The organism is Rathayibacter sp. SD072 (assembly GCF_017355185.1).
Lineage (GTDB): Bacteria > Actinomycetota > Actinomycetes > Actinomycetales > Microbacteriaceae > Rathayibacter.
Window position 1 is genome coordinate 1 of record NZ_JADILJ010000032.1, and the last position, 42,116, is coordinate 42,116.

A 42,116-nucleotide genomic window follows, 5' to 3' on the forward strand; every position below is an offset into this window, starting at 1 on the left:
TCACGAGCCGGGCGCGACTGCAGTCGCCGTCGCTCATCTCGATCGTGCTGCTCGCCGGACTGGGCGCGCTGCTCTACGGCGGCTTCCTGCTCAACCCGCGCAACATCGGCGATCCGCTCCCCTTCGCCATCGTGATCATCTGCGAGCTGTACCTCATCGGCCAGGCCGCCCTCACCATGTGGACGGCGCTCTCGAGCACGTACGACCCGCGGGATGCGACGTTCCACGCGGCCCGCGCGACGCTCTTCGGGAGCCCCGTCGACGGGATCCCCATCGGCGACGACCTGTACCTCGGCCGCCGCCGCATCACGGTCGACGTCCTGATCACCACCTACAACGAGGATCCGGTGATCATCGAGGGCACCGCCCGGGCGGCGCGCGACATGCACGGCGCCCATGGGACCTGGCTGCTCGACGACGGGGACGACCCCCGGGTCGCCGAGATCGCCGAGCGCCTGGGCATCCGCTACGTGGTGCGCGAGGACCGAGCCGGCGCGAAGGCCGGCAACGTGAACCACGCCCTGCGGCTCTCGACCGCGGACTTCGCCGTGATGATCGACGCCGACTTCGTCGTGGTCCCCGAGTTCCTCGAGGAGACGCTGCCGTTCTTCCTGCACGACGACGTCGCGTTCGTGCAGGCCCCGCAGGTCTACGGCAACGCGCACAACTTCATCTCGCGGGGATCCGCGTACATGCAGATCGTCTTCTACGCGCTGACCCAGCCAGGCAAGAACAAGTACAACTCCGCGTTCTGCGTCGGCACCAACGCCGTCTTCCGCCGGACGGCGCTGGACGACATCGGCGGCATGTACGAGGGCTCGCAGTCCGAGGACATCTGGACGTCGATCTTCGTGCACGAGCGCGGCTGGCGCTCGATCTTCGTGCCGATGACCCTGGCGGTCGGGCGCACCCCCGAGACCATCGAGGCCTTCGTGCGTCAGCAGGTCCGCTGGGCGGTCGGCGGCTTCGAGATCTTCCTCCGGCACAACCCGTTCTCGCCCCGGCGCCGCCTGACGACCGATCAGCGGATGCAGTACTTCATGACGGTGACCTTCTACTTCACCGGCATCGTGCCGCTGGGCCTGATCGTGCTGCCCCCGATGCAGATCTACCTGAACATCACTCCCGTGAGCCTCGAGGTGCCGCTGCTGCAGTGGATCCTCTTCTACTGCGGCTTCTACGTGCTGCAGATCGGACTCGCGCTCTTCATCATCGGCTCCTTCCGGTGGGAGACGCTGCTGCTGTCGACCGTCACCTTCCCGATGTACACCAAGGCGTTCTTCCTGGCGGTGGCCGGCCGCAAGCCCAGCTGGACCTCGACCGGAGCGACGGGTCAGGCGGCCTCCCCGTTCGACTTCATCAAGGTGCAGATGGTGTTCCTGGTCTTCCTGTCGGCGACGACCGTCGTCGGCTTCCTCAAGGCGGAGTGGACGGCCGAGTACTCGGTGGCGCTCGTCTGGAACATCCTGAACACGCTCACCCTCGGCGCCTTCGCCGTGATCGCGGCGCGGGAGCACATCGCCCTCAAGCGGGCGGCGAGAGCCGAGCTCGCCGGCACCGTCCTCGTCACCGGACGCCGCCGGCTCGCAGCGGGTGCGGCATGAAGCCGCTGCGCTGGCTCGGCTTCGTGCTCTCCTGCGTCGTCGCCGTGGGGATCGCCGCCGCCGGCCTCGTCTACGCCAACGTCTCGTCGCTGACCGTCAGGGCGGCGAGCGCCCAGCTGATCACCGAGGACTACTCCCTGGGGACGCCGTTCGCCGGCACGATCCAGGACCTCACGATCTCGCGCGGCGACTCCGTGCAGGAGGGCGACGTGCTCTTCAGCCTGCAGAGCGCGATCCTCGAGTCCGACATGCAGACGAAGGACTTCACCAGCGCCGACGTCGGCTACACGATCGAGCCCGGGGGGCTGATGGTCTTCACCGCCGCCCTCGACGGCGTCGTGAAGCAGGTCGACACCGAGATCGGGGCGTTCGTCGAGGAGGACGAGATCCTCGCCGTCGTCGCGATCGCCGACTCCATCCACCTCGAGAGCGAGTTCTCGCTCGGCGCGCGCGACTACTCGCGCATCCCCGTCGGCGGCACGGTCGCCGTCGCGATGCCCGACGGCACCACCGTCGACGCCGAGATCTACGACGTCGAGGTGGAGCGGTACCGCAACGGGCGGGCGACGACCGTCGTGCGCGCCCGCACCGACGAGATCACCACTCAGGACTACACCGTGATCGGCGCGCCGGTGCGGGCGGAGCTCCGGCTGCAGGACGACGAGAGCTTCGGCGGCTGGCTCGTCGCCCGCCTCGGGGATCTCGTCACACCCGGCGGGTTCGCCCGGTGAGGCGCGGCGCGGGGGCAGCCTCCGCCCTCGCGCTGCTCCTGCTCGTCGGATGCACGTCTCCCGTGCACCCCGCCCCCGACTGGGCCGTCGAGGCCTCCGCGCACGCCGGGCGCCTGCCTCAGGTCGCCGGACCGTACGCGGGGGCCCCGCGGCTCGCCGACGGGGTGCCCCCGCCGACGAACTCGTGGGCGTCCGGGCCGGTCTTCGCGGACGGCCTCCCGCTCTACACGGGGATCCTCTCGGTCACTCCGCGCTCCGACGGCTTCTCGGTGGGGCTGCCGCAGGTCGACGCGACGCCGCGGGCCCTCTTCGGACTCGCGCGCGACGACCTCACGGTGACCGTGCCGTCGTCGTCGGTCGAGCTCACCGCGCTCGACGACCTCGTCTCGACGTGGAGCTACGCCGGCGCCGGAGAGCTCGTCACCGCCGAGGGCTGGCCGTACGCCTCCTACCTCTCACGGGAGCCGCAGGACGTGATCGTCGAGGGTGCCACGGAGCCGGAGCGCGCGGCCGACGGACTGCTGCTCGTCTCGGCGGGCGGGCAGCGGTACGCCCTGGTGGCGCCCGCCTCCGCCCTCGACGCGTTCCCGCGGATGAGGCTCGAGGGGCGCCTCGTCGTCTTCGCCGTGCCGGAGGGGGCGAGCCGGGTGCAGGTCGACGCGATGCGCAGGGGGGCCGTCGCGCTCGAGGGCGCGACCGTCGCGCACTCGACCGCGGGGGGCCGCACGACGACGACCTACACGCTGCGGACAGAGGGCGGAGCGTCGACGTTCTTCGGGCTCGGCTCGCAGGGGGATCCGGGCTACGACACCCTCTACGGACGGGTCGGGCTCGAATCCGGCACGACATTCTCGCGTAGCACTGCGGCGATCGCGGAGTCGGGGGCGCTCGATCTCACGCGCCTCACCGACGACGAGCGCGGCGCCCTCCGCCGGCAGGTGCCGCTCGACGCCGCCGACGTCCGCTTCGCCGCCCCCGACACCTACGGCGCCGGCAAGGAGCTCTACCGGGCGGCCACCCTCCACCGGCTCGCCACCGACCTCGGCCTGGACGAGACCGCCGCCGTCCTCCACGAGCAGCTCCTGGCGGAGCTCGACCTGTGGCTGGATCCGACCGGCTGCACCGTCGGTGCCGTGAAGTGCTTCGTCTACGACCCCGTGCTGGGCGGGATGGTCGGCTCCGCCCCCTCGTTCGGATCGGAGGAGTTCAACGACCACCACTTCCACTACGGGTACTTCCTCTCGGCGCTGGGCATGCTGGCGGAGGAGGACCCCTCGCTCGTCGAGCGCTACCGCACCGTCGCCGACCTGCTCGCGCTCGATCTGGCCTCCCCCGTCGACACCGCGGAGTTCCCGCGCCTGCGCGTGTTCGACGCCTACCGCGGCCACTCCTGGGCCTCGGGCCTCGCCCCCGCCCGCGACGGCAACAACCAGGAGTCGGTGTCCGAGGCCGTCAACGCGTGGAACGGGCTCGCGCTCTGGGCCTCGGCGTCCGGGAACGAGGCCCTGCTCGAGCAGGCGCGCTGGATGCTGAGCCTGGAGACCGAGGCCGCCGCCGACCTCTGGCTGAGCCCGACGACGCCTCCGGGCTTCGACGCCCCCTTCCTCGCGATCAACTGGGGCGGCAAGCGCGACTACGCCACGTTCTTCGACGCGACCCCGTCGGCGATCCTGGGGATCGAGCTGCTCCCCCTCCCGCCGGCGACCGCGTTCCTCCCGGGCCCCGACCGCGTGGACGAGCTCGTCGCCGGGGCGCCGGGCTCGCCGCTCGCCGACTACGTCGTGATGCTGCAGGCGACGAGCGATCCGGAGGCGGCCCTGTCGAGGGCGGCGCAGCTGACGGACGCGGAGATCGACAGCGCGAACTCGCGGAGCTACCTCCTCGCGTGGATCCTCACGCGCTGACCCGCCGCCGCCGCAAGCCCTCACCGCGGCGGCCCCCGCGGGCGTAGTGTCCGAGGACGGCGCGCGGAACGGTCCGCGCGTTCGCGTCGATGGAGCCGCGATGTTCGAACCCGAAGGATCCGTGCACCCTGTCGCACGGCTCAGCTACGTCACCACCGCCCTGCTGCTGGGTGCGGTCCTCGTCGGAGGCGCTGTCGGCGCCGCCGTCGCCCTGGTGCTCTACCTGCCGGCCGCGCTCGCGTCCGGACCACTCGATCCGTCGGGGCTCGTGAGCTTCGGGATGCTGATGGGCGTGCTCTCCGGAGCGGGCATCGGCCTCGCGGGCGGAGCCGGGGCGATCGCCGGCATGGTCACGATCCGCGCGGTCAGCCGGAGGGACGCCGCCTTCATCGCGGGCACGAGCTCGGGATCCGCGCTCGGCGTCCTGATCGCGGCGGCGAACCTGCTGGTCAGCCGCGACGCTCCGACCTGGATCGCGGCGCTGCTGGCGACCGCCGCGGCCTTCGCGCTGTGCGCGTGGGGCTCGTGGCTGCTGACCCGGCACGAGCACGCCTGGGAGCGCGAGCACTCCCGCGCGCAGCACCACCGCGCGGCCTGAGCTCCCTTGCTGACCGAGTAGCCCGCGCAGCGGGCGTATCGAGATCCACGCCTCCCGGAGACGCGGGTCTCGATACGCCGCCTGCTCGACCAGCAGGAGGTCGACTCCGGAGCAGCGGCGTCAGCCCGCGTACGCCCCGACCAGGCGCACCGCGCCGCCGTCGACGCCCTTGGCGCCCTGCTCGAAGCCCTCGAACGACCGGCTGCTCATCGACACGCGCCCGGCGATCCACGACGGCACCCCCGAGGCCTCGAGCGAGGCGATGACCGGCTCGGCGGCGGCCGCGTCGACCACCGCGAACATCCCGATGCCGAGGTTCCAGGTGCCCTCCGTGCTCTCGAGCGTCGCGCCCGACATCCCGGCGAGCGCGCGGAACACGTCGGACGGGTTCCAGGAGGAGCGCTCGACCTCGACCCACGAGCCGCGCGGCAGCACGCGGGCCAGGTTCGCGGCGATGCCGCCCCCGGTCACGTGGCTGATCGAGTGCACGGCCGAGCCGAGCGTCCCGTGCTCGAGCACGTCGAGCAGCGGCCGCGTGTAGAGGCGGGTCGGCTCGAGGAGGACCTCGCCCACCACTCCGCCGAGCTCGGCCGAGTGGTCGGTGAAGCCGATGCCGCGCTCGGCGAGGATGTGGCGCACGAGCGAGTAGCCGTTGGAGTGCAGACCGGAGGAGGCCATCGCGATCACGACGTCGCCGTCGCGCACGCGGTCGGCGCCGCGCACCGCGTCCGCCTCGACCACTCCGGTCGCCGCTCCGGCCACGTCGTAGTCGTCGGGCCCGAGCAGGCCGGGGTGCTCGGCGGTCTCGCCGCCGACGAGCGCGGTGCCGGTGGCGGAGCAGGCGCGTGCGATCCCGGCGACGATGTCGGCGATGCGCGCGGGGACGACCTTGCCGCAGGCGATGTAGTCGGTCATGAAGAGGGGACGGGCGCCGACCACGACGATGTCGTCGACCACCATGCCGACGAGGTCCTGGCCGATCGTGTCGTGCTTGTCGATCGCCTGCGCGAGCGCGACCTTGGTGCCCACTCCGTCGGTCGAGGTCGCGAGCAGCGGCGCGCGGAAGTCCTTGAGGAACGACACGTCGTAGAGGCCGGCGAACCCGCCGACTCCGCCGAGCACGTGCCGGTCGTGCGTCGCCGACACGGCCGACTTCATCAGCTCGACCGCGAGATCACCCGCCGCGGTGTCGACTCCGGCGCGGGCGTAGCTGCTCGTCTCATCACTCACGCGACGACCCTACCGACTGGCCCGCCCGGCCGAGAGCGCGCGACGAGGCTTCTGCGCACCGGCGACGACCTCGGCGGATCCGCCCGACACCACGGCCGGGCACCGCCGCGCTCCGGCCGATCCGCCCACGGCGAACCATTAGGGGATGCGGTCGCCGCATGTCAGGATGGACCGTCATCCCCCCCTGCTACCCGATTGGGAGCCCATCCGGCATGTGCGGAATCGTAGGAATCGTCTCCTCGGGACCCGTCAACCAGTCCATCTACGACAGCCTGTCGCTCCTGCAGCACCGCGGTCAGGATTCGACCGGCATCGCGACGGCCGACGGCAGCACCCTCCACATCAAGAAGGCCGCGGGCCAGGTCCGCGAGGCGTTCCGCACCCGCGACATGCGCTCGCTGCTCGGGACCATGGGCCTCGGGCACGTCCGCTACGCCACCAAGGGCAACGCGGAGCGCGAGGAGGAGGCGCAGCCGTTCTACGTGAACGCGCCCTACGGCATCATCCTCGTCCACAACGGCAACCTGACGAACACGCGCGAGCTCACCGAGGAGCTCTTCCGCGTCGACCGCCGCCACCTCAACACCACGTCCGACACCGAGCTGCTGGTGAACGTCCTCGCGAACGAGCTGCAGGCCTCGATGTCGGGTCGCGACCTCGACGCCGACGAGGTGTTCGACGCCGTCGCCCGCGTGCACGAGCGCGTCGAGGGCTCCTACGCCACCATCGCGCTGATCGCCGGAGTCGGACTGCTCGCGTTCCGCGACCCCTTCGGCATCCGCCCGCTCATCGTCGGCCGCCGCTCGAACGTCGGCGCGACCGACGACTGGGTCGTCGCCTCCGAGTCGCTGGTGCTCGAGGCCCAGGGCTTCGAGATCGTGCGCGACGTCGCTCCGGGCGAGGCGGTCTTCATCACCCCCGACGGCACCATGGCGAGCCGCCAGTGCGCGAAGGACCCGCGCCTCATCCCCTGCTCGTTCGAGTACGTCTACCTCGCGCGCCCCGACTCCGTCATGTCGGGCATCTCGGTCTACGAGGCGCGACTGCGCCTGGGCGACCGCCTCGCCGACACCATCGCCGCGTACACGCCGAGCGGGGCGATCGACGTCGTCATGCCGATCCCGGACTCGTCCCGCCCCGCCGCGATGCAGGTCGCGCAGAAGCTCGGCATCGAGTACCGCGAGGGCTTCTACAAGAACCGCTACGTCGGCCGGACGTTCATCATGCCGGGCCAGGCGGTGCGCAAGAAGTCGGTGCGCCAGAAGCTCAACGCCATGTCGAGCGAGTTCAAGGGCAAGAACGTGCTGATCGTCGACGACTCGATCGTGCGCGGCACGACGTCGAAGGAGATCGTCGACATGGCCCGCACGGCCGGAGCGAACACCGTCACGTTCGCCTCTGCCGCGCCGCCCGTCCGCTACCCGCACGTGTACGGCATCAACATGCCCTCGCGTCAGGAGCTCGTCGCCCACAACCGGCGGATCCCCGAGATCGCGGACGCCATCGGCGCCGACTACCTGATCTACCAGGAGGTCGCGGACATGAAGGCGGCGATCCTCGAGGGATCCGACGTCACCGACCTCGAGACCAGCTGCTTCACGGGCGACTACATCACGGGCACCGTGACTCCGGAGTACCTGGACTGGGTGGAGCGCACGCAGCTCAGCTGACTCCGGGCGCCGAGCCGGGGCCTGGGAGTGAGGACGGATCGGGCCCCGAGCAGAGCGCGGGACCGGAGCGCCGGGTCGGCCTGTCCGCTCGGCGCGCTCGCGACCAGCACAGCCTCCGAGCGTCCGCAACCGGGTGCCGGGGCGGCGCCCGGGCGTCCAGACTCGAATCCGCGCGCCACCCGGGCGCGCAGACGAGGAGCCTCCCGTGATCTACCGCCTGATCCCCTACCTGCTGATGTTCATCGCGCGCAAGCTCACGAAGTCGCAGAAGGCGAAGCGCACGATGCAGAACGCCGCGCGCAGGACCGCGCGCAAGGGCCGCTGACCCGTCAGCGGACGGCGGTGCCCGGATTCTCCGGCGAGCCGCCGTCCGCCTCCGGCTCACCGGCCGGCGTCTCGCGGGCGACCGTGCGCTCGGCCGTGGCGCGGACCACGCGCCGACCGACGACGCGGTCGAGGACGACGACGACGAGCCCCGCGAGGGCTCCGAAGAGCGTGACGAACAGCAGAAGGCTGAAGCCGAAGACCTGACCCTGCGAGAAGCCCTGCGTCTCGGGCAGCGCGAAGGTCAAGACGAACGCGACGATCGCTCCGAGCCCGGCGCCCAATGCCAGGATGCGCCAGATGCGCGGCGATCGGCGCACCTCGACCTCCTCGCGGGTCACCTCGACGTCGTCGGAGTGCTGCGGGGGGTCGAGCGGATCGGTCATGCCTCCATTCTCCCCCGAACGCGGCTCGGAGCGGGCCGTGCGGTGCCCAGCGGGCGGGACCCGGGCCGCCGAGCGGCTCCGCGGGCACGCCGGGTTCGCGAATGGTCGCGTTCCGGGCCCTCGCGCCCCTCCGCACCCCGGATCGCGTCCACTCGACCGTGCACACCTGCGCGACTCGCCCCGAACCGGGCCTGCCCGTTCCTCCGCGCCCCAGATCGCGTCCATTCGACCGTGCGCACCTGCGCGACTCGCCCCGAACCGCGCCTCCCGGCCCCTCCGAAGCCCGGATCGCGCCCACTCGACGGAGCCGCCGCTCACAGCGAGTGGACGATCCGCCCCGCCTGCGCGCGCAGCTCGCGCACCACGGTCCGGACCGACAGCCGCTCGGCCCTGTCCGGCCGCATCAGCGCCACGATGTGCCGTACCGAGCTGACCCCCCGGAGCGGCTTCACCACCACTCCGACGCCGCCGGCCGTGTACCGGGGCAGAACCGCGATGCCGAGCCCGGCCGCGACGAACGCCTCCGTCACACGAGTGGAGGCGAAGCGCTGCTCGACCCGCACGGCCTCGCCCGAGGCGGTCTCGATCTCCTGCATGACCCGCTCGAACGGGAAGCCGTCGGGCACTCCGATCCAGGTCTCCCCGACCAGGTCGGCCGCCGTCACCGTGGCCCGGTCGGCGAGCCGGTGCCCCACCGGCAGAGCGATGTCGAGCGGCTCCACCATCAGCTCGGCCATCGCCAGGCCGCGCCCCGCCCAGGCGCTGCGACCCGTCGGCGAGTGCCCGAGCACGATGTCGAAGTCGGCGGTGAGGTCGGCGAACTCGTCCGTGCCGGGATCGACGTCCTCGCACTGCACGACGAGCCCCTCCACGCTCCGCAGCGCCACCAGGGCGTCCGGGAGCAGCATCTGCCCGGCCGTGGGGAACGTGGCGATCGTCACCTCGCCGATCGGGTTGTTCTTGAACGTCTGCCAGACCGCGTCCGCCCGCTCGAGGGCGATGGCGATCTCGGTCGCGCTGCGGGCCAGCTCGCGGCCGGCGCCGGTCAGGACCACTCCGCGTCCCGAGCGCTCGATCAGCGGCACGCCGGCCTCGCGCTCGAGCACCTTCAGCTGCTGCGAGACGGCCGACGGAGTGCGGTGCGTCGCCTCCGCCACCGCGGTGATCGAGCGCCGCATCGAGAGCTCTCTGAGCAGTTCCAGCCGCCGCACGTCCATGAAGCAACGCTACACGTCAGGGCAAGAACTCATCGATTGTCCTAAGGAACAGGAGTGGCCAGAGTGGACGTTGTACACAGCATCCCGGCGGATGGATCAGGTTCCGCCGCAACGAAAGGCAGAACACTCATGAGCATCGCCGTCGCCGTCCTCCTCGCCGCCGTCTCCGCCTGGGGCGCCGTCGCCACCGTTCTCGTGACGCGTCGCGACGGGTACCGCCAGGTCCCGACCCGCTACTGAGCCTCCGGCTCCAGCACGCACCCGAACGCCGCCGTCCCGACAGGGAGGCGGCGTTCCGTCGTCTCGGGGAACGACGGAGGGCCCCCGACGAGTCGTCGGGGGCCCTCCGTGCTGTCCGCTACTTCGAGACGGTGCGGCGGCGCAGGTGCGCCACGCTCATCGCCGCTCCGAGCAGGAGCGCGACGGCACCGGCGAGCAGCGCCGGGGTCGTGTCGAACCCGGTCGCGGCGAGGTGGTGCGTGCCGCCGCCCGTCGAGCCGCCGGCCACCGGAGCGGTGGTGGCGGGGGTCGTCGGGATCACGGTCTCGACGGGGGTCGGCGCCGGGGTGGGCGTCGCCTCCGGGGCTCCGGTGACGGTGAGGGTCGAACCGACCGACACTCCCGTGACGGGGAGGCGGAACTCGAGCTCGTGGTCACCGGCGGCGAGGCCGCTGATGTCGACGCTCACCGAGGCCCGGCCCTGCTCGTCGGTGGTGTCGACGACCGTGTGGTCGATCGGAGCCGAGGAGACCTGCTCACCGTCGATCAGCACCTGCACCTCGTCGTCGCGGACCGTCGAGTTGTTGACGTCGAGCGAGGACAGGTCGTAGGTGAGCGTCCGGGCTCCCTCCGCGCTGGTGTCGACGATGCCGATCGAGCGCGACGCGGGGTCCGGGGTGACCGGCGAGAACGCGGCGATGTAGTCGGTGAAGGCCGTGAGGTCGACGCGGCCGGAGTCGGCCTTGTCCGCGCCGTTGGCGAGCTCGGTGAAGTTGTCGCCGCCGGAAGCGAGGAACGAGTTCGTCACGATCTTGAACGTCTCGTCGTCCGCGACCGGCTCGCCCTGGAAGAAGACGCCGGTCACGTGCGAGCCGGCCTCGGCGGTCGGGTCGTAGGTGTACGACAGGTCGGCCGAGATGCCCAGGTGCAGCTCCGGACGGCTGGAGGTCGCCGGCTGCCACTGCTGCTCGAGGACCGTCTTGATCTGAGCACCCGTGAGCGTCTCGGTGACGAGGGTGTTCGCGAAGTTCTGAACGGCGGCCGCCTCCTTGTAGGAGACCTTGCCGTCCTCGTCGCCCGCGCCGCTCGCGGCGAAGAGCAGGTCGGCGCGCACTCCGCCGGGGTTCATGAACGCGATCTGCGTGCCGAGGTCCTCCTGCGTGGCCCAGAGCTGGGCGTCGGCGACGAGGTTGCCCATGGTCGACTCGGCACCGCGGTTCTCGGAGCCGTCCGACTGGGAGCCGCGGCGGACGTCGGCGGTGATCTCGCCGACCGGCACGGCGCCCTCGACCTCGGCGACCGCGACGGCGTCGGCGACGACCGCGGCGACCGCCACGCCCTCAGGGGTGGAGTCAGCGGCGTACGCGGGCTGGTAGGCCGTCGAGACGACTCCGGTGGTCGGGTTCGTGACCTGGACGGGAGCCAGCGTCTCGACGAGGTTCTGCGCGCTCGAGGTCACCTCCTTCGTCTCGGGGTCGACGGTGAGCTCGATGTGACCGAGGCGATTGCCGTACTGGCCCGCCTGGACGACGGGGAGCGTGTTGCCGTCGACCGTGACCTCGGAGGCGTAGGCCTGGTGCGTGTGCGCCGAGACGATCGCGTCCATCCCGCCGCCGATGCCGTCGACGATGCCGCCGAAGAGCGTGTTCTCGTCATCGAGGTCCGCGGAGGCGCTCTCGGCGCCCTCGTGGATCACTGCGACGAGGACATCGGCCTCGAGGTTCTTGGACTCCGCGGGCACTGCGGCGTCGGCGGAGTCGTCGACGCCGTCCTGCAGGCGTGCCGCTTCGGCGTTGACCGAGTCGATGATCGGGGCGATATCGAGCGTGGCGATGCCGGACGGCGTCACGAGCGAGGGGAGGCTCGCGGTGGTCGCGCCGATGAAGCCGACCGTCACGCCGTCGAAGTCCTCGACATAGGACGAGGCGTAGGCGTGCTCGCTCGTGCCCTTCTCGAGCACGTTGGACGAGATGTACTCGAACTCGGCCCGCGGGATGACGCGGTCGTCGAGGTCGGCACGACCCTGGTCGAACTCGTGGTTGCCGATCGCCGAGACGCTCACGCCCATGAGGCCCAGCGCGTCGAGGGTCGGGTTGTCCTGCTGCACGAAGGACGTGAAGGTCGAGGCGCCGATGTTGTCGCCGGCGGAGACGAGGATCGAGTTCTCGGGGTTCTCCGCCTTGAGCGTCGCGAAGGCCGAGGCCAGCGAGGCGGCACCGGGGAAGCTGTTGTCGACCGAGCTTCCTGCGGACGCCTCGAGCCGGCCGTGGAAGTCGTTCATCGTGTAGACGTCGATGACCTTCGCTTCGGCGGCCATCGCGGGGGCCGCGCCGAGCAGGGCGGCGCCGGCGACGGCGCCGACCGCGGTCGCCGAGAGTGTTCTGATCAGGCCGCGTCGACGGCCGGGGGTGTTGCTTCGCATCTGGTCGAGATCTCCAAGCGTCGAGCGGGGACTCGGAGAGGACTCCGGCCGCATGAGGGGGACTTTCCCAGCCAAGCTGAGGGTCGGCCCCAGGTCAAACGCCGGTCCGTGCTTCGGCGGCCTCGTTTACGAGAAGTTAATCCGACGACTGCCGGGGTTCTCCCAGCCGTCGCGGAGGCACTGCGGAGGGACGCGGTCAGCCGACGCGCAGGAGAGGGAGGAACGGCGTGAGGTCCGCGCGGACCCCGGACGCGTGGATCCGCCCGCTCGCGAGGCCGTCGGTCCACGGGAGGCCGCCGGTCGCCAGGGCCAGCCAGGTGGCGGCGTCCATCTCGATCACGTTCGGCGGGGTGCCGCGGGTGTGGCCCGGGCCCTCGACGCACTGCGCAGCACCGAAGGGGGGCACGCGCACCTCGACGCTGCGACCCGGTACGCGCGTCTCGATGATCTGCAGGAGGAACCGCACGGCGGTCGCGGTGGTGGTGCGGTCCGTCGCTCCGGCGAGCGCCACGCGCACCGCCGCCTGACCGGACGCTTCGTCGATCTTCCCCTTGGCCATGCATCCCATCCTGCCGTGCCGGGGACGCCCGGCCCCCTCCGCGGGATGCCGCTCCGGTACGCGACACGCCGGAGAACCCGTACCGGAGCAGCATCTCGCGGCGGGTCCGCAGAACCGGCCCGAACGGGCCGAGCGGGGGCGTGACGGCGGAAGTCCGCCCCGCGAGGCCCCGGGCCTATCCTGTTCAGGTGAAGATCCTCGTCCTCGGTTCGGGTGCCCGTGAGCACGCCATCATCACGGCTCTCCTCGCAGAGGAGGAGCAGCACGAGATCATCGCCGCGCCCGGCAACGCGGGCATCGCCCGCGACGTCGAGGTGATCCACTTCGACACCAACAGCCCGCGCCTGGTCACCGACTTCGCCGTCGAGCAGGGCATCGAGCTCGTCGTCATCGGCCCCGAGGCGCCGCTGGTCGCCGGAGTCGCCGACGCCCTGCGCCAGCGCCGCATCCCCACCTTCGGACCCGACAGGGCCGCCGCCGCGCTCGAGGGCTCGAAGACCTTCGCGAAGCGCGTCATGGACATGGCCCGCGTGCCCACCGGCCGCGCCACCCGGGTCTCGACCCTCGTCGACGCCACCCGCGTCATCGACGAGTTCGGCGCCCCCTACGTCGTCAAGGCCGACGGCCTGGCCGCCGGCAAGGGCGTCCTGGTGACGGAGTCGCGCAGCGCCGCCGTCGCGCACGCCGAGTTCTGGCTGCAGTCGGGCGACGTCCTCATCGAGGAGTTCCTCGCCGGCCAGGAGGTCTCGCTCTTCCTCCTCTCCGACGGCCACGACGTCGTCCCGCTCTCGCCCGCCCAGGACTACAAGCGCCTCGCGGACGGCGACGAGGGCCCCAACACGGGCGGCATGGGCGCCTACTCCCCCCTGCCCTGGCTCGCCGACCGCTGGCAGAGCGAGCGCGCCTTCGTCGACGAGGTCATCGACACCGTCGCCATCCCGACCATCCGCCAGCTCGAGCGCGAGCGCACCCCCTTCGTCGGACTCCTCTACTGCGGCCTCATCGTCACCGACGCCGGCATCCGCGTGATCGAGTTCAACGCCCGCTTCGGCGACCCCGAGACGCAGGTCGTCCTGCCCCGCCTCGCCTCCCCCCTCTCGGCGCTGCTGCTCGCCGCGTCCACGGGCTCGCTCGCCTCCGTGCCGTGGCCCGCCTTCACCGAGGAGGTCGCCGTCACCGTCGTACTGGCCAGCGAGGGCTACCCCGAGAACTCCGTCACCGGCCGCGGCATCAGCGGACTCGAGGCGGCCGAGGCCGTCCCCGGCGTGACCATCGCGCACGCCGCGACGCAGCTGGTCGACGGGCGCTTCGTCGCCACCGGCGGGCGCGTGCTCAACGTGGTCGCACGCGGCGCGGACTTCGCCGAGGCGCGGGCGCGGGCGTACCAGGCCCTCGACCTGATCCACCTCGAGGGCGGGCAGTATCGTCGCGACATCGCGCTCAGGGTCGCGCAGTAGCGCGACCGCTTCGCGCGATGTCGTCCACGCCGCCCCTCGTGCGGCGTGGCGCAGTCGGCTTTGCGAGGCGGTAGCGTTCTTGAGAGCGTCCTGCGTCCGGCTCGCCGACAACGCTTGGCACGCGTTCTCGGCTTCGCCTCGTCGCGGTGCGGGGATTCGGGAGGGTGCGCCTCCCGGGACTCGAGCCTTCCGGGACTCGGGCCTTCCGGGGCTGCTGCCGCCCGGAACTGATGCCTCCTGGGACTCGAGCCTCCTGGAACTGATGCCTCCCGCGACCGTCGGCTCCCGCGACCGTTGGCTCCCGGGACTGATGCCTGCCGGGACTGTTGGTTCCCGGGACTGATGCTTTCGGGACTCGAGCCTTCCGGGGCTGTCGGTTTCCGGAACTGGCTGGTTCCCGGGGCTGGTGGCTCCGCGGGCTGATGCGGTGCGGAAGTGGTGCCTCTCGGGACCGGGGGTTCGCCGGGGTGGTGCCTTCCGTGGCGGGCGGACGCAGAAGTGAGGCTGGGCGGCCCGGGACCGGGGGAAGTGGTCGGATCGGGGCAGTAGGCCTTCGTTGTGCAGGCGCTCCCAGGGAGCCGATGGGTCAGGCGGAGGCGGCGACGTCGCAGAGGGCCTCGGCGAGGTCCGGGTGGGCGAAGGCGAAGCCGGCGTCCTCGAGGCGGCCGGGGACGACCCAGCGGCTCTTCAGGAGCAGCTCGGGCTCGGTGCGCAGCAGCAGCATCGCGGGCTCGAGGACGAAGCGCGGGGCGGGCAGGCCGACGCGGCGGCCCACCGCGGCGCGCAGCAGGCGCGACAGCTCCGTGTTGTCGCTGGGATTCGGCGACGCGAGGTTCACCGGGCCCTCGAGCGCGGACTCCTCCAGGAACAGGATCGAGCGGAACACGTCCTCCACGTGGATCCAGCTGAAGTGCTGACGACCGCGCGTGGGCCGGTACTCGTGGTGCACGCCCGCCTCGCGGCGATCGCGGGTCGCGGGCCAGCGGCCGTCGTACTGCGGACCGCCGAGACCCAGGCGCGCGAGGCGCAGCAGGATGCCGGTCGCCGGTCCGTCGCCCAGCACGATCGCCATGCGCAGCGCGATCCGGCGGGTGGCGGGCGTGTCCCCGCGGAAGAACTCCGCCTCCCAGGCCGTGGCCACGTCGACCGAGAAGCCCTCGCCGATCACGCCGTCGCGCTCGGTGTTCGCGCGCTCCTCCTCGTGCCGGTAGATCGTCGCGGTGCTCGAGTTCATCCAGACGTGCGGCGGAGTCGCGGCCGCCGCGACCGCGCGGTGCAGCTCGGCGGTCGTCTCGACGCGCGAGCGGAGGATCTCGGCGCGGTTCGCGGCCGTGTAGCGGCAGTCGACGCTCTTCCCCGCGAGGTTCACGAGCAGCCGCGCTCCGTCGACGGCGTGGACGAGCCCCGCGGAGTCGCCCCAGCGGGCGTCGGGACCCGAGCGGCCGATGCGACGCACGCTCCAGCCCTCCTGCTCGAAGCGGCGGGCGAGATCGGTGCCGAGGAAGCCGCTCGCCCCCGCGAGGACGACGACGGGGCGCTGCGCGGTGCTCATCGCCCCATCGTGCCGCACGGCACTGCGCGACCGGTGCGCAACCGAGGGTGAGCGCGGCTCGGGCCCGCTCCAGCGCAGGCCCGGCGCCATCCGACCTCGGTTACGGACGCGCCACGGCGTGCGCGGCCCGCACCGCACCGGCCAGCCGACCCGCGAACCCGGGCGGCACCTGCTCGGGCAGCGCGTCGACCGCGAACCAGGCCACGTCCTCGCTCTCCTCGCTCACCGCGACGGGGGCCGACGGGTCCGCGATCGCGCCGTAGCCGACGTCCCAGTGCCGGGCGCACCGGCCGAAGCCGTCGCCGAGTCCGTGCCGGTCGAGGTCGAGCGGACGCGATCCGAGCGGAGTGAGCGGCGCCACTCCGCTCTCCTCGCGCGCCTCGCGTAGCGCGGCCTCGGCGACGGAGGAGTCGCCGGGCTCGATGTGCCCGCCGAGTTGCACCCAGAACCGGCCCTTGCGGTGGAAGCAGAGCAGCACGCGGTCGAGCCCGGGCGAGAGCACGAAGCAGCTCGCGGTGATGTGCTCGGGACCGAGCGAGCGCTCGAGAGCGCCCTCACCGTGCTCGGCGAGGAACGCGAGGTACTCGTCGCGCAGCGGCGAGAAAGGCGGCGGCGCGTTCCACTCCTGCAGAGCGGAGGCGAGGGAGGCTGCGCGGGACGTCACTTAGCGAGCGTAGGCGAGACGCCACCTGCATCGGCACCCGGGGGAGGGCCGTGCAGGCGGCGTCTCGCCGCGAAGGGATCAGACGGCGAGGCCGGCCAGTCCTTCGCGGTCGACGCGGCGGTGGAAGCGCATACCGGCGAGTCCGCCGAGCACGGCCGCGATCAGCGCGACGACGAGCGCGGCGAGCGCGGTCAGGACCGCGGCGATCGTGGCGTCGCTCCCGTCGAGCGGGATGCGGGGGAAGCTGCTGACCGCCGAGAGCAGCTGCGTGCCTCCGGTGATCGCCGAGGCGATGCCGACGAGGATCGCGACCACGACGGCCCACGCCCAGACGGCCACGCCCTGCTTCGCTCCGTTGAAGCGCGCCATGCGGCCCGCGACGTAGCCGCCGGAGTAGTAGGCGACGAAGAGGATGACCAGCAGCGCGATCGCGCCCACCCAGCCGAAGGCGACCGGGTCGGCGGCGAGATCGGCGGTGACGTCCTGCGTGCCGACGACGGCCGCTCCGATCGCCGTGACCAGGGCGGTGAGGATGACCGCGAGGCCGGTCGCGGCGAGCCAGCCGAAGAAGGCGCAGCCGATCTTCAGCCCGCCGAAGCGCTCGCGCTCGCGGTCGTGGATGTCCTTGCGGGCGGCGGCCCTGGCCTGCTTCGCCTCGGCGGAGTCGGGGGCGACCGGCGCGCGGTGCTCGGGGGCGCTCGACGAGTCGGACCGGTCGGACCGGTCCGGAGTGCTCGTCGAGGTGGTGCTCGAGGTGCTCCCGCCCTGCGGGGCGGTCTCGAAACGGCGCGTCTCTCCGGCGGCGTGGGCCGTCGTGTCGTCGCGTCGCGGGTCGCTGCTGTCGCGACCGGAGTCGGTGGGGATGCTCATGACGACCTCCTGGGGGACCGCCGACGGGGTTCGGCGGTGAGGCCAGTCAATGCCCTGCGGGGCCTCGGTGTCGCGGGCTTGACGGCGAGCGGCAGCGCTCGGATCCGGCCGTTCCGACGCGCGCCCGACGCCTCGTGCGGCCCCGGAGGGGCGTCAACCCCCTGCGCTCCCCCACCGGCGTCGGCTTCCATGGAACGACCCACCCACCGACACGAGAGGGAGAGTCATGACTCCGGAATCCCCTGAGCAGACACCGCCCGGCACCGAGGCGGAGCTGACCCCGAAGGCCGACCACGGCGAGCAGAGCTACCGCGGCACCGGCCGACTGAGCGGCAAGGTCGCTCTCGTCACGGGAGCCGACAGCGGCATCGGCAAGGCCGTCGCCATCGCCTTCGCCCGCGAGGGCGCCGACGTCGCCGTCTCGTACCTGGACGAGCACGAGGACGCCGAGGACACGGCGAAGTGGATCCGCGAGGCCGGCCGGGAGGCGCTGCTGCTGCCCGGCGACCTGCGCGACCCCGCGCACTGCCGCGAGATCGTCTCGAGCACCGTCTCGACGCTGGGCCACCTGGAGGTGCTCGTGAGCAACGCGGCCTTCCAGATGAGCCACGAGGAGATCACCGACATCCCCGACGAGGAGTGGGACCGCACGATCGAGACCAACCTCGGCGCCTACTTCCACCTGGTCAAGGCGGCGATCCCGCATCTGCAGCCCGGCGCGTCGATCATCGCGACCAGCTCGGTGCAGTCGGACCAGCCGTCCTACCAGCTGCTCCCCTACGCCGCCACGAAGTCGGGGATGCTGAGCATGACCGCCTCGTTCGCGCAGGCTCTGGGCGAGAAGGGCATCCGCGCCAACGCGGTCGCCCCCGGCCCGATCTGGACCCCGCTGATCCCCTCGACGATGCCCCCGGAGGCGGTCGCCTCCTTCGGCGAGAACGTGCCGCTGGGCCGCCCCGGCCAGCCGGCCGAGGTCGCGCACGCCTACGTCCTGCTCGCGTCCGACGAGGGCAGCTACATGAGCGGAGCGACGATCGCCGTCACCGGCGGGAAGCCGATCCTCTGATTCCGCTCACGAGCGCTCACCCGCAGGTTCCTGGGATAGGTTCCTGCGGGTGAGCGTGCACATCCGCAGCATCGAGACGGCCGTCCCCGCGACGGTCCTCCGCCAGTCCGACGTGCGCGATCTCTTCGCCTCGCAGGAGGGCGTCAGCCGGCTCGGCTCGAGGATCCTCGGTGCCGCGTTCGACGCCTCGGCGATCGACACCCGGCACACCGTCGTCGACGAGCTCGACCGCGAGGTGCGGGAGGGCGAGAGCGCCTTCTACGACGCCCGCTCGAACGCCGTCCTGAATCCGGGCACCGCCGAGCGCAACGCGCTCTACGCGGCGCGTGCTCCCGAGCTCTTCACCGACTCCGCCCGACGCGCGCTCGAAGCGGCGTCGTTCAGCGCCTCGGACGTCACCCACGTCGTCACCGTCTCGTGCACCGGCTTCTACGCGCCCGGCCCCGACTACCAGCTGGTCCGCGCGCTCGGCCTCTCGCCGTCGGCCCAGCGCTTCCACCTCGGCTTCATGGGCTGCTACGGCGCCTTCCCCGGGCTGCGCGCCGCGAAGGCGTTCTGCGAGGCGGACCCGGACGCGGTGGTCCTCGTCGTCGCCGTAGAGATCTGCACGATCCACCTGACCTCCTCGAACGATCCCGAGCAGATCGTCGCCACCTCGGTCTTCGCCGACGGAGGGGCGGCGGCCGTCGTCACCGCGCGCGCCCCGGAGCCGGGTGCCGCGGTCCTCGAGATCGACGCGCTCGACACGACCCTCACCCCCGAGGGCGAGAACGAGATGGCCTGGACCATCGGCGACCACGGCTTCACGATGCGGCTGAGCACCTACGTGCCCGCGATCATCGGCCAGAACATCACCGGGGCGCTGGCTCCGCTGCTGGGCGAGGCGGGCGCGGGCGGCGTCCAGCGCTGGGCCGTCCACCCGGGCGGCCGCAGCATCCTCGACCGCGTGCAGACCGCGCTCGGGCTCGACGACGAGCAGATGCACCCGTCGCGCGAGGTGCTGCGCACGAACGGCAACATGTCGAGCGCCACCGTGCTGTTCATCCTGCGCCGCCTGCTGCACGGCGAGGCGGCCGACGGCGAGCGGATCGGGGCGATGGCCTTCGGACCGGGCCTGACCGTCGAGATGGGCCTGCTGACGAAGCGGGGCGGGGAGTGAGGGCTCCCCTCGCTCCCGACCTGCGGCACCGCGAACTCGACGCCCGGGAGCTGATGGACGACCCGGACTGCGATCGCACGCTGCTCGACGCCACCTACGCCCGCTTCGGCGCCGTGAACCGCCTGGTCTCGGGCTGGCGCGGGCTGTACCGCTCGCGCCTGCGCACCCTGCTGAACCGCGACGAGCCGACCCGGCTGCTCGACATCGGCTCGGGCGGCGGCGACGTCGCGCTCGCCCTCGCCGGCTGGGCGCGGGAGGACGGTCTGCGGCTCGCGATCACGGCCGCCGATCCGGACGAGCGCGCCTACGCCTTCGCGACCGCCCGACCCGGGACGCCCGGCGTCGAGTTCCGCCGGGCGAGCAGCTCGGAACTGGTCGACGAGGGAGCCGAGTTCGACGTCGTGGTCTCGAACCACCTGCTGCACCACCTGACCCCGGAGTCGCTCGCCTCGCTCCTCGAGGACAGCGAGCGCCTCGCCCCCCGCGCGCTGCACAACGACATCGAGCGCTCGCGCCTGGCGTACACGGCCTACTCCGTCGCCACCCGCCCGCTCGCCGCGGGCTCGTTCCTGCACTACGACGGCTCGCTGTCGGTGCGCCGCAGCTACACCGCTGCCGAGCTGCGCGCGGTGACGCCCGCGGGCTGGAGCGTCGAGCGGGCGGCTCCGTACCGACTGCTGCTGACCCGGGGCCTCGCGGAGTGAGCGCCGGTCGCGCTCTGATGCGCGCCGCCGCCGCGAGCTATGCGGCCAACTGTGCGCTCGGCACCGCCGTGGCGACCGGTGCCGTCCGGACCGGGCGCTGGCACTGGATCCACCACGCGCTGTACATCGCGACCTCGTCGCTCGCGGCCGCGGCGTTCGTCGCCCTGCTGCGCTCGGAGCCGAGGGCCGCCGCCGCGCTCGCCCCGGCGGCGCTGCCGCTCGCGGTCGTCCCGTTCGCGGGGACGCGCGGACGCCGGCATCCTGCGATCGCGCTGGCCGCGGCTCCGTTCGTCGCCGCCGGGCTCGTGCTCTCGCGGCGGCGCTCAGCGCCCTCGCAGCGCTGACGGTCGGCGCGGGGTCAGCGGGGTGGTCCGGACTTCGGGTCGTTCGACCCCGACTCGCGCTTCTGGGTGCGGAAGTACTCCCACGCGGCGAGCGCCAGGATCGCGAGTCCGCAGACGATCGTGATGATGTCGGGGACCGAGACGTCGCCCTGCATCGCCGACGAGATGCCGGAGCCGAGGATGAGGACGCCTCCGATGAGGTAGAAGACCACTCGGGAGTTCTTCATCGGGCACCGCTCCTGTCGGCCCGCCGAGGCGCGGGCTCGGAAATCGTACCCGGTCCAGCCCCCTGCGCCCTCCCGGGACGAGTGGGCAGGATGAGGGCATGGAGTTCCTCGACGTCGTGCGCCGGCGCAAGACCACCAACGGCCCCTTCCTCCCCGATCCCGTCTCGGAGGAGCACCAGCGCCTCCTCATGGAGGTCGCGGGCCGCGCCCCCTCGCAGTTGAACAGCCAGCCGTGGCGCTTCGTGCTCGTCGAGGAGCGGGACACGATCGAGCGGATCGCCGAGATCAGCGGCTCGAGCATGACCACCGCCATGTCGAACGGCACCTTCTTCGAGCGCTACAAGCCCTACTTCCGCTTCAGTCGGGAGGAGATGGAGCAGCGCCGCGACGGCATGCTGTTCGACAAGCTCCCCGCTCCGCTGCGCCCCTTCACCAAGCAGGTGTTCACCAAGCGCGGGCAGCTCCTGATGAACTCGCTGCGCGTGCCGCAGACCCTCGGCGAGGAGAACCGGAAGCTCGTCGCCGGGTCGCCGCTCCTGCTCGGCGTGATGCTCGACCGCTCCGAGTACCGGCCGGGCGAGCTCTCCTCCTTCTACTCCGTGTTCAGCATGGGCGCGGCGATGGAGAACGTGTGGCTGAGCACCGTGGAGCTCGGGATGGGGATCCAGTTCGTCTCGTTCCCGATGGAGGTGCCCGGCGCCTGGGCGCGCATCGAGTCGCTCCTGGCGGTGCCGGACGAGCTCGAGCTGATGGCGGTCTACCGGCTCGGCTACCTGCCCCCCGAGCAGCGGCGACCGGCGATCGACTGGTCCTCGCACCAGAGGAAGGCCCCCTCCCAGTACGTGTTCCGCGGCACGTGCGCGACCCCGCAGACCGGATGGGACGAGGTCTGACTGCCGCACCCCGCGCGGGGTGTCAATGGGGGTACGGCGTGTCTCCCGGCCGATTCCCGCTCGAGCGGGAGCAGCGGATACCTTCCCACCGGAGCCGTCCGCGCCGGGCCGCCCGCTGACACGAAGGGGGCCCGTGGCCACTCTCATCTACGGACCGCAGAACCTCGAGATCGAGTTCGAGGAGCGCGTTCTCGCCCACCTGAAGGTCGCCGTGCTCTCGAAGCTGCGGCGCAACGAGGCGTTCTCCCTGTCCTGGGCCGAGGATGCCTCCACCGGCCACGGCCGCAGCTCCGTCTGGCTGCACCCCGCGGTGCCGCTGCACTTCCGCTTCCGCGAGGCCCACGCGCAGAGGCTCAACCGTGCGTGGATCGAGCAGATGCTCAGCGCCGCGAGCATGCACGGCGAGCTCGCGGTGACTCCCGAACCGGAGGAGTCGCGCGGCTGACAGGACTGCCCCGTCAGGGCGCAGCAGTCAAGCCCATCCCCCGATCAGGGGCCGGATCATAGCCTGAACTGACAGCGCCGGTCGAGACTGACCGCGCGCGTCACGGACGGAGACGACGATGACCGATACCGCGCGAGCGACCGGACTCAGCACCCTGACCACTCCCGGACCGGCGACCCCCGCACCGTTCGTCCGCAGGGCCGCGGCCGACGTGCGACGGCTGCCCGACTCGATCTCGAGCTCGTCGCAGCCGGTCATCGGCTCGCGGATCACCGTCAACGGACGCGAGTTCGTCGTCGAGCTCGACATGGCCGGCATCTTCCTGCGCCAGGTGCGCCGAAGCCTCCGCGCGGGCGACGGCGGACTCGTGCTGCTGCGTCACGTCGACGGGATCGAGATGATCCCGATCACGCGCCGCACGCCCTTCGAGGTGACCGACATCGTGTGTCCCGAGGGCGTCGAGCCGTCGGCGGCGCGTGTCGAAGCGGGTCTGCGAGCGGGCTGACTCCCACGACGTCGACGGGGAGAGGCGACTGTCCGCCTCTCCCCGTCCGACGTTCTGCGCGTCCCCCGCTACTGAGCGGGCAGCGACGCCTCGATCAGCGAGACGATCCGCGGGTCGTCGGGCTCGACGGTGGGGCGGAAGCGGTGCACGGTGCCGTCGGCCGTGACCAGGAACTTCTCGAAGTTCCACTTCACCTTGCCCGCCTTGCCCGCCTCGTCCTCGGCCTTCGTCAGCTCCGCGTAGAGCGGGTGCGCGGACTTGCCGTTCACCTTGACCTTCTCGAACATCGGGAACGTCACGCCCCACGTCGTCGAGCAGTACTCCTTGATCTTGTCCTCGTCGCTCAGCTCCTGCAGGAACTGGTTGCTCGGGAAGCCGAGCACCGTGAATCCGCGGTCGCCGTAGGTCTTCTGCAGCTCCTCGAGCTTCTCGTACTGGGGAGCGAGGCCGCAGCGCGAGGCCACATTGACGATGAGCTTCACCGGGGCGTAGTCGGCGAGGGTCGACGCGGCTCCGTCGATGGTGGTCAGGGGGATGTCGGTGAGCACGTGTCTCCTTCGAAGTGGTGGCTCGACGCTACTCGCCGTCGCCGAGGGAACCCCGAACGGTCCAGGGAACCCGCAGTCCCGGGCCCCCTCGACGATCCGGGGTTCCCTCGGCGGGTGCGGGGCTCCACGATGAGGAGATGGCATCCGCGCAGCAGCTCGTCTCGGTCGGCGGGCGGCGGCTGAAGCTGACCAACCTCGACAAGCTCGTGTACCCGGAGGCGGGATTCACCAAGGCCGACGTCCTCGCGTACTACGCGTCCGTCGCCGACGCCCTGCTGCCGCACCTGGCCCGCCGACCCGTCACCCGCAAGCGCTGGGTCGACGGAGTGGGCACGGCCGAGCACCCGGGCGAGGTCTTCTTCGAGAAGAACCTGCCCTCCTCCGCCCCCTACTGGCTCAGCCGCACGCGCCTCGCGCACAGCTCGCGCGACGTCGAGTACCCCCTCGTCGACGACGTCGCCGGGCTCACCTGGCTCGCGCAGCAGGCCGCGCTCGAGCTGCACGTGCCGCAGTGGCGGGTGGGATCCGGCGGCGAGCGCCGCCCGCCCGACCGCCTCGTGCTCGACCTCGACCCCGGCGAGGGAGCCGGGCTCGCGGAGTGCGCCGAAGTCGCGTTCCTCGCCCGCGATCTGCTCGAAGGCATGGGACTCGAGCCCTACCCGGTGACCAGCGGCAGCAAGGGACTGCACCTCTACTGCCCGCTCGACGCCACCGCCTCGAGCGATCAGATCTCGGCGGTGGCGCACGAGCTCGCGAAGGCACTCGAGGCCGACCACCGCGACCTCGTCGTCTCGGACATGAAGAAGACCCTGCGCGAGGGCAAGGTCCTCGTCGACTGGAGTCAGAACAACGCGGCGAAGACCACGATCGCCCCGTACTCCCTCCGTGGCCGGCTGCGGCCCGCCGTCGCCGCACCGCGCACCTGGGAGGAGATCGGGGCGGAGGGGCTGCGCCACCTCGCTCCGGAGGAGGTCGTCGAGCGCCTGCGCGAGAGGGGCGACCTGCTGCGCCCGCTGCTCGCCGCACGGGAGGCGGGCCTCGAGCCGACTCCGGAGCGCCTCGCCGGGTTCGCGGCGACCGACGCCTCCGCCGACCGCCTCGCCGCCTACCGCAGCATGCGCGACGCCGCGAAGACGCCCGAGCCCGTCCCCGAACCGGGCACCGGAGCGACGTCGTCGGGCGACTCGTTCGTGATCCAGGAGCACCACGCGCGGCGCCTGCACTACGACTTCCGACTCGAGCACGACGGGGTGCTCGTGAGCTGGGCCGTGCCGAAGGGGCCGCCGCTCGAGGGCGACCCGAATCGGCTGGCGGTGCAGACGGAGGACCATCCGCTCGAGTACGCGACCTTCGAGGGCACGATCCCCGCGGGCGAGTACGGCGGAGGCGAGGTGCGGATCTGGGACGAGGGCACGTTCGCGCTCGAGAAGTGGCGCGAGGGCGAGGAGGTCATCGCGGTGCTGACCGGGCGGCCCGACGGCGGGCTCGGCGGAGAGCCGCGCCGGTACGCGCTGCTGCACACGGGGGCGAAGGGCGGGCGCGGGGACGAGAAGAACTGGCTGCTGCACCTGATGCTGCCGGGGGCGCACGGGGGGCACGGGACCAAGGGCCGGCCGGCGGCCGGGAAGGCGCGGGCCGCGAAGGCGACGACGGCCGCCCTCGACGAGTCCCCGGTCGAGAGCGAGACACCGGAGCCGCGCCGCGAGTACCGCCCCATGCTCGCGACCAAGGGCCGCCCGCTCGACATCGGCGACGACTCCGCCGTCGAGATGAAGTGGGACGGCTACCGCGCGATCGTCCGCGTGCAGAACGGCGCCGTGACCCTGACCAGCCGGAACGGCAACGACCTCACCCCCGCCTTCCCCGACCTGCACGCCCCGCTGGCGGAGGCCGCCGGCGACGCGGTCCTCGACGGCGAGATCGTCGCCCTGGACGCCCGCGGACGCCCCGACTTCGGCGCCCTGCAGACCCGCGGCGGCCTGACGAAGCCGCGCGAGATCGAGGCCGCCGCGCGCTCGACCCCCGTGCACCTGATGGTGTTTGACCTGCTCGAGGGCGCCGGCGAGGACCTCACCGCCTCCCCCTACTCCGCTCGCCGCGAGGCCCTGGTCGAGCTCGTCGCCGAGAACGAGCGCGTGCACGTGCCCGACGTCTTCGACGGCGACCTCGACGAGGCGATGGCCACCAGCCTCGCGCTCGGCCTCGAGGGCGTCGTCGCGAAGCGCCGCGACTCCCGCTACCGGGTCGGCGCGCGCTCGGGCGACTGGATCAAGCTGACCCACCACCGCGTGCAGGAGGTCGTGATCGTCGGCTGGCGCCCGGGCGAGGGCGGCCTCCAGGGCTCGGTCGGCTCGCTCCTCACCGCGATCCCCGCCGAGGACGGCCGCCTCGCCTACTCCGGCCGCGTCGGCACCGGCTTCAGCGACCGCGAGCGCCGCGGCCTCGTCGCCCGTCTCGGCGAGCACGAGACGGACGAGCCCGCCGTCTCGGTCCCGCCGCTCGACGCCCGCGGCGTGCACTGGGTCGAGCCCGTGCTGGTCGGCGAGGTCCGCTACCGCGAGCGCACCTCCTCCGGCACCCTGCGCCAGCCGGTCTGGCGCGGCTGGCGCGCCGACAAGTCCGCGAGCGAGGTCCGCGCGGAGTGACGCGCCCCCGTCTCAGCGGCCCCTCCGCCGAGTTGCCCGGAACGGTCCCCGACACGCCGCATCCGACGACCCTTCCGGGCAACTCGGTCGCGGCTCACTCCTCCCGAGCGTGCTCCGGCAGCGTCCCCAGCCGGTGGCGCCCGCGCAGCAGGTACCAACCCAGTCCGACCACGACGACCACCGCGACCGCGATCAGCGCGATGTACTGCAGCGCCCCCGCGTCGCCGTAGACCTCGACGCGCGGCCAGGCCAGGTTGACCGTCATCGCCGCACCCCACAGCACCGCGACGACGTTCACCGGCAGCCCCAGCCGCCCGAGCGAGAACGAGCCCGTGACGCGCGGCCACTCCCCGCGGAGGCGCCGCACGAGCAGCGGCACCGTGACCAGCAGGTACGCCAGGTAGATCAGCACCACCGCCACGCTCGTCACAGCCGTGAAGATCTCGGGGGTGCCGATGTTCACCGCCAGGATCAGCACCGCGAGCACGCCGATCACGATCGCGGGCGCGAGAGGGGTGCGTCGCCGCGGATCGATGCGGGCGAGCACCGCGCTGCCCGGCAGGGCGTTGTCGCGCGCCATCGCGAAGACGAGTCGGATGCCCGCCGTGTGCACCGCGAGCGCGCAGACCGTGATCGCGACCACGATGCAGAGCAGGAAGGCGGTGCCGAGCGGCCCGCCGAGCGCCTGCAGCACGATCAGCTGCAGTCCACCCGAGGCCTCGCCGAGCGCCGGGTCGGCGAGGTCGGGCGCCGCGAGGATCCCGAGCAGCAGGATCAGACCGCCCAGCACGAACGACGCGATCACGGCGCGGAGGATCGCGGCCGGGCCGGTCCTGCGCGGATCGACCGTCTCCTCCGCGAGGGAGCCGGCGGTGTCGAAGCCGTAAATCACGTAGGCGGAGGCGATGGCCGCGATCAGGAAGGCGCCCGCGTAGCCGCCCGCGTCCCCGTAGCCCGTCGTGTCGAGCAGCACGGTCGGCGGATTCACGACGCTCGCCGCGAGGACGATCACCAGCAGCACGGCCGCGATCAGCTCGATCAGCACTCCGGTGCTGTTGATCCGCGCCATCAGCTTCACGCCGACCGCGTTCACGACGGTCGTGAAGAGGATGAGGATCGCGCCCCAGATCACCGCGCTGACGCCGAAGCTCGCGCCCGTGCCGTCGCCGACGAGCTGGAAGCCGCTCCAGATGCGCGGCAGCGTCGCCTGGTACGCGAGCACCACGGCCGCGAGCGTGACGACCGAGGCCGTGGCCATCATCCAGCCCGCGAGCCAGCCGACCGTCGGGCCCGCGATCCGCTTGCTCCAGTTGTAGACGGAGCCGGCGACCGGGTAGCGGCCGGCCAGCTCGGCGAAGCAGAGCGCCACGGTCAGCTGACCCGCGAACACGATCGGCCACGACCACCAGTAGGCGGGGCCGCCGAGTCCGAAGCCGAAGTAGAAGAGCTGGAACGTGCCGGTCAGGATCGAGATGTAGCTGACTCCCGCCGCGAAGCTGCCGAAGCGGCCGATTCCGCGCCGCAGCGACGGCCGGTAGCCGAACTCGGCCATGCCGTCGTCGGTGGGGCGCTGGCCGGTCGCGGTCATGGCGGTCTCCTCCTGCGCGGGCGCCGAGCGGCGGCACCTGAGTCTGGCGCGTCGGCGGCCACGGCGGGCTCCCCCGTTCAGGCCGATCGCGATTGGACACGTTCTGCGGCTCTGACGCACTCAGAGCAGCGGGAAGTGGCGAACGGCGGGCGACGGCACCGCGCTCGACGCCCGTCGGGCCCGAGGACCCGCATCGATACCCTCCCCTGCTACCGTGCCGCCGGGGAGAGGGGTCAGCGGATGAGGTCTCGAACGTTCCAGGCAGTCGGCGCGGTGCTGCTGATCGGCAGTGCGATGAGCGGATGCGCGACCGCGAGCGACGGAGGCTCCGGCAGGATCGCTCCGCCCGCCCAGCTGGCGTGCAGCACGCATTACAACCCTGTCAGCGGAGCCGAGAACGATCAGGAGGCCGTCGCCCTACCCGTCGACCTCGGAGCCTCGGCGACCGCCGCCCACCCCGAGATCACCCTCGCCGTCTCCTACCCGAGCGACGACTACGAGGGCACGTCCGTCTCGATCGCGGCGTCCGACGCGGAGGGTCGTGAGCTGATGCGGATCCTCTACCAGCTCGACCCGACGACCGACGCGTTCCGGACCGAGTACGCGGGCGGCCACGGCTTCACCGGTCTCCACTACGTGTACAGCGCGGGCGCCGAGCTGCAGTTCTGGTGCGGCGCGTAGCCCCGTCGGGACACCGCGAGGCACTCGGGCACGCCGCGCCACACCCTGAGAGCCGCTCTCACACTTAGGGTAGCCTACCCTCATGCACCCCTCACCGAGACTCCGCTCCGCCCTGCCCCTCGCCGGCCTCGCCGTCGCCGCGCTCGCCCTCTCGGCGTGCTCCTCCGGCGCCTCCGAAGCCGCTCCCGCGACCGCCGAGACGATCGTCGTCGAGGACGCGAAGCCCACCCTCGTCCTCGTCGACGAGAACGGCGAGCAGTCGTACCAGGAGGACCGCGAGACCGCTCGCGCGTCGGTCGAGGTGCCCGCCTCCCCCGAGGCCGTCGTCACCTTCGACATCGCCACGCTCGACACGCTGCACGCGATCGGCGCGGGAGACGCGGTCGTCGCGATCCCCGACGTCACGCTCCCCGACTACCTCTCGGAGTACGCCGACCTGCCCAAGGTGGGCACCCTCTTCGAGCCCGACTTCGAGGCCGTCGCCGAGCTCGAGCCCGACCTCATCGTCACGGCGGCGCGCAGCACCGGCCAGTACGACGAGCTGTCCGAGATCGCGACCACGATCGACCTGACCGGCAGCTACGCCGGCACGTTCGACCCGGCGGCAGCCCTCGAGCGCGCCACGCAGCTCGGCGAGATCTTCGAGCGCGAGGACGAGGTCGCCGAGCAGGCCGCCGCGACCGAGGAGCTCGTCGAGTCCATCACCGCCGACGCCTCCGGCACCGCCCTCGTCCTCTCGGTCTCGGGCGGCGAGTACGGCGCCTTCGGCGAGGGCTCGCGCTTCGGCTACTTCTTCGACGGCCTCGGCTTCACCCCCGCGGTGGCCGCGGCCGAGCTGCCCGGAGCAGAGGGCTCCCCGCACGGCGACACCGTCACGAACGAGTTCATCCTCAGCGCCGCTCCCGAGTGGATCTTCGCGTTCGACCGCGGTGCCGCGACCGGTGAGGGCAGCACCGCCGAGCAGACCCTCGACAACGCGCTCGTCGCCCAGACGCCCGCCGCGCAGGACGACCACGTCGTGCTGCTGCCCGCGAGCGAGCTCTACATCGTCATCAACGGCCTGACCGCCGTGCAGAACGTGCTCGAGACCGTGCACGACGCGATGCAGAGCTGACCGGAGCCGCTCCCGAGCGTGACCCGCCCCTCCCCCCGCGCGCTGATCGTCGCGGGGACGGTCCTCGTGGCCGTCCTCGCGGCGATCTCGCTGTTCCTCGGCGTCGCCGAGCTCGACCTGTTCGTGCTCGTCGAGAGCCGCCTCCCCCGCACCCTCGCCCTCGTGCTCGCCGGGTCGGCCTTCGCCGTCACCGGCCTGATCATGCAGCTGCTCACCCGCAACCGCCTCGTCGAGCCGGGCACGACCGGAGCGACGGACGCCGCGACCCTCGCCCTGCTCGCGGTCCTCCTCCTCGGCCCCGAGCTGCCCGTCGGAGCGAAGGCCGCGCTGGCCGCGCTCGGCGCCCTCGCGGGCGTGCTCGGCTTCCTCGCGCTCGCGCGCCGCATCCCGTCCCGCTCGAGCGTGCTCGTGCCGGTCGTCGGCATCCTCTACGGCGGAGTGATCGGCGCCGTCGCCGCGTTCGTCGCCTACCGCACCGACACCCTCCAGGAGCTGCTCAACTGGGGCATCGGCGACTTCTCGGGCATCCTCCGCGGCCGCTACGAGATGCTCTGGGTCGCCGCGGCCGCCGCCGCCGTCGCCTGGATCGCGGCAGACCGCTTCACCGTCGCCGCCCTCGGCGAGGACACCGCGCGCGGTCTCGGCCTCGACACCCGGGCGGTCATGCTCACCGGCGTCGTCATCATCGCCGCGGTCACCGGAGTGATGATCGTGGTCACCGGCGCGCTCCCGTTCCTGGGTCTCATCGTCCCCAACCTCGTCAGCCGGATGGTCGGCGACAGCATGCGCCGCTCCGTCCCGCTCGTCGCCCTGCTCGGGGCCGCGCTGGTCCTGCTCTGCGACCTCGTCGGCCGCACGGTCCGCTTCCCCTTCGAGCTGCCGATCTCGCTCGTGATGGGCGTCGTCGGCGGAGTCGTCTTCCTCCGCCTGCTCATCGGCCCGGCCGACACCGCGCGCCGCCGCCGACGGAGCGTCGCCCCGTGACCGCGCTGCGCTCCCCCTCCGTCCGCCTGGCGCTACTGACGGGCGCCGCCGCCGTCTCGATCGCGCTCTACCTGCTCACCGATCTGCCCGGGAAGTGGGAGTACGCCCTGGGCCTCCGCGGGCGCACCGTGCTGGGCATGGTCATCGCCGCCGCGGCGATCGGAGTCGCGACCGTCCTGTTCCAGACCGTCACGGCCAACCGCATCCTCACCCCCGGCATCATGGGCTTCGACGCCGTCTTCCTGATGATCCAGGTGGTGAGCGCGTTCGCGATCGGCCCCACGATCCTGGTCGCCGCGCCGCCGCTCGCCTCGTGGCTGGTGGAGCTCCTGCTGATGGCCGGCGTCGTCGTCGCCCTCTACTCCTGGCTGTTCGTCCGCCGCAGACTCGACCTTCACGTGATCGTGCTCGCGGGGCTCGTGCTCGGCGTGCTGCTGCGGTCGGTGACGTCGTTCCTGCAGCGGCTCCTCGATCCGGACACCTTCGCGATCGTGCAGAACCTGACCTTCGCGAGCTTCACCTCGGTCGACCGCGAGCTGCTGCTGCCGACCGGCCTCGTGGTCGTCGCGGCCATCGCGTCGCTGTGGCCGATCCGCCGCTCCCTCGACGTGCTCGCCCTCGGCGAGGCGACCGCGGTGTCGCTCGGAGTCGAGCACCGCAGGGTCGTGCTGCACACGATCGTCGCGATCGCCCTCATGGTCGCCGCGTCGACCGCTCTCGTCGGGCCCGTCGCCTTCTTCGGGCTCATCGTCGCGAACGTCGCCTACGGAGCGGTCGGCCACCGGCACGCACGCAGCATCCCGGCGGCGGTGGCGATCGGAGTCGTCGCGCTGGTCGGCGGGCAGCTCGTGCTCGACCGGGTGCTCGGCTTCGGCACCGAGCTGCCCGTCGTCGTCGAGTTCGTCGGCGGCGTCCTCTTCATCCTGCTCGTGCTCACCGGAAGGGCTCGCTGACATGATCCGCACCACCTCGGTCACCACCCGCCACGGCCGCACCCTCGCGGTCGACGGCGTCTCGCTCGAGCTCGGCACCGGCCTCACCGCGATCATCGGGCCCAACGGCTCCGGCAAGTCGACGCTGCTGTCGACCATCGGGCGCCTCCTGAAGGCCGAGAGCGGAGCCGTCTCCGTCGACGACCTGGACGTCGCGACCACCCGCTCCCGCGACATCGCGAAGCGCCTGGCGATCCTCCGCCAGGACAACCACTTCGCGATCCGCCTCAGCGTCGACGACCTCGTCGCCTACGGCCGCTTCCCGCACGGAGGAACGGGCCGCACCCCCGAGGACCGCGCCCTCGTCGACGCCGCGATCGACGCCCTCGATCTGGGCGCCGTCCGCGAGCGCTACCTCGACGAGCTCTCGGGAGGCCAGCGCCAGCGCGCCTTCGTGGCGATGGCCCTCGCGCAGGACACCGACCACCTCCTCCTCGACGAGCCGCTCAACAACCTCGACCCGCGCCACGGCGTCGTGCTGATGAAGCTCCTCCGCCGCCTCGCCGACGAGAGGCGGATGACCGTGGTCGTGGTCCTGCACGACATCAACGTCGCCGCGCAGTTCGCCGACGACATCGTCGCGATCCGCGACGGCCGGGTGGTGCACCACGGCCCGGTGGCGGAGGTGCTGACGGCGCCGCATCTCGAGGCGCTCTACGACACCCCGGTCGCCGTCGAGCCGATCGCCGGCCGGCACGTGGTGCTCTGGCTCTGAGCCCTCGCCGCGAGTGACCCTGCGTCGCCGTTGGTCACTTCTCGCTGCTCCGCGTCCGCGAGAGCAGTGGATCCTGCCCAACGGCGGCACCGGGACGACGGACGGGGCGCCCCTCGCCCCGCACGCAGCGGAGGAGGGACGCCCCGTCCCGGAAAGCGCCGAGCGTCAGCGCGTCGGCGCCAGCAGGTCGCGGTGGTGCACCTCGGCCACGTTCGGATGCGCGCGCAGGCGGTAGCGCAGCGCGTTCTCGCCGTACGTCTCGAGGATCGGGCTGTTGGTCGGGTCGACCGACAGCCCCGACTTGAGCTCCTCGGGCAGCGGCAGCGAGGGCATGGTCGCGTCGAGCGAGGGGTTGAAGAAGTACGGGATCGAGATGCGGTCGGTGCCGATCAGCGGCGAGATCACGCGGTGCAGCGTGGCCTTGAGGTAGCCGCCGGTCGCCAGCTCGAGCATCTCGCCGATGTTGACGACGAACGCGCCGGGAAGCGCGGGCGCCTCGATCCACTCGCCGTCGTGCTCGACCTGCAGTCCGCCCTTTCCGGGCTCGACCAGCAGCAGGGTCAGCACGCCGCCGTCGCGGTGCGCGCCGACGCCCTGCTTGGGCTCGGGGTCGGAGGTGCCGGGGTAGCGGACGACCTTGACCAGGGGGAACGCCTTCTCGGCGAAGGCCTCGTCGAAGACGTCGGCCGGCGCGTCGAGGGCGACCGCCCAGGTGCGCAGGAGGCGGATCGCGACGGCGGCGAGCTCCGCGTGCCAGCGCTCGAAGAGGGTGCGGAACTCGGGCAGGGCCTCGGGCCAGAGGTTCGGGCCCTCGAGGCGCTGGTAGTCCGGCACGTCGGGGCCGGCCGGGACGACCTCGCGCTCGATGCCGATGTCGACCTGCTCGCGGTAGTCGACGTCGCCGTTGGTGAGCTCGGCGCCGAAGCGGGTGTAGCCGCGGAACTGCGGGCTGGCCGTGTTCTCGATCGCGAGCTTGTCCTCCTCCGGGAGGTCGAAGAAGCGGCGGGAGACGGCGACGACGTCGTCGAGGAGCTCCTGCGGCACGCCGTGGCCGACGAGGTAGAAGAAGCCCACGTCGTGCGTGGTCTCGCGGAGGTCGCGGCGGAAGGCGGCGGCTTCGTCCTCGCCCTGGTCGAGACGGGAGAGGTCGAGGATCGGCAGGGAATCGGTCATGGGGAAAGCCTTGCGCAGTTCGCCTTCTCCGGAGCGATTGTTACGACAACCAAAAGCGAAGACCCAGCAAGCGCACGGAGGACCGTGGTCCCCGAGCGCCTGCCGGGTCTTCAGCGCCGCCGAGTGTTACGGCGAACGAGTGCCGGCGAGGATCACGGCGTGGGCATGCCGCCGTTGACGTGCAGCGTCTCGCCGACGACGTAGCTCGACTCGGGCGAGGCGAGGAACACGTAGGCGGGAGCGAGCTCCGCCGGCTGGCCCCAGCGTCCGAGCGGCGTCTGCGAGCCGACCTCGGGCAGCTTCTCGGGAGGCTGGCCGCCGGCCGTCTGCAGCGGAGTCCAGATCGGGCCGGGTGCGACGACGTTCACGCGGATGCCCTTGGGGGCGAGCTGCTGCGCGAGCGCCTTCGAGAACGTGTTGATCGTGGCCTTGGTGCTGGCGTAGTCGACCAGCGTCGGCGACGGCTGGTAGGCCTGGATCGACGAGGTGCTGATGATCGAGGATCCGGGGGCGAGGTGCGGCAGGGCCGCCTTCGTCATCCAGAACATCGCGTAGACGTTGGTCTTGAAGGTCTCGTCGAACTGCTCGTCGGAGAGCTCGAGGAAGTCCTCGACGAACTGCTGCTTGCCGGCGTTGTTGACGAGGATGTCGAGGCCGCCGAGGCCCTCGACCGCGGTGGCCACCGCGCCGACCGCGAAGTCGTGGTCGGTGATGTCGCCGGGGATCGCGACCGCGGTGCGGCCGGCGTCCTCGATCAGCGCGACGACCTTCTTCGCGTCGCTCTCCTCCTCGGGGAGGTAGACGATCGCGACGTCGGCGCCCTCGCGGGCGTAGGCGATCGCGACGGCCGCGCCGATGCCGGAGTCGCCACCGGTGATGAGCGCCTTGCGGCCGGTCAGGCGGCCGGAGCCGCGGTAGGTCGACTCGCCGCGGTCGGCGAGGTCGTCCATCTTCGAGTCCAGGCCGGAGCCCTCCTGGTACTGCTCCTCCGTGTCGATCTCGGAGTACATCTTCGTCGGGTCCTGGAACGTGTACTGGTCTGCAGTGCTCTCGGAAGTCATTCTTCGACGGTAGGCGCGCACCCCCTGCGAGCGCCGGTGGTTGACAGCGGAACGCTTCCGAGAGAGCGCTCCGCGCAGGCGCCGGAAACCGGGAGAATGGAGGGGTGACCGTCTCCTTCGACTCCTCCACCCCGCTCCCCGGCTGGCAGCACGCCTACTCGGGCAAGGTCCGGGACCTCTACACCCCCGAGGACGCCGATCCGGTGCTCGGCGCCGACCGCATGCTCGTCGTCGCGAGCGACCGCGTCAGCGCGTACGACCACGTCCTCGAGCCGGGCATCCCCGGCAAGGGCGAGCTGCTCACCGAGCTGTCGATGTGGTGGTTCCACCAGCTGAAGGACGTTCCCAACCACCTCGTGCGCGGTGCGATCCCGGAGGCGGTGGCCCGCCGGGCGATGCTCGTCACCACGCTCGACATGTTCCCGATCGAGTGCGTCGTGCGCGGCTACCTCTCGGGCAGCGGCTGGAAGGAGTACCGCGCGAGCGGCACGGTCTGCGGTGTCGAGCTGCCGGAGGGCCTGTCCGACGGCGATCGCCTGCCCGAGCCGATCTACACGCCCGCCTGGAAGGCTCCGCAGGGCGAGCACGACGAGAACATCACCTTCGAGCGCACCGTCGAGATCGTGGGCGACGAGGCCGCGGAGGCGCTGCGCACCCTCTCGCTGCACGTGTACGAGGAGGCGGCCACGATCGCCCTGGCACGCGGCGTGATCCTCGCCGACACGAAGTTCGAGTTCGGCGTCGACGCCGACGGCCTCGTGACGCTCGGCGACGAGGTCCTGACGAGCGACTCCTCCCGCTACTGGGACGCCGACGAGTACGAGGCGGGCGTCCGCGGCCAGTCCTTCGACAAGCAGATCGTCCGCGACTGGCTCAGCGACAACTGGGACGGCCAGGGCCTCCCCCCGACGCTCCCGCACGAGATCGTCGAGCGGACCGCCGCCCGCTACCGCGAGCTCATCGAGCGCCTGACCCGCTGAGAACCCCTCGGAACGACCCGTGAACGACGAGCGCACCCGCGTCCGACTGGACACCGGTGGCGGAGACCCCGAGGAGGCCCGCCACCGCCTCGCCGTGCTGTACAACGGCGAGGAGTGGTCGGCGCTGCCCACCGACTCCGCCTTCTCGTACCGGTACGCCGCGCTGGGCGACGCCGCGATGACCCTGCGCACCTCCCGCATGACCGGCGACCTGCAGGGAGCCGTCGGAGTCACGGACGAGGTGGTCGTGCAGTGGATCGTCGCCGGTCGCGCGACGGTCGACGACGGCCAGGAGCCGATCGCCCTGGTGCACGGCCGGCCGCAGCTCTTCCCCGTCGGCCGCTCGTTCGCCTTCGAGTACGTCGACTACGAGCAGAAGCTCGTCCACCTGGGGCGCTCGGCGGTCGAGAAGGTGGCGGCCGAGCGGGGCCTGCTGGGGCCGCTCCGCTTCGACCACCGCGCCCGGCCGACCGCCGACGCCGTGCAGCACTGGCGCCGCGCGGTGTCCGCATCGGCCCAGGCCCTGCGGAGCGAGCGCGTCAGCCACCTGCTGTGGGACGAGCTGACCCGGGGCACGGTGTCGGCGCTGCTCGAGCTCTACCCTCCGGAGGCGGCGGTCGCCCCGCCCGAGCTCCTCCTGCCGCGGAACGCGCGACTGCGCACCGCCGTCGAGTTCATCCACGCGCACGCGTCCGAGCCGATCGGGCCGACCGAGGTCGCCGCGTCCGCCGGGCTGAGCGTCCGCGGACTGCAGTCCGCGTTCCAGCGGGTGCTCGACGTGCGCCCCATCGCCTACATCCGCCTGGTCCGCCTCGACGCGGCGCACGCCGAGCTCGCGGCCGCGGATCCGCGTACCAGGAGCGTCACGGAGATCGCGCACGCCTGGGGCTTCGGCAATCCCGGCCGGTTCAGCTCCGCGTACCTCGCCCGCTTCGGCGAGTACCCGAGTGCCACCCTGCAGCGCTAGGCGAACGAGGATCCGGACGCCGCGGGCCGTGCGAGAAGGCCGAGCGGAGCACGCGGGATCAGGCCTGGGACGCGACCAGGGGCGGCGGGTGACCCTCGAGGATCGCGCTCACACCGGTCAGCAGCGCGGCGAAGCGCACCGCCTCCTCGTCGGGGATGCCGGCCGAGAGCGTGCGGATCGCCCCGTACGTCGGCACGTCCGTACCGCTGATCGCGCTCCGGGCGCTGTCCGTCAGGCAGAGGATGCGGCCGCGGCCGTCGGAGGGGTCCAGCACCCGGTCGACGTATCCGGCACGCGCCAGCCGATCGATCATCAGCGAGACGGCCGCGGTCGTGATGCGGATGGCCGCCGCCAGGTCGACCGCGCGGACGATCTCGTCGCGGTCCGCGCCGAGTCCGATCAGCCGGAGCGCGGCGAGATCCGTGGTGCCGATGCCGAGGCGGGCCTCGACCCTGCCGTCGTACTCGCGCTCGGCCGAACGGAGTCGAGTCAGCAGCGAGAAGAGATCGGGGCGGGCTTCCATGCGGTGCGCCTTCCTGGGCCGGGGCAGGCGCCCCGGGCGGGTACTCGCTCCCTCCATAGAAGCACCTCGGACCGCCTCCGATGCCGTCTGTACCGAAAGCGCACTGAGCCCATCATCCATTAGCTAACCGACTTAGCGAGTACCTAGAGTCCAGGGAGACGCTGCGGGATCCCCGACCTGAGCGCCCCCGGAAGAGGAAGGCAGCGTGATGGGTCGCCTGCTGTACGGAACGCCGCCGAGCGCTCACCCGTTCGACGACCGTGCGCTCGCGCATCTGCAGCTCGTCGTCACGGCCAAGCTGCGACGCAGCGAGGGCTTCATCCTGACGATCGAGGCCGACGACTGCGGCAAGCACAGCGAGCTGTGGCTGCACCCCGCGATCCCGCTGCAGTACGAGTACGACGCCCCCGTCGGCCCGGAGGTCAACGCGCACTGGCTGCGCGAGCTCTCGGCCGCCGCGAACGGGCGCCGCGGCCTGCACCTCCTCCCCGAACCCACGACGGAGATGGACCCGTCCCGAGCGAGGACGGCACACGCATGAGCGATCACAACGGCACACTCTTCCGCCGAGGCGGCACGGTCCGCTTCGTCCGCTGGGTCTCCTCGCGCGACGGCGGCTGGGCTCCCGAGATCGTGCAGGGCCGCTACCTCGAGCGCGACGACGCCGGCTGGCTCGTCGAGGTCGACGGCACCCCCACCGTGCTCGCGAAAGACGACTGGGCCGTCTACCGCTGAGCGCGCGCGCCCGGCGTAGTGTGGAGCGGGTGCGTGCAGTCGATCGCCGCGGCATCACCTCCGCGCCCTACCTCCTGACCACGATCGGCGCGACGAGCCTCGTGTTCCTCTGCGCCTTCGAGGCGCTGGCGGTGACGACGATCATGCCGATCGTCTCGGCCGACCTCGACGGGCGGGCGCTCTACCCGCTCGCGTTCGCCGCCACTCTGGCCGCGGGCGTCGTCGGGATGGTCGCGGCGGGCTCCTCCGCCGATCGGCGCGGTCCCACCCCGGCGCTCGTCACGGCGATCCTGCTCTTCACCCTCGGACTGATCGCGGCCGGGCTCGCGACCTCGATGGAGGTCTTCGTGGCGGCGCGCCTGCTGCAGGGCCTGGGCAGCGGAGGGATCACCGTCACCCTCTACGTGCTCGTCGCGCGGGTGTTCCCCGCCGATCTGCATCCGCGGATCTTCGGGGCCTTCGCCGCCGCCTGGGTGGTGCCGTCGCTCGTCGGGCCGTTCGCCGCCGGAGTCGTCGCCGAGCTGGCGAGCTGGCACTGGGTCTTCCTCGGCGTGGTCCTGCTGGTGGCGGTCGCGAGCGCGATCGTCGCCCCGACGCTGCGCGCCCTCGAGCGCCAGGACGTGCGGGCGTTCGACCGCGGGGCGGTGACCCGCATCGTCCGAGCCGTGATCGTGGCGGGCGGAGTCGTGGTGCTCAGCACCAGCGCCGAACTCGCCCCCGACGCGTCCGGCGTGATCGCCGTGGCGGCCATCGCGGTCGTCGTCCTCGCCGTTCGCGCGCTCCTGCCCGCCGGGACCCTGCGTGCGCGCGGTGTCCTGCCGTCGACGATCCTGCTGCGCGGCACCGTCGCCGCCGCGTTCTTCGGCACGGAGGTCTACCTGCCGCTGCTGCTCTCGGAGCAGTACGGCCTCCCACCATGGCTGGCCGGCGCGACGCTGACCGCCGGCGCCGTGTCCTGGGCCCTGGGGTCGAACCTCCAGGGGCGGCCGGGGACGCGGCTCTCGCACGCGGGCGCCATGCGGCTGGGCACGTCCCTCCTGCTGGCCGGCGTCCTGGTGGTGCTGCTCACCTCCGCCCTCGCTCTGCCCCCGTGGACCGCCGCGGTCGGCTGGTTCGTCGCCGGCGGCGGCATGGGCTCGATGTTCCCGAGGATGGGGACGCTGACGCTCGCCCGGTCGGAGCCCGGCCGCGAGGGCTTCAACAGCTCCGCCCTCCAGATCTCGGACTCGGCGGGCGCCTCCGTCTCGCTGGCCCTCACGGGGCTCATCGCCGCGGCGGTCACCGGACTGGTCGGCGCCGGATCGGCCGTCTTCACCGTCACCTTCGCGTACGGGGCGCTGATCGCGTTGCTCGCGGTGCTGCTCGCGGCTCGCCTCGGCGGGCTCCTCCGTGTCGAGGAGCCCGTCGGCGGCGGTCAGCTGTAGAGCGACTCCGGCACCTCGAGGCCGTAGATGGCGCGGCCCGAGCTCCAGATGACGGAGCAGGCCGCGCGCAGGAGGTCGATCTCGTCGTCGCCCGCGGCGACGATCACGACGGAGTCGCCGTCGAGGCGCACCTTCGCCGAGCGCACCGAGTGGGTCCCGTTCCGCGCGATCGACGTCGCCGGGTAGGGCAGATGCAGCTCGCGCAGGTCGCCGAGGATGTACGTCGGCCGCAGGCTCGCGTCGGCCGCCAGCAGCTGCTTGGCGCGATCGATGCCCGTGAGCACGTGCGCGCTCTCCATCCCGGCGGCGTTGGCTCCCTTGATGTCGGTGTCGAGCCTGTCGCCGAGGAACAGCGGGTTCGTCGAGCCGAACCGCGCCGTCGCCGCGTCGAAGATGGCGCGCTCCGGCTTGCCCGCGACGACGGGCAGTCGGCCGACGGCGGTGTGCACGGCCGAGACGAGGGTGCCGTTGCCCGGAGCGATGCCCCGCGCGACGGGGATCGTCCAGTCGGTGTTCGTGGCGACCCACGGGATCCCGGTGTGCAGCGCGAACGACGCCTCGGCGAGCTGCTCCCAGCCGACGGTCGGAGCGAAGCCCTGGATCACCGCGGCGGGAGAGTCCTGGGCGCTGCGCGTGACGGTGAAGCCCGCACGCTCGACCTCGGTCGTCAGGCCCTCTCCGCCGACGACGAGGATCGTCGCCCCCGCCGGCACGAGATCGGCGAGCAGCACGACCGCCGCCTGCGGCGACGTCACGACGTCCTCGGGGACGACGCTCAGACCGAGGTCCGAGAGGTGCCCCGCGACGGAGGCGTCGGTCCGCGACGCGTTGTTCGTGATGTACCCCACGCGGAGGGTCTCGCCGGCCCTGTTCAGGCTCTCGACCGCGAAGGGGATCGCGTCGGCGCCCTTGTAGACGACGCCGTCGAGGTCGGCGAGGACCGCATCGCGGCCGTCGAGCGGAGAGGGGTCAGCCTTCGGAGTTCTGAACACGGGGCTCCTCGTCGGTGTCGGGGGTGCCGTCGGTGTGGGACGGGCTGTCGGCGTCGGACGGGTCGTCGGTCACGGGTGCATCGTCGGTGACGGGTGCGCCGTCGTCCGGGACGTCGACGTCGGAAGCCGGCGTACCGATGGCGTCCGCCTGCTCGTCGATGTCGCCGTCCCGCTCGAGAACGGCGTCGGCGTCGGCAGGATCGTCGAGCTCGATCGGCTCGTCGACCTCGGCGGGCTCGTCGTCCTCAGCCGACTCGTCGTCCTGGACGGGCGCGTCGTCCTGGACGGGCTCGTCGTCGTCACCGGACTCGTCCCCGAAGGCCGAGTCGTCGTCCTCGTCGTCCTGCTCCGCGCGCGGAGCGTCGGACGGCTCGTCCCTGTCGAGGTCGTCCTCGGAGTCGAGCACCGCGAACGCGTCGTCCTCCTCCTCCACGACCTCGATGGTCTCGTCGTCTCCACCGCCCTCCGCGACGAACACGGCACGGGCCGCGACGTCGGCGCGGCGCTGCCACTGGGCGGCCTCCTCCGTACGACCGAGCTCCTCGAGCACCGCCGCGTAGGCCGCGAACAGATCAGGGCTGTACGAGAAGGCGCGGTCGGGCTCGAGCTGCGGGATCTCGAGCTCCATCAGAGCCAGCTCGGTCTGACCGAGGTCGAGGCGGGCGCCCGACATCGCGATCGCGAGCGAGACCTGCGCCCCGACGCTGAGCGTGCTGCGGTCGACGGAGCGGCCGAGCTCGAGCGCCTTGTCAGGACGTCCGACCCCGCGCTCACTGTCGACCATCAGCGGGACCTGCTCGTCCGATCCGGAGATGCGGCGGTAGGTGCGCAGCTCCCGCAGCGCGAGAGCGAAGTCGCCGATCGCGTAGGCAGAGATGGCGAGCGACTCGCGGACGATGGCGATGCGCCCCGCCCGACGGGCGGCAGAGAGCACGTGCCGGTGCGCGAGTTCGGGATCCTCCTCGAGGAGCCTCCCCGCCATCACCAGGTGCATCGCCACCCACTCGGCGTTCTCCTTCGTCAGCGTCTTGAGCTCGTTGCGCGCGACGCGGTCGAGGTCCTTGGCCTGCACGTCGTCCGGGAGCTCGGGGTCGTCGTGACGCGGGCGGACGGACTGGAGCGACCGGCGCTCGCGCTCCTCCTCCGTGATCTCCGGCTCCTCACGAGGAGCACCTCGGCCGGCGAAGCCGCGACCGCCCTGACGGTCACCGGCGCCACGCCGATCATCCGAGAAGGACCGCCCACCATCGCGGCCACCCCTCGCGTCACCGTCACGACGGGGACGCGAATCCCCGTCGGTCCGAGGACGGAAGTCGCCTTCGCGACGAGGACGCGAGTCACCGTCACGACGAGGACGCGAATCGCCGTCGGTCCGGGGACGGAAGTCGCCCTCCCGCCGCGGACGCGAATCGCCGTCACGCGGAGGTCGAGAGTCTCCGTCGCGGCGAGGACGCGGATCACCATCGGCACGGGGACGGAAATCGCCCTCCCGCCGAGGACGCGAATCGCCGTCACGCGAGGGACGGGAATCACCATCACGACGAGGGCGGGAATCACCGTCCCGGCGCGGACGGGAGTCGCTGTCCGTCCGGGGACGGTAGTCGCCCTCACGGCGAGGACGGGAGTCACCGTCACGGGCGGGACGTGCGTCGCCGTCCCGGCGGGGACGGGGATCACCATCAGTCCGGGGACGGTAGTCGCCCTCCCTGCGAGGACGCGAAGCACCATCACGAGACGGACGCGAATCACCATCACGGCGGGGGCGGGAATCACCATCGGTCCGGGGACGGAAGTCGCCCTCCCGACGCGGACGCTGATCGCCCTCGCGCCGAGGACGGAAACCGCCGTCCGTCCGAGGACGGTAGTCGCCCTCCCGACGAGGACGGGAGTCGCCGTCACGCGCGGGACGTGCGTCGCCACCCCGCGAGGGACGGGAATCGCCCTCGGTCCGGGGACGGAAGTCGGCCTCCCGGCGCGGACGCTGATCGCCCTCGCGCCGAGGACGCTCGTCACGTCCGCCGCTGCGCGGGGCGGAGGAGCGGCCCGCTCCTCCCGCACGATCCGGACGCTGGTCGCGCCTGCCGGCTCCCCGGTCGTCGCCCTCGGGTGCTCTGTCGTCCATGCGTTCCTCGCCTGTCGTGATCGTGCGCTGTGGAGTTGAACCGCTCGAGGCGGCGGACGGCTCGAGGCCGTCGTCCCGTCCACCCTAACCCCGGCTCTCCTGCTCGCACAGGGCCGTCGGTC

At 72.2% G+C, this 42,116-nt stretch carries 40 protein-coding genes; 24 read left to right on the top strand and 16 right to left on the bottom strand.

Annotated features, from left to right (window positions below; translation table 11 throughout):
• From IOC53_RS12775 to IOC53_RS12790, 4 genes are all read left to right on the top strand, one after another.
• Window positions 1–1,604 (top strand): glycosyltransferase family 2 protein (locus tag IOC53_RS12775; protein ID WP_207406266.1); only part of this gene is annotated, 1,604 nt, incomplete at its 5' end.
• A complete protein-coding gene (locus IOC53_RS12780) occupies window positions 1,601–2,335 on the top strand; it encodes an HlyD family efflux transporter periplasmic adaptor subunit (RefSeq protein WP_207406267.1) in 735 nt (244 codons plus the stop codon). The genes IOC53_RS12775 and IOC53_RS12780, both read left to right, overlap by 4 nt.
• A 62-nt stretch (window positions 2,336–2,397) precedes the next feature.
• On the top strand, window positions 2,398–4,239 hold the full coding sequence (locus tag IOC53_RS12785) for a glycosyl hydrolase (protein ID WP_207406268.1): 1,842 nt from the start codon (window positions 2,398–2,400) through the stop codon (window positions 4,237–4,239).
• A 100-nt stretch (window positions 4,240–4,339) separates the two neighbouring features.
• Entirely contained in the window at window positions 4,340–4,837 is a 498-nt protein-coding gene (locus IOC53_RS12790) for a hypothetical protein (protein WP_207406269.1), read from the top strand.
• 120 nt (window positions 4,838–4,957) lie between these two features.
• Here the strand turns inward: IOC53_RS12790 and purM are convergent, their stop codons facing one another.
• Entirely contained in the window at window positions 4,958–6,067 is a 1,110-nt protein-coding gene (purM, locus tag IOC53_RS12795) for a phosphoribosylformylglycinamidine cyclo-ligase (RefSeq protein ID WP_207406270.1), read from the bottom strand.
• Window positions 6,068–6,279: 212 nt separating this feature from the next.
• Between purM and purF the strand changes: the two genes are divergently transcribed.
• Entirely contained in the window at window positions 6,280–7,737 is a 1,458-nt protein-coding gene (gene purF / locus IOC53_RS12800; protein WP_207406272.1) for an amidophosphoribosyltransferase, read from the top strand.
• Window positions 7,738–8,066: 329 nt separating this feature from the next.
• Here purF and IOC53_RS12805 read toward each other — a convergent pair whose 3' ends face one another.
• From IOC53_RS12805 to IOC53_RS12820, 4 genes are all read right to left on the bottom strand, one after another.
• On the bottom strand, window positions 8,067–8,447 hold the full coding sequence (locus tag IOC53_RS12805) for a hypothetical protein (protein WP_207406274.1): 381 nt from the start codon (window positions 8,445–8,447) through the stop codon (window positions 8,067–8,069).
• Window positions 8,448–8,761: 314 nt separating this feature from the next.
• A complete protein-coding gene (locus IOC53_RS12810) occupies window positions 8,762–9,664 on the bottom strand; it encodes a LysR family transcriptional regulator (protein ID WP_207406276.1) in 903 nt (300 codons plus the stop codon).
• Window positions 9,665–10,022: 358 nt separating this feature from the next.
• On the bottom strand, window positions 10,023–12,305 hold the full coding sequence (locus tag IOC53_RS12815; RefSeq protein ID WP_207406277.1) for a bifunctional UDP-sugar hydrolase/5'-nucleotidase: 2,283 nt from the start codon (window positions 12,303–12,305) through the stop codon (window positions 10,023–10,025).
• Window positions 12,306–12,501: 196 nt separating this feature from the next.
• On the bottom strand, window positions 12,502–12,864 hold the full coding sequence (locus IOC53_RS12820; RefSeq protein WP_207406278.1) for a sterol carrier family protein: 363 nt from the start codon (window positions 12,862–12,864) through the stop codon (window positions 12,502–12,504).
• A gap of 188 nt (window positions 12,865–13,052) precedes the next feature.
• Between IOC53_RS12820 and purD the strand changes: the two genes are divergently transcribed.
• Window positions 13,053–14,321: a phosphoribosylamine--glycine ligase gene (purD, locus tag IOC53_RS12825; protein WP_207406279.1), complete on the top strand. Its 1,269-nt coding sequence runs from the start codon at window positions 13,053–13,055 to the stop codon at window positions 14,319–14,321.
• A gap of 586 nt (window positions 14,322–14,907) precedes the next feature.
• Here the strand turns inward: purD and IOC53_RS12830 are convergent.
• The 3 genes from IOC53_RS12830 to IOC53_RS12840 all read right to left on the bottom strand — a co-directional run bounded on the left by IOC53_RS12830 (window position 14,908) and on the right by IOC53_RS12840 (window position 17,407).
• The gene (locus IOC53_RS12830; RefSeq protein ID WP_207406280.1) at window positions 14,908–15,873 is read right to left on the bottom strand and encodes an epimerase; all 966 of its coding nucleotides are present in this window, start codon (window positions 15,871–15,873) and stop codon (window positions 14,908–14,910) included.
• A 100-nt stretch (window positions 15,874–15,973) separates the two neighbouring features.
• Window positions 15,974–16,537: an NUDIX domain-containing protein gene (locus tag IOC53_RS12835; RefSeq protein WP_307786186.1), complete on the bottom strand. Its 564-nt coding sequence runs from the start codon at window positions 16,535–16,537 to the stop codon at window positions 15,974–15,976.
• Window positions 16,538–16,615: 78 nt separating this feature from the next.
• Window positions 16,616–17,407 (bottom strand): hypothetical protein, encoded by a 792-nt coding sequence (locus IOC53_RS12840; protein ID WP_207406281.1) that lies wholly within the window; start codon window positions 17,405–17,407, stop codon window positions 16,616–16,618.
• Window positions 17,408–17,633: 226 nt separating this feature from the next.
• On the opposite strand from IOC53_RS12840, the gene IOC53_RS12845 reads away from it, so the two are divergent.
• The 4 genes from IOC53_RS12845 to IOC53_RS12860 are packed head-to-tail and all read left to right on the top strand — an operon-like array spanning window position 17,634 to window position 20,680.
• On the top strand, window positions 17,634–18,473 hold the full coding sequence (locus IOC53_RS12845) for an SDR family oxidoreductase (protein WP_207406282.1): 840 nt from the start codon (window positions 17,634–17,636) through the stop codon (window positions 18,471–18,473).
• Between the two features lie 49 nt (window positions 18,474–18,522).
• Window positions 18,523–19,632, top strand: coding sequence for a type III polyketide synthase (locus IOC53_RS12850; RefSeq protein WP_207406283.1), 1,110 nt, complete (start codon window positions 18,523–18,525; stop codon window positions 19,630–19,632).
• Window positions 19,629–20,336, top strand: a complete 708-nt coding sequence (locus IOC53_RS12855) for a class I SAM-dependent methyltransferase (RefSeq protein ID WP_307786187.1) — start codon at window positions 19,629–19,631, stop codon at window positions 20,334–20,336. Before IOC53_RS12850 ends, IOC53_RS12855 begins: the two co-directional genes overlap by 4 nt.
• Entirely contained in the window at window positions 20,333–20,680 is a 348-nt protein-coding gene (locus tag IOC53_RS12860; RefSeq protein ID WP_307786188.1) for a hypothetical protein, read from the top strand. The genes IOC53_RS12855 and IOC53_RS12860 overlap by 4 nt, the downstream gene beginning before the upstream one ends.
• A gap of 14 nt (window positions 20,681–20,694) precedes the next feature.
• Here the strand turns inward: IOC53_RS12860 and IOC53_RS12865 are convergent, their stop codons facing one another.
• Window positions 20,695–20,907 (bottom strand): hypothetical protein, encoded by a 213-nt coding sequence (locus IOC53_RS12865; RefSeq protein ID WP_207406285.1) that lies wholly within the window; start codon window positions 20,905–20,907, stop codon window positions 20,695–20,697.
• Window positions 20,908–21,005: 98 nt separating this feature from the next.
• Between IOC53_RS12865 and IOC53_RS12870 the strand changes: the two genes are divergently transcribed.
• The 3 genes from IOC53_RS12870 (at window position 21,006) to IOC53_RS12880 (ending at window position 22,750) form a co-directional block, all read left to right on the top strand.
• Window positions 21,006–21,800, top strand: a complete 795-nt coding sequence (locus IOC53_RS12870; RefSeq protein WP_207406287.1) for a nitroreductase family protein — start codon at window positions 21,006–21,008, stop codon at window positions 21,798–21,800.
• Between the two features lie 133 nt (window positions 21,801–21,933).
• Entirely contained in the window at window positions 21,934–22,245 is a 312-nt protein-coding gene (locus IOC53_RS12875) for a hypothetical protein (protein WP_207406289.1), read from the top strand.
• 118 nt (window positions 22,246–22,363) lie between these two features.
• A complete protein-coding gene (locus IOC53_RS12880) occupies window positions 22,364–22,750 on the top strand; it encodes a hypothetical protein (RefSeq protein ID WP_207406291.1) in 387 nt (128 codons plus the stop codon).
• A gap of 68 nt (window positions 22,751–22,818) precedes the next feature.
• On the opposite strand, the gene IOC53_RS12885 is transcribed toward IOC53_RS12880, so the two are convergent.
• Window positions 22,819–23,298: a glutathione peroxidase gene (locus IOC53_RS12885; RefSeq protein ID WP_307786189.1), complete on the bottom strand. Its 480-nt coding sequence runs from the start codon at window positions 23,296–23,298 to the stop codon at window positions 22,819–22,821.
• A gap of 137 nt (window positions 23,299–23,435) precedes the next feature.
• Between IOC53_RS12885 and IOC53_RS12890 the strand changes: the two genes are divergently transcribed.
• A complete protein-coding gene (locus IOC53_RS12890) occupies window positions 23,436–25,943 on the top strand; it encodes an ATP-dependent DNA ligase (RefSeq protein ID WP_207406295.1) in 2,508 nt (835 codons plus the stop codon).
• A 94-nt stretch (window positions 25,944–26,037) separates the two neighbouring features.
• Here the strand turns inward: IOC53_RS12890 and IOC53_RS12895 are convergent, their stop codons facing one another.
• Window positions 26,038–27,531: an APC family permease gene (locus IOC53_RS12895; RefSeq protein WP_242683299.1), complete on the bottom strand. Its 1,494-nt coding sequence runs from the start codon at window positions 27,529–27,531 to the stop codon at window positions 26,038–26,040.
• Window positions 27,532–27,771: 240 nt separating this feature from the next.
• On the opposite strand from IOC53_RS12895, the gene IOC53_RS12900 reads away from it, so the two are divergent.
• The 5 genes from IOC53_RS12900 to IOC53_RS12920 all read left to right on the top strand — a co-directional run bounded on the left by IOC53_RS12900 (window position 27,772) and on the right by IOC53_RS12920 (window position 32,017).
• A complete protein-coding gene (locus tag IOC53_RS12900) occupies window positions 27,772–28,212 on the top strand; it encodes a hypothetical protein (RefSeq protein ID WP_207406297.1) in 441 nt (146 codons plus the stop codon).
• An 82-nt stretch (window positions 28,213–28,294) separates the two neighbouring features.
• Complete coding sequence (locus tag IOC53_RS12905) at window positions 28,295–29,326, top strand: siderophore ABC transporter substrate-binding protein (protein WP_207406299.1); 1,032 nt, start codon at window positions 28,295–28,297, stop codon at window positions 29,324–29,326.
• A gap of 18 nt (window positions 29,327–29,344) precedes the next feature.
• Window positions 29,345–30,310, top strand: coding sequence for an iron chelate uptake ABC transporter family permease subunit (locus IOC53_RS12910; RefSeq protein ID WP_207406301.1), 966 nt, complete (start codon window positions 29,345–29,347; stop codon window positions 30,308–30,310).
• A complete protein-coding gene (locus IOC53_RS12915; protein WP_207406303.1) occupies window positions 30,307–31,263 on the top strand; it encodes an iron chelate uptake ABC transporter family permease subunit in 957 nt (318 codons plus the stop codon). Before IOC53_RS12910 ends, IOC53_RS12915 begins: the two co-directional genes overlap by 4 nt.
• A 1-nt stretch (window position 31,264) precedes the next feature.
• The gene (locus IOC53_RS12920) at window positions 31,265–32,017 is read left to right on the top strand and encodes an ABC transporter ATP-binding protein (RefSeq protein ID WP_207406305.1); all 753 of its coding nucleotides are present in this window, start codon (window positions 31,265–31,267) and stop codon (window positions 32,015–32,017) included.
• Between the two features lie 165 nt (window positions 32,018–32,182).
• On the opposite strand, the gene IOC53_RS12925 is transcribed toward IOC53_RS12920, so the two are convergent.
• Window positions 32,183–33,190 (bottom strand): isopenicillin N synthase family oxygenase, encoded by a 1,008-nt coding sequence (locus IOC53_RS12925; RefSeq protein WP_207406306.1) that lies wholly within the window; start codon window positions 33,188–33,190, stop codon window positions 32,183–32,185.
• A gap of 152 nt (window positions 33,191–33,342) precedes the next feature.
• Entirely contained in the window at window positions 33,343–34,251 is a 909-nt protein-coding gene (locus IOC53_RS12930) for a glucose 1-dehydrogenase (RefSeq protein WP_207406307.1), read from the bottom strand.
• Window positions 34,252–34,355: 104 nt separating this feature from the next.
• Between IOC53_RS12930 and IOC53_RS12935 the strand changes: the two genes are divergently transcribed.
• Window positions 34,356–35,231, top strand: coding sequence for a phosphoribosylaminoimidazolesuccinocarboxamide synthase (locus IOC53_RS12935; protein ID WP_207406308.1), 876 nt, complete (start codon window positions 34,356–34,358; stop codon window positions 35,229–35,231).
• 19 nt (window positions 35,232–35,250) lie between these two features.
• On the top strand, window positions 35,251–36,198 hold the full coding sequence (locus IOC53_RS12940) for an AraC family transcriptional regulator (protein WP_207406309.1): 948 nt from the start codon (window positions 35,251–35,253) through the stop codon (window positions 36,196–36,198).
• Window positions 36,199–36,256: 58 nt separating this feature from the next.
• On the opposite strand, the gene IOC53_RS12945 is transcribed toward IOC53_RS12940, so the two are convergent.
• Window positions 36,257–36,721 carry a MarR family winged helix-turn-helix transcriptional regulator gene (locus IOC53_RS12945; protein WP_207406310.1) on the bottom strand — a complete coding sequence of 155 codons (465 nt, stop codon included), beginning with the start codon at window positions 36,719–36,721 and terminating at the stop codon, window positions 36,257–36,259.
• Between the two features lie 205 nt (window positions 36,722–36,926).
• On the opposite strand from IOC53_RS12945, the gene IOC53_RS12950 reads away from it, so the two are divergent.
• Genes IOC53_RS12950 through IOC53_RS12960 form a run of 3 tightly spaced genes read left to right on the top strand, consistent with a single transcriptional unit; the run spans window position 36,927 to window position 38,880 of the window.
• Window positions 36,927–37,262 carry a hypothetical protein gene (locus IOC53_RS12950; RefSeq protein ID WP_207406311.1) on the top strand — a complete coding sequence of 112 codons (336 nt, stop codon included), beginning with the start codon at window positions 36,927–36,929 and terminating at the stop codon, window positions 37,260–37,262.
• Complete coding sequence (locus IOC53_RS12955; RefSeq protein ID WP_207406312.1) at window positions 37,259–37,456, top strand: hypothetical protein; 198 nt, start codon at window positions 37,259–37,261, stop codon at window positions 37,454–37,456. The genes IOC53_RS12950 and IOC53_RS12955 overlap by 4 nt, the downstream gene beginning before the upstream one ends.
• A 29-nt stretch (window positions 37,457–37,485) precedes the next feature.
• Complete coding sequence (locus IOC53_RS12960; protein WP_307786190.1) at window positions 37,486–38,880, top strand: MFS transporter; 1,395 nt, start codon at window positions 37,486–37,488, stop codon at window positions 38,878–38,880.
• Here the strand turns inward: IOC53_RS12960 and IOC53_RS12965 are convergent.
• Together IOC53_RS12965 and IOC53_RS12970 are read right to left on the bottom strand one after the other, a co-directional pair.
• Window positions 38,871–39,872 carry an HAD-IIA family hydrolase gene (locus IOC53_RS12965; RefSeq protein ID WP_207406313.1) on the bottom strand — a complete coding sequence of 334 codons (1,002 nt, stop codon included), beginning with the start codon at window positions 39,870–39,872 and terminating at the stop codon, window positions 38,871–38,873. The genes IOC53_RS12960 and IOC53_RS12965 overlap by 10 nt on opposite strands.
• Window positions 39,850–40,944: a hypothetical protein gene (locus IOC53_RS12970; protein WP_207406314.1), complete on the bottom strand. Its 1,095-nt coding sequence runs from the start codon at window positions 40,942–40,944 to the stop codon at window positions 39,850–39,852. The genes IOC53_RS12965 and IOC53_RS12970 overlap by 23 nt, the downstream gene beginning before the upstream one ends.
• Window positions 40,945–42,116 lie beyond the last annotated feature (1,172 nt).

Excerpts from the sequence above, each read along its gene's own strand:
- IOC53_RS12925 (WP_207406306.1), bottom strand. The coding sequence starts at position 33,190 with ATGACCGATTCCCTGCCGATCCTCGACCTCTCCCGTCTCGACCAGGGC.
- purF (WP_207406272.1), top strand. The coding sequence starts at position 6,280 with ATGTGCGGAATCGTAGGAATCGTCTCCTCGGGACCCGTCAACCAGTCC.
- IOC53_RS12920 (WP_207406305.1), top strand. The coding sequence starts at position 31,265 with ATGATCCGCACCACCTCGGTCACCACCCGCCACGGCCGCACCCTCGCG.
- IOC53_RS12870 (WP_207406287.1), top strand. The coding sequence starts at position 21,006 with ATGGAGTTCCTCGACGTCGTGCGCCGGCGCAAGACCACCAACGGCCCC.
- IOC53_RS12780 (WP_207406267.1), top strand. The coding sequence starts at position 1,601 with ATGAAGCCGCTGCGCTGGCTCGGCTTCGTGCTCTCCTGCGTCGTCGCC.
- IOC53_RS12805 (WP_207406274.1), bottom strand. The coding sequence starts at position 8,447 with ATGACCGATCCGCTCGACCCCCCGCAGCACTCCGACGACGTCGAGGTG.
- IOC53_RS12890 (WP_207406295.1), top strand. The coding sequence starts at position 23,436 with ATGGCATCCGCGCAGCAGCTCGTCTCGGTCGGCGGGCGGCGGCTGAAG.
- IOC53_RS12845 (WP_207406282.1), top strand. The coding sequence starts at position 17,634 with ATGACTCCGGAATCCCCTGAGCAGACACCGCCCGGCACCGAGGCGGAG.
- IOC53_RS12840 (WP_207406281.1), bottom strand. The coding sequence starts at position 17,407 with ATGAGCATCCCCACCGACTCCGGTCGCGACAGCAGCGACCCGCGACGC.
- IOC53_RS12905 (WP_207406299.1), top strand. The coding sequence starts at position 28,295 with ATGCACCCCTCACCGAGACTCCGCTCCGCCCTGCCCCTCGCCGGCCTC.
- IOC53_RS12865 (WP_207406285.1), bottom strand. The coding sequence starts at position 20,907 with ATGAAGAACTCCCGAGTGGTCTTCTACCTCATCGGAGGCGTCCTCATC.
- IOC53_RS12815 (WP_207406277.1), bottom strand. The coding sequence starts at position 12,305 with ATGCGAAGCAACACCCCCGGCCGTCGACGCGGCCTGATCAGAACACTC.
- IOC53_RS12930 (WP_207406307.1), bottom strand. The coding sequence starts at position 34,251 with ATGACTTCCGAGAGCACTGCAGACCAGTACACGTTCCAGGACCCGACG.
- IOC53_RS12945 (WP_207406310.1), bottom strand. The coding sequence starts at position 36,721 with ATGGAAGCCCGCCCCGATCTCTTCTCGCTGCTGACTCGACTCCGTTCG.
- IOC53_RS12810 (WP_207406276.1), bottom strand. The coding sequence starts at position 9,664 with ATGGACGTGCGGCGGCTGGAACTGCTCAGAGAGCTCTCGATGCGGCGC.
- IOC53_RS12900 (WP_207406297.1), top strand. The coding sequence starts at position 27,772 with ATGAGGTCTCGAACGTTCCAGGCAGTCGGCGCGGTGCTGCTGATCGGC.
- IOC53_RS12790 (WP_207406269.1), top strand. The coding sequence starts at position 4,340 with ATGTTCGAACCCGAAGGATCCGTGCACCCTGTCGCACGGCTCAGCTAC.
- IOC53_RS12830 (WP_207406280.1), bottom strand. The coding sequence starts at position 15,873 with ATGAGCACCGCGCAGCGCCCCGTCGTCGTCCTCGCGGGGGCGAGCGGC.
- IOC53_RS12820 (WP_207406278.1), bottom strand. The coding sequence starts at position 12,864 with ATGGCCAAGGGGAAGATCGACGAAGCGTCCGGTCAGGCGGCGGTGCGC.
- IOC53_RS12895 (WP_242683299.1), bottom strand. The coding sequence starts at position 27,531 with ATGACCGCGACCGGCCAGCGCCCCACCGACGACGGCATGGCCGAGTTC.
- IOC53_RS12880 (WP_207406291.1), top strand. The coding sequence starts at position 22,364 with ATGACCGATACCGCGCGAGCGACCGGACTCAGCACCCTGACCACTCCC.
- IOC53_RS12955 (WP_207406312.1), top strand. The coding sequence starts at position 37,259 with ATGAGCGATCACAACGGCACACTCTTCCGCCGAGGCGGCACGGTCCGC.